This is a genomic window from Rhizobium sp. 01N447_2 (genome assembly GCF_056399245.1).
This window is the reverse complement of record NZ_JBFTQY010000018.1, coordinates 55,791-111,604: the sequence shown is the minus strand read 5'-3', so window position 1 is coordinate 111,604 and position 55,814 is coordinate 55,791. Positions and strand designations below refer to the sequence as shown.

The window sequence follows — 55,814 nt, the reverse complement described above, 5'->3', positions numbered from 1 at the left end:
AGCTATCTCGGCTGGACACTCGACGCTTTCGATTTCTTCATTCTCGTCTTCGTTCTCAAATATATCGCCGAGGAATTCCACACCGACGTTCCCGCCGTCTCGGTGGCGATCTTCCTGACGCTTGCCATGCGGGCGCTCGGCGCGCTGGTCTTCGGGCTGGCGGCCGACCGTTACGGACGGCGCATCACGCTGATGGCCGACGTGCTGCTCTATTCGCTGTTCGAATTCCTGACCGGCTTTTCCACCGGGCTCACCATGTTCCTTGTGCTCAGGGCGCTCTACGGCATCGCCATGGGCGGTGAATGGGGCGTCGGCGCCTCGCTGGTCATGGAGACAGTGCCGGAGGAAAGCCGCGGCATCGTTTCCGGCATCCTGCAGGCCGGGTATCCCTCGGGCTATTTGATCGCCTCGATCGTGTTCTTCCTGCTCTTCCCGGTCATCGGCTGGCGTGGCATGTTTTTTGTCGGCGCGGTGCCGGCGCTGCTGGTGCTCTACATCAGGCGCAATGTCGAGGAGAGCCCGGCCTTCCTGAAGCGGCAGGCCGAGGGGCGCCGGCCTTTCCTGACGGTGCTGCGCGAGAATATTCCGCTGTTCATCTGGGCGGTGCTTTTGATGACGGCGTTCAACTTCTTCAGCCACGGCACGCAGGATATCTACCCGACCTTCCTTGAGACGCAGCGCAACTATTCGAGCTACACGGTCGGCGCCATCGCTATCGTCTACAATATCGGGGCGATCTGCGGCGGGCTGTTCTTCGGGGCGCTGTCGCAGCGGATCGGCCGCAGACGGGCGATCGTCATCGCCGCGCTGATCGCCGTGCCCGTGGCGCCGCTCTGGGCGTATGCGCCCGGGTCGGTGCTGCTCGCCATCGGCGCTTTCCTGATGCAGTTCTTCGTCCAGGGCGCCTGGGGCATCGTGCCGGTGCACCTGAACGAGCTGTCGCCGGATGAGGTGCGCGGCACCTTCCCCGGCTTTGCCTACCAGCTCGGCAACCTGCTGGCGTCAGGCAATGCGACGCTGCAGGCGGGGCTCGCTGCCCGCTGGGACGGAGACTATGCCTATGCGCTCTTGATCGTCGCGGCGGTGGTGGCACTCATCGTCGCGGCCCTTGCCGGCTTCGGCTACGAGAAGAAGGATGTCCGCTTCGGCACGGAGGAGGCCGAGGAACCGCATGGCGCGATGCGAATCTAGCGCTGCCTGCGGTTATGAAGGCCGGCGGCGGTGTCGCCGGCCTTTCAGCTCTTGCGCACTTCGCAACCGCAGATGCGATCGTAAAACGCCGACCGCAACAGGGTGATTATGGAAGGCAAGCCGCTGGGCGAGCTGCCGGTGATCCCCATCGGTCGCGTGAGACGATTGGTCCGAGTCTTGAGGGCTTGCCGTCGAATGGCGGCGTGCTAGGTAAGGCCCGCCGGCACCTTGCCGGATCGATCCTTCTCTCCACCGCGCCGAGTTATCCCATGCCGTTTTCTCCCGCCGCCGTCTGGCCCATCGTCATGCTGTTTGCCTCCAACATCTTCATGACCTTTGCCTGGTACGGGCATCTCAAGCACAAGAGCAGCGCCATCTTCCTCGCCATCATCGTCAGCTGGGGCATCGCCTTCTTCGAATATTGCTTGGCGGTGCCGGCGAACCGCATCGGGTCGGCGGTCTATACGACGGCGCAGCTGAAGACGATGCAGGAGGTGATCACGCTGATCGTCTTTTCCGGCTTCTCGATTTTTTGGCTCGGCGAGAACCTGACCTGGAACCATGCGATCGGCTTCGCCCTGATCGCAATTGGTGCATCTTTCATCTTCCGTGCATAAACTTTAGCCTTTTCAATAGATTACAAATCGTCCATGTCTAGATATCGCCACATTTCCTACAGATTGGCGTCGCAATCGGCTGGCAGCCTGTCACCTCAAGCATTTCCGTTTTTTCCGAGTCACTGAAATGCTCTGACTTTTTGTTTGCGCAATTCCGGACGCAAAACCGCAACGCACTTTTGCTGGAATTGCTTAGCAGTGATCAGGAGGTGATCTGCCATGAGCCTGTCTTTCCCGACGATGGCGGCGATCCGGTTCGGCTATGGCTTCCGGCCGGGCGAGGCGCCGCCGGACAGCAAGGACGAGCTCATCGGCCAGCTGCGCAAGGGGGCGGCGGCGACGCCGGACTTTCCGCTCGGTGGCCCCGACATGCGCCACCAGGCGATTCTCAGCCTGCAGGCGCAGTTGCAGCAGATCCGGCAAGACGCCAAGACGGTGACCGACGATACGACACAGCGCGAGATACGCAAAGGGGTCCAGCGCCAGGCGCAGCAGCAGTTTCAACATGATGCGAACCTGCGGCTGATGCAGGCGGTGCTGTCGCCGTACGGCTTCTACGAGCGGCTGGCGACCTTCTGGACAGACCATTTCTCCACCAGCGCCGACAAGAGCCTGCCGATGCGCCTGATCGTGCCGCTCTACGAGGCGGAGGCGATCCGGCCGTTCATATCAGGCAAGTTCGGGGATCTCTTGCGCAGTGCCACCGCCCATCCGGCCATGCTGATCTATCTCGACCAGGCGGATTCGCTCGGTCCGGATTCGGCCGGCGGCATCAAACGCAACAAGGGGCTGAACGAAAATCTCGGCCGTGAACTGCTGGAATTGCACACGCTCGGCGCCGGCAGCGGCTATACCCAGGCGGATGTGACCGCGGCAGCCATGGTGCTGACAGGCCTCACCATCGACCRCAAGGAGATGGACATCGCTTTCCGACCGAATATTTCGGAGCCCGGCGCGCATGAGGTGCTCGGCGTCAGCTATGGCGGGCGCAGGCGCTCGCGCGACGATTATCTCGACATGCTCGACGATCTCGCGCTCCATCCGAAGACGGCGGCGCACATCAGCCGGAAGCTCGCGGTGCATTTCATCTCCGACCAGCCCGACGAGGGGATGGTGTCCGATATGGCCGAAGCCTGGAAGAAGACGGATGGCGACCTGACCGCCGTCTACACTGCGATGCTCGACCATCCCGCCGCCTGGCGCGACGAGGGCGCCAAGGCGCGCCAGCCTTTCGACTATGTCGTCACCGGCCTGAGGGCATTGAATGCGGGACCGGTCAACGGCGTCGTAGGCAGTTTCCTGGCGGCCAACCAGCAAGGTACGGACGAGGGCGACATGGCGGCGAACACGCCTGGCATGGCAGGATCGCCGGTGCCGACGGATCCCGCCGGCGAGGCGAGGGAGAAACGCCTCAAAGCCTTCCAGACGGCGCGGGCGCTGGGGCAGGGCGCACTCAGGCGCATGGGCCAGCCGATCTGGCTGCCGCCGAGCCCGGCCGGTTACGAGGAAGGCTTCTCCGCCTGGATCACCGGCAGCCAGCTCGCCGAGCGGCTGGCCTGGGCGAGGCGGGCCGCGGCGCAGTTCGGTCGGGACGAAGATCCGCGCGAATTCCTGAAGTCGACGCTTGCTGATGCCGCCCGCGACGAGACGATCCGCGTGGTGTCGCAGGCGCCGAACAAGATCAGCGGGCTGACGCTGGTGTTGGCATCGCCCGAATTCAATCGCCGCTAAGCAGACTTTCGTTGGCAAGCCAACGCTTCGTCTGCTTAGCTTCTTTGTTTTATCGCAGGTTCTGGCCGGAAAACCGTTGGACACTTTTCCGGAACCTGCTTAGGAGGCCCCGCCCATGACGCTGCCCACGAACCGGATTTCGCTGTCCCGCCGCGGCTTTCTGGCCTCTGCCTGCTGTCTTGCCGCCGCCCCCGTCTTCACACCGGTCACTTTCGCGGCAATGCCGGGGGATAACCGCTTCGTCACCATCGTGCTGCGCGGCGCGATGGACGGGCTGGATCTGGTGCAGCCCTATGGCGATGCCGGTTTTGCAGCGCTCAGGCCGACCCTGGCGCTGACGCCCGAGACCGGGCTTCTCGACCTCGATGGGCATTTCGGCCTCAATCCAGCGGCGGCCGAGCTGATGCCGCTCTGGAAGAGCCGGGAGCTCGCCTTCGTGCATGCGGTGTCGACGCCCTACCGCGACCAGCGCAGCCATTTCGACGGGCAGGACATGCTGGAATCCGGCGGCGAGCATGTCGCCGAGGAAAAGACCGGCTGGCTGAACCGGGCGCTCGCCGTGATCCCGCGCTCGGACGCGCGCAAGGCGATCGACATCAACACCTCGACGGAACTGATCCTCTCTGGGCCGAACAATGTCGACGTCTGGGCGTCGGATTCCAATCTGGCGCCGGCGCGCGACGAGATGCAGTTCCTGGCACGGCTCTATGCCGGCGATCCGCCGTTCGCCGAAGCACTTGCCGAGGCGACGCGGGCCGACACCGCCTCGATGATGGTCGAGCCAGAGGGCCAGCACGGCGCAAAGATCGCCGACGTGGCGGCGCTCGCCGGCAACATGCTGAAGGGCGATTATCGCATTGCCAGCTTCTCGATCACCGGCTGGGATACGCATATCGGCCAGGCCGGCCAGTTCAAGCGGCCAGTGCAGGACCTCGCCCAGGCGATCAATACGCTGAAGGCGACACTCGGGCCCGAGATCTGGTCGAAGACCGTGGTGCTTGCCATGACCGAATTCGGCCGCACCGTGCGCCAGAACGGCTCAGCCGGCACCGACCACGGCACCGGCGGCTGCGCGCTGCTTGCCGGCGGCGGCGTCAACGGCGGCCGCATCCTCGGCCGTTGGCCGGGCATCGGCGACAGCCAGTTGCTCGACGACCGCGACCTGATGCCGACCACCGACCTACGCGAACTCGCCGCGGCAATGCTCTACCGGCAGTTCGATGTCAGCGCCGATGATTTGACGGGGAAGATCTTCCCGGGGCTGGGGTTCGACAAGGGGTCGCAGTTTCTGCGTGGGTGAGGCCCGGTCCCGCAAAGCGGGAGCGATCGATGCAGTGAATCGATCGCAGGGCCGAACGCCCTGAGCCCAAGCGAAGGGCCGGGCGGCATCGACGACAGGCCTTAGCGGCCGGTCATCTTGAGCGCTGCCTCGGGTAGCCGTTCGCCTTGGACCTCGATGCCGGAGAGGGCTGCGTCGATTTCGGCGAGGTCGTCGGCGAGCAGGTCGACGTCTACTGCCCCGAGGTTCTCTTCCAGCCGATGTTGCTTCGTCGTTCCCGGGATCGGTACGATCCACGGCTTTTGGGCCAGCAGCCAGGAAAGGGCTATCTGCGCGGGTGTGGCGCCCTTGCGGTCGCCGATCCGCCTGATCAGGTCGACGAGCGAAAAATTGGCCTTGCGCGCCTCAGGTGAAAAACGCGGCACGCTGTTGCGGAAATCGCTTGGATCGAACTTGGTGTTCTCATCGATCTTGCCGGTCAAAAAGCCTGCGCCGAGTGGGCTGAAGGGTACGAAGCCGATGCCGAGTTCCTCAAGGGCGGGCAGCAGTTCCGCCTCGGGGCCGCGCCAGAAGAGCGAATATTCGCTCTGGACGGCTGTCACCTTTTGAACGGCATGAGCGCGGCGGATTGTCTGGACGCCGGCTTCGGACAGGCCGAAATGCTTGACCTTACCGGCTGCGATCAGGTCCTTGACAGCGCCGGCCACGTCTTCGATCGGAACGTCGGGATCGACGCGGTGCTGGTAGAACAGGTCGATGCTGTCCGTCTTCAGGCGGCGCAGGCAAGCATCGGCAACCGCCTTGATATGTTCGGGGCGGCTGTTGGTGCCGGCGCGGCGTTCACCAGTTTGCTGGTCGATATCGAAGCCGAATTTTGTGGCGATGACCACCTGGTCGCGGATCGGTGCGAGCGCCTTGCCAACAAGCTCTTCATTCGCGAATGGGCCATAGGCTTCGGCCGTGTCGAACAAGGTGACGCCCTGCTGATGGGCGGTGCGCATCAATCTGATCATGTCGCCTTCGTCGGCGGGCGGGCCGTAAGCGGCGCTCATGCTCATGCAGCCCAGACCGAGCGCTGAGACTTCGAGATCGCCGATAATGCGTGTTTTCATGGTCGTGTCCGTTCGTGGCTTTGTATGGGCTTAGGGGTGAAGGCGCCGGCTCGGTGTCGCCGCTCTCGCAGTTGAGTTGACGGGAACTTAGTCCTCGTGTCAGCTTTCGATTAGATGCTGTAATGCGCATGGACCTATAAGGCGGACTAATGAATGCCCCAGGACAACAATTTCAACGAACTCGTGGCCTTTCTGACGGTCGCCCGGGAACGGAGTTTTACCAGGGCGGCCGCGAAGCTCGGCGTGTCGCAATCGGCGTTGAGCCAGACGGTGCGCGGTCTCGAAGAAAAGCTCGGGCTTCGTCTTTTGACCCGCACGACCAGAAGCGTGTCGCCGACACAGGCAGGAGAACGCCTGGTGGAACGGGTGGGACCCAGATTTGAAGAGATCCAGTTCGAGATCGCCGCCCTGAGCGAAATGCGCGAGCGACCGGCCGGCACCATTCGCATCACGGCAGGCGAGCACTCCGCGATTTCCATTCTCGCGCCGGCACTGACGCGCTTTCTTCCAGATCATCCCGATATCAACGTCGAGGTGATCGTCGACTATGGCCTGACCGACATCGTCACCGAGCGTTACGACGCCGGCATCCGGCTCGGCGAGCAATTGGCGAAGGACATGATCGCGGTCCGGATCGGTCCGGAGATGTGCATGGCGGTCGTCGGAGCGCCCTCCTACTTCGAGCGCCATCCGCGCCCGGATATCCCGCAGGATCTCACGGCTCACAACTGCATCAACATGCGGCTGCCGACACACGGGACGATTTATCCATGGGAGTTCGAGAAGGACGGCCGCGAACTGCGCGTCCGTGTCGAGGGCCAGATGGTGTTCAACAACATCGCCATGAGGATCGGCGCCGTGCTGGACGGGCTGGGACTGGCCTACATGCCCGAGGATCAGGTTCATTCCTACATCGAAGACGGGCGGCTGATCCGGGTTCTGGAGGACTGGTGCCAGCCCTTTCCAGGATACCATCTCTACTATCCGAACAGGCGGCATGCATCTCCCGCCTTCACCCTGTTCGTCGATGCGCTCCGCTATAGAGGAAAGTAGTTCCGATTTTATTCCATCACGGCTTATCAACAGCTTGTGATTAATTAGTCTTGCTAATAGACCCTAGCTGCCCGAGCCGTCTAATCCTTTCCCTCCCGTGCCGCTAGCTTCTCGCCATCTGAAACGAAGCGAGAAGCCGACATGCGATATGGATTGTCCAACACCCTGGCCGCATTGCTGCTTGCCTCAGCGCAGCTTGCCGCGCCATTGGCGACGGCTGCCGATGCGGTAAAGCCCGAGCCATTGGTCATCCAGGAGCAGGGTAGTTTTGCCGTCGGGGGAATCACTACGGCAGCGCCTGGCACTTTCGATCCGCTGAAGCCTCTCGATCCCGCCGGCCAGACCTATCACGGCGATCATGCCTTTGCCTTCTATCAGGTGCCGGCAAACCCGCGTCAGTACCCGATCGTGATGTGGCACGGTGCCGGACAATTCTCCAAGACCTGGGAGACGACGCCCGACGGCCGCGAAGGCTTCCAGAACATCTTCCTGCGTCGAGGCTTCTCCACCTATCTCGTCGACCAGCCGCGCCGGGGCGGGGCTGGGCGGAGCATGGCCGAGACAACAGTGAAGCCGACGGCAGACGAGCAGCTCTGGTTCAACCAGTTTCGCGTCGGCATCTGGCCGAACTATTTCGACAGCGTGCAATTCTCCCGTGATCCGGAAGCGCTGAACCAGTACTTCCGCGCGATGACGCCGAACACCGGGCCGTTCGACATGGACGTCGTGTCGAACGCGGTGGCAAAGCTGTTCGAGAAAATCGGTCCCGGCATTCTTTTCACTCACTCGCAGGGCGGCGGACCCGGCTGGCTGACGGCCATCAAGAGCGACAAGGTCAAGGCCATCGTCGCCTTCGAACCCGGCAGCAGCTTCGTGTTCCCGGCAGGCGAAGTTCCTGCCGATATGCCGAGCGCCTTCGACACGCTGAAGGGTGTGCCGGTGCCGATGGACGACTTTCTCAAACTGACGAAGATCCCGATCGTCATCTATTACGGCGACAACATCCCCGACCAGCCGACGACGATGCCGGCGCAGGACAGCTGGCGGGTGCGCCTGGCAATGACCCGCCTGTGGCGCGACACCGTGAACAAGCATGGCGGCGATGTCACCGTCGTGCACCTTCCAGAGATCGGCATCCGCGGCAATACACACTTCCCGTTCTCCGACCTGAACAACGTAGAGATCGCCGACCTGGTCTCGACCTTCCTCCGCGAGAAGAAGCTCGACTGATCCGCCTCGGACGCGGTGCGGCGCTGCTCTGGCCCAAAGGCCCGGTCGTGCAGGCAGCGAGCCCGTTTGTATCCTGCTCAGAGCCCATACGATCTGCAGACTAAGGGAAACATATCCATGCGTGATCTCTTCAAACGTGTTCCCATCCTTCTTGCCTTGGCCAGCGCTGTCGTTCTCGTTGGTTGGCAAGTCGACGCGGAGCCGAACCGGACGACGCTGCCCGAATTGGCAGGCCTCGTTCACTATACGACCGTCAGACGGGGGAACGTGACCGAGCACATCATGACGACGAACGAAGCCATGCAGGCCGTGAAGAACGGGCAGCGTGTTCCCGCGGGCACGCACTTCGTGCTGGTCGATTACCGCGACGGGGAAATCTATCGCACCTTCGTCATGGAAAAGGGTTCGGGCTGGGGCGGCGACTATGATGAAGACCGTCGCACCGGCGACTGGCAGTTCCAATGGTTCAAGCCGGACGGCAGCGTCAACATGGCCGAGAACACGGCGCGATGCCAGTCCTGTCATTCGTCCAGGGCCGACGAAGACTTCCTCTACACGCTCGATGCTCTCAAGGAATTTAACGGAGCCGTCATTGACTAGGCCGGATAAAATCCCCGGCGAGGGCGTCGCATCGTGAGTCTCATGATACGCCTCGTGCTCGATTTCACCGCGGCCGGGCTGCTTCTGGCCGCGCTCGCCTACTGGTGGCTCGACAACACCTCGCATGAGCTGATCGGCACCGGCATGTTCATCCTTCTCCTATCGCACAACGTCTTCAACAGGCGGTGGTGGGCGAGGCTTCCGAAGGCGGCGCGCGGTCGGCCAAACCTTCTGACAAACGCGTCGAATATCTCGATCGCCCTGGCGATATCAGCTTTGCTGGTGACCAGCGTGCTGATTTCCCGCTCGGTGTTTGCTTTCCTTCCCTTGAACGGCGGGCCGACGGCGCGCGAAATTCACATCCTTGCGGCCTACTGGGCGTTCGTCCTCGCAGCCGTCCATCTCGGCCTTCACTGGTCGATGATCATGGCCGTCATAGGCGGGCTTTTACGGGTCGGTGCTCCAAACGCGATCAGGACTGCATCCCTTCGCGCTGCCACGGGCGCAATAGCGGCGTGGGGCATCCACAGCCTGTTCGTCATGGGAATCGGAGACCGGCTGATTGCCCGGCCATCGATCGATTTCTGGGACTTCCAGGAGTCCACGATCGGGTTCTTCCTGCATCACATCGCGATCCTGGGGACGTGTGCGTGCGCTGCGCACTATGCGGCCGTTTCGTTGCGTTGGGCGGGTGGGGTAAAGCAGAGGACGGATGCGGGCGTGTGATGTGTGCTACGGCTTTTGGGGTGCAGTCTGTGGTTGCGGCTCTCCCGGCCCTTCGCTTGGGCTCAGGGCGTTCGAAGCTGCAATCGATTCACTGGATCGATTGCTCCCGCTTTGCGGGACCGCTTCTCACCCCAACACATCATAAAGACGGAAGATGAAGCTGATTTGGTAGATCAGGTTGGCGATGACGAAGGTGGCGTGGAAGCGGCGGTTGGGGGTCCAGGCGGCGATGGCGCAGAGGAGGATGTAGACGATGTTGCGAGCTGGGTATTCCCAGCCGAGGGAGAGGATGCGCTCATGGCCCTTGATTGCCGTGTCGAGAATATCGACGGCGTAGGTGAGGCCGAGGATACCGAAGAACCATTTGCGCCGGGAAATGAAATATTCCTCGTAGCCGCCATATTCGTCGAGCGAGGCAGGAAAGAGCAGGGCGCAAAGCAGGAAAAACAGACTGCAGAAGCAGATCAGGAAGAGATAGATGCCGAAGCCGATCGCAGGCACGGCCTGCAGGCGATATTCCCACCACCAGATATGGATGATGAAGAGGAACATCGATAGCGCCCAGCCGAGATGGATGGGATAGACCTTGGCCTTGGCGGGATGCTGGACGATGCCGGCAAGGCCGGTGAGCACTCTCGCGAGCGAAAGGCTGATGACCATGCCCATCACCACCTTGATGTGAAGGAAGACCTCCGGCGAGCTGACCGTTTCCATGCGTTCGATCCTTGGCTTGTCACTCCTCGGGGACTTGCTTCGGTTTGCCCTCTTCGTCGAGCGCCACCATGATGAAGGTGCCGGCGGTGACCTTTTCCTGCTGGTTGTAGCGCGAACGATGCGCCCAGGCTTCGACGATCAGCGTGATCGAGGTGCGGCCGACACGGTCGATATCAGTATAGACGGAAAGCGTGTCGCCGATCTTGACCGGCAGCTCGAAGGCCATCTCTTTGACGGCGGCGGTTACGACGCGGCCCTTGGCGCGCTCGGCCGCACGGATGCCTGAGGCAAGGTCCATCTGCGCCATGACCCAGCCACCGAAGATATCGCCGGCCGGATTGGCGTCGCCCGGCATGGCAAGCGTCCTCAGCGTCAGTTCGCCTCTCGGCTTGGCGGCATCGGTCATCAAGTCTTCTCCATCTGGTGCGGGCCACGGGCCGGCGATTCACTGGGAAGCACCCTAGTGCAAAGGCTGTGGGGTGTAAAAGGCGGCAAGGCCAAGCGCTACGGACGGCCGACGGGAAAAATGTTGCTGCCGTTTCCGATTGAAATTTCATTCGATTTCAAATGGTTGAATTTTGCAGCTTTCACCTGACCTTACGTTATTTAATATTTTTCTAATTAAGCTTTACGCTCCAGTAATTCCGGCAATTCAGAATGCGATCGATCTCAAATACAAGAATCGCCGGGAACCTCATGCGCAACGTCAAGATTTCCACCCGCCTTTACTGCCTCGTCGCATTCGCGCTTGCCGTGCTCGCTGCGACGATGGTCTTCTTTCTGAACTATTCCTATTCTGAGCTGGAAGCGGAGCGGAAGGCGGGGCTGGCGCAAATGGATGCAACGGCGCTCGGCATCTTCGACAAATATTACAAGATGGAACAGGCGGGCACGATGACCCGCGAACAGGCGCAGGCGGCCGCCAAGGACGTGATCGGCGCGATGCGCTACGGCGCCGACGGTTATTTCTGGATCAACGACATGCACCCCACCATGGTGATGCACCCGATCAAGCCGCAGCTGAACGGCACCGATATCTCCCAGATGAAGGATCCGACCGGCAAGTTCCTGTTCGTCGAGTTCGTCAACAAGGTGAAGAAGGACGGCAAGGGCTTCGTCGATTATCTTTGGCCGAAGCCGGGCGCCGACCAGCCAGTGCTGAAATATTCCTATGTCGCCGGTTTCGAGCCCTGGGGCTGGATCGTCGGCACCGGTGTCTATGCGGATGACCTTGCCGCGCTCTATCGCCAGAACGCGATGTGGGCCGCGCTGCTCTGCCTGCTCGGGGCCGCCGCGACGATCGCCATCGCCTATGCCATCGTGCGCAGCGTGACGGCGCCGATCGCTCGGTTGAAGGCGGCGATGAACGCGATTGCGGCCGAAGAGGCATCGGTGGAGATCGCCGGCAGCGACCGTCGCGACGAGATCGGCCAGATGGCCAAGGTGCTGCTGGTGCTGCGCGACTCCGTCGACGAGCGTAGTGCGCTACGCGGGCGGGAGGACGAAAGGCAGCGCCAGATCGAAGAAGAGCGCCGCGGCAACGAGGCAAGCCTGCGTTCGGTGTCCGAGCGGCAAACCCAAGCGATGCAGGCGCTCGGCGTCGGCCTTGAGAAACTCGCGGGCGGCGACCTGACGGTTACGATCGGCGATATCGGCGAGGATTACGCCAAGCTGAGGGGCGATTTCAACGCCGCCGTCGACGCGCTGAACGGCGTGATCCATGCGATCGCCGAATCGAGCCATGTCGTCAACGAAAGTGCTTCCGACATCAGCGAGGCGACCGGCAACCTGTCGAAGCGTACGGAACAGCAGGCTGCCGCACTCGAAGAGACCGCGGCAGCGCTCGACGAGATCACCGCGACCGTCAAGACCGCATCCGAGCGCGCAAACGAGGCCCGCGAGATGGTCACTGAGACCAAGGCGAGCGCCGGAAAATCCGGCGAGATCGTTCGCAATGCGGTCACCGCGATGGGCCGGATCGAAGAATCCTCCAACCGTATCAGCCAGATCATCTCCGTCATCGACGAGATCGCCTTCCAGACCAACCTGCTGGCGCTAAATGCCGGTGTCGAGGCCGCACGTGCCGGTGAGGCGGGCCGCGGCTTTGCCGTCGTCGCCCAGGAGGTGCGCGAACTCGCCCAGCGTTCCGCCAATGCGGCCAAGGAGATCAAGGCGCTGATCAGCCGCTCGGCGGCCGAAGTCGAGGGCGGCGTGGCGCTGGTGCGCTCGACCGGTGACGCGCTGTTGGAGATCGAGGCGCTGGTCAACCGCGTCAACGATCACGTCGTGTCGATCGCCACGGCGGCGCGCGAGCAGTCGACCGGGCTGAACGAGATCAATAGCTCCGTCAACCATATGGACCAGATGACACAGCAGAACGCTGCCATGGTCGAGGAAACGACGGCGGCAAGCCGCACGCTTGCCGACGAAAGCACCCAGCTGAAAACGCTACTCGCGAATTTCCGCCTGCGCGGCGGTGAACCTCAGGCCCAGCGTTACACGCAGCAGATCCTCGGCACAAAGGCCGAGGATGACGGAGGAGGGGAAGGCGGACTTTGTCATCAGTCATAGTCGTTGCAGCTCTCCTCTATACTCGCTCCCGACTATAGACGATCGACCTTGGCCGCATTTCCAAGCTTTTCAGAGGACTATACGTTACGGCAGTTCTTGGTAAAAAGCAGCGGATTCAATCAGTAAGCGAATGTAATTGCAATTATTCTGCTAATATGCTTCATTCAGGTTGTACTTGAGGGACGGGGCATTTCAAAGCTAGCGATAGCTACCGTAACGGAAGCCAACACAATTCTCCAATTTCTCTAAATATCCGAGACCACAGTCCCGGCGGCTTTGGCATGGCCGCCGTCTGTTCCCCTGCATTGGGGATCGATGAAACCGACCTTTTGCCGCCTGCAGTCGTCCGCATCGAATGCCGCTGCCCTCAATCACTCCGCTGGCGGAAACCTCAAGGGGTTTCCGTCACCGCATTCCAGCTTTGCAACCGAGGGAGGCCCGAAATGGCTCAGAGCAAGCATGGTTCGCCTGTGAGAGGTATGGATAACGTCGCGCAATCGAGTGTTCGCGATCAGAGGTTCGGGAGGATGTTCCGCAACCTGCCGTCCGCCGCATTTACCGAAGCGGCGCTCGTCGATCTCGCGAAGACGATGTTCCAGGGGGAGTTCGCGGAGAAGATCAAGGATCACGAGCCCGTCGATGTTGCGCTCAACGAGAGGGAGCCTGAAGACGAAAACCCGGCGATTCCTGCCGGCTTCACCTATTTCGGGCAGTTTCTCGATCATGACATTACCTTCGATCCCGCCTCGTCGCTTGATCGATTCAACGATCCCAATGCCCTGCAGGATTTCCGTACGCCACGTCTGGACCTGGATTCGGTCTATGGCTCAGGCCCGGCCGACCAGCCTTTCCTTTATGACGACGACGAGCTTCACATGCTTCTCGGGACGGACAAGGATTTCGACAAGGCGCGAAACAACCGCCCCGATCTGCCGAGGAACAACGCCTCGATCCGGCGCGCGCTGCTTGGCGATAAGCGCAATGATGAAAACCTGATCGTCTCGCAACTTCACACCACCTTCCTCAGATTTCACAACAGGGTGGTGGATACACTGGGTACCCGCGATTTCGAGCTCTGTCAGCAGACGGTGCGCTGGCACTACCAGTGGATCGTTCTGCATGATTTCCTGCCCAGGATAATCGGTCAGGAGACTTATGAGCGCGTCATCGTCGGACGAGGCGAAAAGCCTGTCATTCGTTTCTACAATCCGCAGGGCCGGTATGCCTTTATCCCGGTCGAATTCTCGGTCGCAGCTTACCGATATGGCCATACGATGGTGAGGCCGAGCTATTCCCTCAACAGGATCGTGACGAAGGCCAGGCCCGACGAGCAGCCATTCAATGGAAAAATGGCAAAGTTCAACCGCATCCCGATATTCTCCTTGACCGACGTGGCGCAGGAGCCGCTGGCGAATTTGAACGGGTTCCGCGAGCTTCCCGACTTCTGGTCGATCGATTGGGCCTTCTTCTTCGACGGGGTCGCTCCGGATGGAGCGCCGCCCCCGGGCGCCATTCTGCCGCAACCCTCCTACAAGCTCGATACGCTGCTGGTCGATCCGTTGACCAGCCTGCCTGATCATCAGAGGGAGCCGATCAAGATCCGCAGGGCGCTCGCCGCCTTGAACCTTTTGCGCGGCTGGCGCCTCGGACTGCCTTCTGGCCAGGCGGTCGCCCGCCACATGGAAATGGAGGCGCTGTCGGACGAGCAGCTGTTCGACAGCGAGGATGCCGACAGGAAGGAGGCGCGTGGCAAATTGCTGATCGATCATCCCGGCATCTTCAACGGCAACGCGCCGCTCTGGTTCTACATCCTGCGTGAGGCGGAGATCGCAGGGAACAGCCAGCATCTCGGACCGGTCGGCGGTACGATCATTGCCGAGGTCATCGCCGGCCTCATCCGCGAGGATCGCCACTCGTTCCTGGCGCAATGGCCGAAGTGGCGGCCGACATTGCCGAGCGCTGTGGCGGGTCATTTCACCATGGCCGATCTGATCAACTTCACGAACGGGTAGCCGATCTCGCGCAGCGCGAAACTGCGCTGGGCCTCGTGACTCAACCTTGAAAAGGCCGCGAGAGCGGCCTTTTTCGCGTTCATCGCCTTCAGATTGCGCGGGTAAGCTTTCGTTCACCGTTTTTTATTAAATTTGGAGTGAGTTTTTTCGGTCACTGCCCAGCCAGCCTGCGGAAGCGATAAGAGTATGGCGTTTGTTTCCTTTCCTCGGCGAACCCTTTTGCCCGTTATCCTCTCGGCGGCGCTGACGACCTGTTCGATCAGCGACGGACTGGTGCCGCCGGCCAATGTCGACAACGGCACCAGGGTCAGCTCGATCTCGCCGTCGCGGGGGGCAGCGCGCATGGCGCCTGCCGTGCGCATGGCGCCGGTGGAGAGCCAGGCCTCCTATCCGGTTTCCAGCGCGCCCGTCGGCAATAGCCAGGGCTCGGTCGATTATCTCGACACGCCAAACCTTGCCGGCACCGGCCATGCCGCCCAAGCCGCGCCACAGGCGCGGCGGGGCAAGCTGCCGATGATCGACAGCGACGAGGCGTTAGCGCAGCAGAACCAGAACTGGGGCGGCACGCAGGCGCTTGCGATCCCGTCCGGCGGCGTCAACATGGATGACGATCTCGGGGCCGAGCCGGTTGTCGGGCTGGCGCAGGAACAACAGCAACAGATCGCCGAGGGCAATGCCACCGAGCCGGTTGTCGACGGCATCGGTACCGACAATCCGACGCAGCTCAACCAGCCCATGCGCCAGCCCCCGCAGCAGCCAATGCCGCAGCCGGCGGCCGAGGCACAGATGAGCCGGGCGCCCGCCTGGAACGACGGCAKCCCTGTGGTGGCGCCGACCCGTGTTCCCGAAGAGGACGAGAGCGAAGAGGTCGCGATGCTGCGGCCGAACAATCCGATGATGAGCGAACCGGCGGCACCCGTCGATCCCAGCGTCATGCCGTCCTCCGAGCTTGCCTGCCGGCGCGAGTTGAAGCGCATGGGCGTCCTCTTTGATGACAAGCCGCCGATTTCGAACGGGCCGGCCTGCCAGGTGCCTTATCCGGTGTCGCTGAAGGGGCTTTCCGGCAATATCGGCGTGCGCCCGGCTGTGACGCTGAACTGCCAGGTGACGCTCGCCTTCGCCAAATGGGTGAAGAACGAACTGGCACCGTCCGCCCGCTATCGCTACTGGAGCGGCATCAAGACGATCCAGCCGCTCGGCGGCTATTCCTGCCGGCGCATGAACAACAGCCGGCAGAAATACAATCCTATGTCGGAACACGCCCGCGGCAACGCCATCGACGTCGGCAAGTTCGTGCTGAAGAACGGCCACGAGATCGACGTGCGCAAGAAGGGCCTGTTCTCGCTCCGCGAGGGGCGGCTGCTGAAGGCGGTGCGCAGCGACAGCTGCCGTTATTTCAACACCGTGCTCGGGCCGGGCAGCAACCCGGAGCACTGGAACCACTTCCACTTCGATCTTCGCTCCCGCAAGAGCGGCAAGGCCTATTGCGACTGATGCATGTCCTCCTAAACCATGCGGCGGATGCTGATGTTGCGGCCGCAATTGGGCCTGGCTGGCAGAAAACGGTTCATCCTCGCCGCAGGGCACGCTATAGATCGGCCAGGCGGATTGCCGTTTCGAGAGTTTGATCCCATGAGCTATGATTTCCATGTCGGCCAGAAGGTCGTCTGCATCAACGATACCTTCAAACATGTCAGCATCGACCAGCTCATCCGTAAAGGCGAGATCTATACGATCCGCTGGGTGGGCGAATATACCCATTATATCGACGGCACGTTCATCGGGGTGAAGCTCGCGGAGATCAACCGCGGCAATGATGACGGGCCGGAAGGTTATGGCGCGGCCGACATGCCCTATCGCGCCACGCGTTTCCGGCCGCTGGTGAAGGATAAGATCTCGTCACTGCGCAAGCTGTTGGCGCCGACGCCTGATGCACCTGTCGAGCCGAAAGAAAAAATCAGGAAGAAAGAAAAGGTCTGAGCGCTGGCGCGCCGTATTCTCCTGGTGATCCGCCATTGCTGACCGATACATCCGAAGCAGCGGCTGCACGGCGGCTTCGGGACCACCTATCTTGACATCCAATAACGAACATGTTCGTTAGAAACATGTTCGTTATTGGGGTTTGGATATATGGCAAGACAATCCAGGAGCCGGCGGGAGCGGCCGAGCAAACCGGCTTTGAGCCGTGAAGGGGTCATCGCGGCGGCGCTCTCACTCTTCCATGAGGAGGGGCTCGCCAAGGTTACCATGCGGCGCGTGGCTGCCGTGCTCGATACCGGACCGGCCTCGCTTTACGTCTATATCAGCGACACCGAGGACCTTCATGCCGAGATCCTCGATGCGTTGCTCGCGGATGTTGCCGAACCGTCTTCGCCGGCGGACTGGCGCGGTCGGCTGAAAGGCACGCTTCGCGGCTRTATCGCGGTGCTTTTCGAGCATCCGGAACTGGCGCGCATGGCGATGTCGACCATGCCGAGCGGGGCGAACTACCTCGCGCTTGTCGAGAAGATCCTGGCGCTGCTGAAAGAGGGTGGGGTACCGGACGGCCAGGCGGCCTGGGCGGTCGATCTGCTTTTGCTTTTTGCGACGGCGCAGGCGGCTGAGAAAGCCGCCTGGAAGGCATCGGCGCGTTCTCCGTCCAACTTTTCCGCGCTGGCGGCGATCATCGAGACTGCTGATGTCGAGACCCTACCGAATATCGTCCGGCACGGTACGGACCTGCTGTCGGGCAGGGGCGACCGGCTGGACTGGGGATTCGATGTCCTGATCAACGGCGTCCTTAAAACGCGGCGCATGGAGACAAAATCATGATCACCATTCTCGGGGCCGGCCTCGGTGGGCTCATTCTCTCGCGCATCCTGCATATTCATGGAGTGGATGTGCGCATCTTCGAAAGCGACACTTCCGCATCGGCGCGGCATCAGGGCGGCATGCTCGACATGCATGTCGAGTCCGGCCAGGCGGCGCTCAGGGCTGCCGGCCTTTACGACGAATTCCGTGTGATCGTGCTTGAGGAGGGGGATGCGTCCCGCGTTCTCGACAAGACGGGCAGGGTGCATTTTTCGGAGGCGGGCAACGGTCTGCGCCCCGAGGTCGATCGCGGCGCATTACGCGCCATGCTTATCGCATCGCTGCCGGAGGGGATCATCCATTGGGGGCATCGCGCCACCGGCGTCAGCGCCAGTGCAGACGGCAGTTACGTCATCGCCTTCGCCAATGATCGCTTGGTCAAGGCGGATGTGCTGATCGGCGCTGACGGCGCATGGTCTAAGGTGAGGCCGCTGCTTGCCGCTGTCGAGCCTGTTTATGCCGGCCTGTCATTTGTGGAAGCCCGCCTGACCGATGCGTCTTTCCGGTTTCCCGCACAGGCGGAAGCTGTCGGGAAGGGGATGATGGCCGCGCTCTCGGATCGCAAGGGCATTCTGGCCCATCGCGAGCCGGGTGACGTGCTCTGCAGCTATGCCGCCTTCGAGGCGCCGATCGAGTGGTCGAATGGCGACTGGTCGAATGGCGGGCGCCTGCGCGAGGACGTGCTGGCGCGTTTCAGTGACTGGCATCCCTCGCTCGTCGACCTCATCGCCAGAAGCGAGGCGCCGTTGATCGCAAGGCCGCTTTATGCCTTGCCAGTCGGCCACCGCTGGGAGCGCCGGCCAGGCCTCACGCTGATCGGCGATGCCGCGCACCTGATGTCGCCCTTTGCCGGCGAAGGAGCCAATCTGGCGATGCTCGACGGCGCGGAACTGGCGCAGGCGATCATCGCTCATGGGGAAGATGTCGAGGCAGCACTGGCCTCCTACGAKGCGGCGATGCTTCCCCGCAGCGAAGATGCAGCCGCACAATCGGCTGCCGGCCTCGACATGTGCTTCAACGACCAGGCGCCGCTGCCGCTCGTTGATTTCTTCCAGAGCATGCGTTCGGGCGTGGAGGCATGAATGGCTGGTGGCGTCTAGGTTGTCTGCCGGCCGACTGGCACGCCGGGCTCGCCGAGATCCCAATAGAGGCCTGCCATCAATGCGAGGCCCTCGCGGGCGATGGAGAGGGGAAGATGCTCGTTCGGCGCATGCTGGGAGCATCCCGGATAAGAATGCGGGACCCAGATCGTCGGCAGGTCCAGGGTCTCGGAGAAGGTGTCGTTCGGCAGCGATGCGCCGAGGTTCGGCAGGATGGCCGGCGTCTTGCCGGTGGTGCGGCTGATCGAGTCGACCGCCCAACCAACCCAGGGATGCTTGGGATCGAGACGCGTCGCGTAGAAAATCTCGTCGCTTGCCTGGGCAATCTGCACCTGCGGAAAACCATGGCTGTCGAAGTGCCGTCGCAGCGCCGGCAGTATATCCTTCACATCGACTCCGACGACGAAGCGTAGCTGGCAACGCGCCCAGGCGCGCGGCGGGATCGCGCCGACGGGTGTCTTGGGGTTGCCGGCTTCGAAAGCCAGGATCGCGAAGGAACTCCATGCAAACAGCTTTTCGGCTGGCGTCAGCCCGGGTTCGCCCCAGTTCGGATCGATTTTCGCATCGCCGTCGCCATCCTCTGGGATGCAGTCGGCAAGCACATGCCGGACATTGTCGGGGATCTCTTTCGGACACCATTCCGGGATGCGAATTTCGCCTGACGGGCCGGTGATGCTGGCAAGCGCATGGGCGAGTTGGATTGCAGGATCGGAGAGTAGGCCGCCCCAGTTCCCGGAGTGGTGCCCGCCCTTGCGCGCGTCGATCAATATATCGAAGCTGACGGCGCCGCGGGAACCCAAGAAGATAGTCGGCCGTTCGGCGGTGAGCCGCGGGCCGTCTGAGGCGATCAGCACGTCGGCGCGGAACAATTCCCTGTGCGTGACGGCGAGTTCACGCAGGCCGGGCGATATCCGCTCCTCACCCATCTCGATCAGATATTTGGCGTTGAACCCGAGCTTACCGCGCGTTTCCAGCACGGCCTGGATGGCGCCGATGTTGACGGTGTGCTGCCCCTTGTTGTCGGCGACGCCGCGCCCGTACCATCTGCCGTCACGTTCGATCATCCGCCAGGGCGACAGGCCGTCGTCCCAGGCATCGTCAAGTCCGCGGATCACGTCGCCATGGCCATAACCAAGCACGGTCGGCAGCTTCGGATCCTGGATACGCTCGGCGAAGAGAAAGGGCCAGCCGCCCTCCGTCAACGTGTGGCAGGTAAAGCCGAGCGCCTCGAAAGTCGGCCTCATCTCGGTCTCGATATAATCGAGCAACACCTGCCGGCGATCTGGGTTCTGGCTTTCCGTCGGCATGGCGACTCGCCGCGCCAGATCCGTCCGGAACGATCCGGAATCGAAATAGGTCTCTGCTCTCGCTATGGCGGCGTCGCGGGTCATGCGGAAACATACCATCAAGCCGGATGCATCGAAACGGCCATCTGACCATCGCCCCGGCGACACTGGCCTCTGCCTGAGTTCATCACCGCGACATCAACACCTCCACGACACAATTGTGCGGCTGGACCGCCTGTGCAACAGTTGGTGCGTGAGTTGCCAAGGAGTGGCTGTGAGACCGATTTCGAAAATCCTGGCGCTCTGCGCCATCGTCATCACCATCATGGCAACAGGCGCGGCAGCGGCCGATCCGCTGGTTTTCAGCTATCACGGATGGCAGGTCGATCTCACCAACGCCAAGGGCGCGGAGCCCGACAACGAGATGGTCGCGGCGGTCAAGCGGCAGCTCGATATCGTCGAGCATGTCGACCTGAAACCCGATGTGCTCACCTTCATGCGGATGATCCCGATCTGGGCCAATCCCGCCGCCGCAAAGGCCGGGCCTGGCCATTACAGCAGCAAGACCGGCATCGACCTGCGCGTGAAGGCCCTCGCGTCTGACAAGCCGATCATCCTGCATGAACTTCTGCATGCCTATCACGACCGAATGCTTCCGGGCGGATTCGGCAATACCGATGTTGCGCAATTCTTCGATATCGGCAAGCGGGTCTGGCCGGGCGATTCCTACATGATGAGCAATGGTCACGAATTCTTCGCGGTCACGGCCAGCGTCTACCTGTTCGGTGACATCGATCGGCCGCCTTATTCGCGCAGCCAGTTGCGGGAGAAGCAGCCACGATACTACCAGTGGCTTGCCACGCTGTTCGACGACGGCCGGCCGCGGTCGTAAGGCCGCAGCCGACACCGCGATACGGATCAGTCCGTCTTCCTGCTCAGAAACAGCGCGGTCTCCCTGCGGACTTCAAGCACGCCGTTGCGTTGGCTGAAGGCATCGGCAACGGCTTGACGGAACTTGGTGAGCTGGAGCTCGCTGGCGCCATCGCCGGGCGGGTAGGAGGTGAGCGCCAGGAATACATCCTCGGGCTCAGTGATCCTCAGGCTTGCCGGATGCTGCGACATGTTCACGTTTCCAAACTGTGACCGCATCAATCGTTCGGCAGCGTCATATCCGAAGGCTTCGGCAGCCGGATCGGATGGGGCATTGCCGAATACGGTCGTCAGCGCGTAGATCTCGCGCATATTGCCGGCGCCGTTGGTTGTGACCGCGAGTAAGCCACCCGGCCTCAGCACTCTTGACATGTCAGCGATGCCCGCGGCCGGGTCGGGCAGGTGATAGAGCATATGCATCGCGACCACGGCATCGAAGGCGCCATCTTCGAAGGGGAGCGCGGCTGCGTCGGCTTGGCAACCCCGGACGGAGCCGAATGGCARGGTGCTGCAACGCGCCACCGCCTCGTCGACCATGCCTTGCGAAAGGTCGGCGAGCGTCAGGTCAAGATTCTCCGGCAGCAGACCTGCCGTTGCTGCCCAGAACCAGGCCGGTCCGCAGCCGACGTCGAGGACACGATCGCCTGGCTTCAGGGACAACTGCGTTGCAACCCATGGAAACCAGGCCGTCTCGGCGATGGTGTATTGGCTATGCAGTCGAGCCCGCGCGGCGAGCTTCCGGCTGTCGCCATACTGTCCCGCATTGTCTGCTGTTATGGAGGACATGGCATCTCTCCGGGCTTTTTCACGGGCGCCACCTCGCGCTTCCCGGCAGAGCCTATAGAGGGCTCTGTTCCCGGGCAAGACGTGACTTTGCGCAGCGGGTCGGCCTGCTCGCACAGCTGCCGTTGAGGATTATCTTGATGTGATGAGTTTGGCCGGAGAAATAAATCGCATCCGATTAAATCGGAATAGTGTTGACATCGGTTATGGTGCGGCGTATTAGAGCGCATCCGATTTAATCGGACGCGTAGCAAATCAAACCGAAAGGATATCACCATGACCGAGAAGCTTCTCTTTACCGGCAAAACCCACATCTCCGGCGGCCGCAACGGCTCCGCACGCAGCAGCGACGGCACGATCGACATCAAACTGCCGCAACCGCATCCGGCTGCCGAAAACCTGTTCGGCATCGCCTGGTCGGCCTGCTATATCGGCGCCATCGAGTTTGCCGCTTCGCAGCGGAAGATCACGCTGCCGGCCCGTCCCGAGGTCGATGCGGAGATCGATCTCAACGTTGATAACGGCTCCTTCTTCCTCAGGGCGCGCCTCAATGTCAGCCTGCCCGGCATCGATCGCGACGTTGCTGAGGAGCTGATCGAGGCAGCCCATGGCATCTGCCCTTATTCCAAGGCGACACACGGCAATATCGACGTCGAGACCACACTTGTCTGAGCAGGGGAAGGGCGGACCTCACCGCCAGAGGATTTGATGCGGAGGGCCTGCCGATCGGCCGGCAGACCCCTTCTTGAGGTAGCAGGCACCGGAACCTTGCCGATCTGGAGAACATGCCATGATCAATAGCCACGCCCAGCCACACCAGGCCTATGACGAGTTTTCGCTCGTGCTCGACCCAGCCGTCTATGAGCCGCTGCCCGAGGATTGGCTGATCGGCATCACCGACGTCGTCAGCTCGACGCTGGCGATCAAGTCGGGACGCTATGAAGATGTCAACTTCGCAGGCGCATCGATCATCGCCGCTCTCGGTAATGCCTGGGGTTCGTTCGATTTCCCCTTCGTGTTTCGTGGAGACGGGGCGGCATTCGCCTTGCCGCCGCACGGCATCATGGCCGCGACCTCGGCGTTGCGGCAGGTCGCGAGCTTTGCAAGAAGCGATCTCGATCTCACCGTTCGTATCGGGCTGCTCACCGTGCGCGAAATCCGCAATAGTGGGCGCGACGTAAGGGTTGCGCGCTATGCGGCTTCGGAAAACGCGACCTATGCGATGTTTGCAGGAGGAGGGCTCAAATGGGCGGAGCAGCAGATCAAGAGCGGCCGGTATCTGGTCAAGCCGGGCCGCTACGCGACGAAGCCGGATCTGACCGGACTGAGCTGCGACTGGACGCCGTTCCCGAGCCAGCGGGGCGAGATCCTGTCGCTGCTGGTCGAGCCGGATGACCATACGAGCCCGGAGGTCTTTGCGGCGCTGGYGAAGCGCGTGCTTGCCGTCTTCGATGCGCCGTCGCACCGGTCTCATCCGGTTCCCGTGGAAATGGCTATCCCCAGGGATATTGCCATGCCCAAAGGCAGCGGGAAGCGTGTCGATGCGAAACGCTGGTCGGAGGTCGCCTCCCATTCGGATTTCCGCAAATTCGATGACGGTTTGCGCCTGACGCTGGACTGCACGCGCGAACAGATTGACAGGGTCGAAACCATGCTTCTTCTGGCAAGGGCGCGCGGTGAGGTGAACTTCGGACTGCACCGCCAATCGCATGCGCTGATGACCTGCCTCGTGCCATCAGGCAGCCCGGATTCGCACCTGCATTTCCTCGACGGAATGGGCGGCGGTTATGCAAGGGCCGCCGAGATGATGGAGGCCGGTGCGCTTGGCGACGTCCAGCATCATGTTCTCTGAGGACCCGTTCAGCTGGCGAGACCGCCTTGACCGCCAAGGGACCTAAGTGGGCGTGCCTGTTTCCCGCATGGCGAGGTTTGCGAGAATTTCAGTGAGCTGAGGCGGCGCCAATTCGGCTTCTTTTTCTATCGCGGTGGCGGTGAACCATCTGAGCTCGGTGTGTTCGTCACCGATCAGTCGCGGACAGCCGTGCCATTTAAGGACGTGATAGACATGGAATGTCGCGGATGCTTCGGGCGGGTCTTCCGAGGTGAACCGTCCTGCAAACTGCCAGAGCTCCGGCGTCACGCCTATTTCTTCGATCAATTCCCGGCACATCGCCGTCTCGGCGTCTTCGCCCTCTTCGATATGGCCGCCCGGGAGGCTCCAGCGATCCGGGTGCACCTTGCGCTCGGAACTGCGCCTGGCCAGGAGAACGGTTCCGTTCTGGCTCAAGACGCCCATCGCGATGTCGGGCATGCATTCTCCTCTGCCTCCTCGATCTCGCGCCGATGCTGCCCGCAGCCACGGCTTTTTGCAATGGCCAGTCGTCCATCGAGACAGTCGAGGCATAGCCTGACCGGGTAGGTTGACCCCCGACGTTGCCCGGGAGCATAGTCCCCGGACAGACGCGAATGACCTGCTGATGCGAACGAGGTCGGTCTGTCGATCTTCGTCCGTTTCCGAACAGATCAAACGGAGAGGAGAGCGTCATGCCACCCACATCCCTATCAACGCCCACGCGGCGCGAGCTGCTTGCCGCCACGGCCGCCGCCGGAGCCATGAGCATGCTTGCCGGGACGCGCAGCGCTGAGGCAAACGGCGACGGGGTGAGCCCCTTCAGCGTCAATTTTCCCGAGGATCAGCTTGACGATCTGCGCCGGCGCGTCGCGGCCACCCGTTGGCCTGACAGGGAGACTGTTGCGGACGATACGCAGGGCGTGCAGCTCGCAACGATCCAGAAACTCGCGAAGCATTGGGCGACGGATTACGACTGGCGCAAGATGGAGGCGCGGCTCAATGCGCTGCCGCAGTTCATCACAGAGATCGACGGGCTGGATATCCACTTCATTCACGTGCGCTCCCAGCATAAAAATGCGCTGCCGTTGATCGTCACACATGGATGGCCTGGTTCGATCATCGAGCAGTTGAAGATCATCGAACCGCTCACCGATCCGACAGCGCATGGCGGGAGCGAAGAGGACGCATTTGACGTGGTGATCCCGTCTTTGCCGGGCTACGGCTTTTCCGGGAAACCGACGGGGTCGGGGAACTGGAACCCGCCGCGTATCGCGCACGCCTGGGTGACGCTGATGCAACGTCTCGGCTACACGAAGTTCGTGGCGCAGGGTGGCGACTGGGGCAACGCGGTGACCGAATTGATGGCGGTGCAGGAGCCGCCGGGATTGCTCGGCATCCATACGAACATGGCGGCCACGGTTCCGGCTGACATCGCCAAGGCTCTTGCCGCCGGCGGCATGCCGCCAGCCGACCTGTCACCGGACGAAAGGCGCGCCTTCGATCAGCTCGACGATTTCTACAAGAATGGGCTGGGCTATGCGATCGAGATGAACAACCGGCCGCAGACGCTCTACGGGATTGTCGACTCGCCGGTCGGGCTTGCGTCGTGGATGCTCGATCACGACATCCGCAGTTACCGGATGATTGCCCGCGTTTTCGACGGAGAGCCCGAGGGGCTGACGAAGGACGATATCCTCGACAACGTCACGCTCTACTGGCTGACGAACACCGCAATCTCCTCGGCACGCCTCTATTGGGACAACGCGCACCATCCGTCGGGCGGGTTCTTCGACCCCAGGGGCATCAAGATCCCAGTGGCGGTCAGTGCTTTTCCCGATGAGATCTACCAGGCGCCGCAGAGCTGGGCGGAGAAGGCCTATCCGAAGCTCATCCACTACAACCGGCTGCCGAAGGGCGGCCACTTCGCCGCCTGGGAACAGCCGATGGCTTTCACTGCCGAGCTCCGGACTGCGTTCCGGCCGCTACGGCAGTAGACCCAGGCGGGATCAGGCGACTGAGGCCGCGATCACGATTTCTCCGGTTCGCCCTGAGTTGACCGCAGCAGGTTGTCGCGCAGCGTCGTCACCGATTTCTGCACGACGGGAAAGTCGTCGCCGAGGCCGATGGCGCCAAGCAGCGCGTTGCCGGGATCGGTTTCAACGAGTTGGCGTCCTGCCGGCGTCAGGCTGACCCGCACCTGCCGTTCGTCGGCAGGATCGCGGTGACGGGTGATAAAACCATTCGACTCCAGCTTCTTGAGGATGGGCGTCAGCGTGTTGGATTCGAGGAACATCTTTTCCCCCAACACCCCGACGGTCTGGTCGTCCTCTTCGGAGAGAGCCACCATGGCGATGTATTGGGTATAGGTCAGGCCAAGCTCGTCCAGGATCGGCTTATAGGCGCGGCCGAAGGCGAGATTTGCCGAATAGACCGCGAAGCACAGGAAATTCGAAAGTTTCCTGCCTTCCTTGCCCGCTGGCGGGGAGGCGGGCGCAGGCATATCCGGCCCCTTAGCTGCTTTAGATGTCGGCATCGGTCCATCCTGTCCAAGCTTTCTGACGATGACATCTATATATATCGCATCCGATTAAATCGCAATAGTGTCGAAGTCGGTTTTCGATCCTGCCGTTTGTGGTGACTAGACAAAGATCAGCGGAAACTCCTGGGAGGCTTCCCATACTTCTTGCGAAAAGCGGTCGCGAAATGGGCGGAGTCGGAGAATCCGATTTCAAAGGCGATCGCCGTCATGGGCAGTGTGCTGTTTTCGACTAGAAACCGGCCATAGCGCAATCTCGTCTCGACGATAAAACGCTTCGGGGTCATGCCGATATTGTCCTGGAACAGACGCTCGAACTGGCGTGGTGACAGGCCGACCAGAGAGGCCACCTGTTCCGGTGAGACATCGCGGCCTTTCCGACTCTCGACGAGAACGACGGCTCGCTGAATACGCGAATCTTCTGCGCGGCGAAATGTTGTGGCGCGGCCGTGATCGAAGGCGCTCATGTGCTTCTGCTCCGAGAGCGAAAGCTGGTGCACGGCCTTGGCCGCCCGATCCGGTCCGCAATGCGTGCGGATGAGCTCCGTCATCAGCGACAGGATCGATACGCCGCCAGGCACGGTAATGCGGCCGTTTTCGATCAGGAAGTCATCGCGCGTGGAGAAGGCAAGACGCGGGAAGGCAATCCGGAAATCCTCCGCGTGAAAGGGATGAACGCACGCCTTGCGCCCCGCGAGCAGTCCCTCCTGCGCCATTACGAAGGCGCCCGTACACACACCAATGACCGGAACACCCGCCGATGCCGCCACCCTGAGATAGTCGCGATGTTTGCTAGGTGCGGCGCGCAGATGTGGCAGGAGGCCACCGATAACCACGACGTAGTCGAAGTCGGTCGGGTTAATGTAGGGCGCATCGGCGTGGACCCGGATGCCGCAGCTGGCGACCGCTGCATGGCCCGGAGCCCCCATGATCGACCAGCGACAATGTAGTGGACGGGAATTGTCGGCAAAGTCCGCCGCATGCCTGAGAGGCTCGACGATACCCGTCAGCGACATCATCGGGAATGTCGGCCAGAGGAGAATGCCGACCGAGAGATCGGCCTTTCGGTCGCGTGCGACCAGAAGCCGCTCGGCCCAAAGATCGTCGAGCCAGCGCACATAGTCCGGCTCGTTGGCAGATATTTCGGAAGGTTCCTCGGATGTGATCATGGCGCATGGCAATGATAGAACAACCATGTCCTTTTTTCAAAGAAAATGTCCGATTTATAAAATTCAGCGGCAGTCTTCAGTGTCAAGTTTCCTCTCGTCGAACGCGACATCCGGGGACAGAAACCACCGGACCGGGGAACCAACAAATCAAGGATCAGAACAATGGCACTTTCTCTTTCGAGAAGGATGGTGACGTGCGCTCTGCTGGCAGGCAGCTTCATGTCCCTTTCATCTATCGCCAATGCTTTCGAACTTGCCGAGCAGGGCAAGCTGACGGTTGCCTTCACCGGCGACATGCCCGGCTCCGGCTGGCAGGACGGGAAGCTGGTAGGCTATGACGGTGAAATCATGCAGCGCATTGCCGACAAGCTCGGCCTCAAGATTCAGCCTGCGCTCATGGAATGGTCGGGTACGATCGCCTCCGTTCAGTCAGGCCGCGTCGACGTCATGCTCGGCACCATGGGCTGGACCGAAAAGCGTACCAAGATCATGACGCTCTCCGAGCCGATCCACTACTTCAAGAACGGCATCATGCAATCGACGAAGACGAACTGGGACAAGCTCTCTGATCTGGAAGGCAAGAAGATCGGCACGATCACCGGCTTTTCGTTCGTCTCGGAATTGAAGAGCATCAAAGATCTCCAACTCTCGCTCTACGACACTTCCGATGCGGCCGTGCGCGATCTTATCGCCGGGCGCATCGACGCTGTCATCGGCGATCCGCCGGTGATCTCCTACGCCATCAAGCAGAACCCCGATTGGAATATGCACTTCCTCGCCTTCACCGATAACAGTCCGGATTTTCCGCTGCTGACCGGTCTCGGCCAGGTCGTCTATGGCCTCAACCAGAAGAACGACGATTTGCGCCAGAAGATGGACGCCATCATCGCCGACATGTGGAAGACTTGCGAGATGAAGGAAATCGGCGCCCGCTACGGATTGTCGTCGGATGTCTGGTTCAAGCCTGTGGGTCAAAACTTCCGCGCCGGCGTCGATCGCCCCGCAGATTACAAGCTGCCGTCCTGCGCAGCTGGCGGCTGAACGAGCGTGCGGACGGAAGCTGCAATCGGCGGCTTTCGTCCACCCTCTTCGCCAAGATATAATCGCATAAGGAAACGGCGATGAATGCGCTTCTGAGCGTTGCGGGCCTGCGCAAGAGCTATGGTCCTATCGAAGTTCTCAAGGGCATCGATTTCGATGTCGCACCAGGTGAGAAGATTGCCCTGATCGGCCCATCCGGGTCTGGGAAATCCACCTGTCTGCGCTGCATGAATTTTCTGGAAAAGCCCAGTGCCGGCGAGATCCGCCTCGACGGCGAGCGGATCGGCGTGCGCAACGGCCAGGTCATGAGCGACCGGCAACTTGCACCGCAGCGCGCCGAGATGGGCATGGTCTTCCAGCTCTTCAATCTCTGGCCGCATCTGTCGGTGACGGAAAACGTGGCGATTGCGGCGCGCAAGGTCCGCGGCCTGGCTGCTGCCGAGGCACGCGAACTGGCTTTGGAGATGCTGGCCAAAGTCCATATGACGCACCGCGCTGAAGCCTCACCACTCGAGCTGTCCGGCGGCCAGCAACAGCGCGTCGCGATTGCGCGGGCGCTTGCCCAGAAGCCAAAGCTCATGCTGTTCGACGAGCCGACATCGGCACTCGATCCCGAACTGGTTCAGGAGGTTCTGAAAGTGATGGAGGAGCTGGCAGACGAAGGACGCACGATGCTGATCGTCACGCACGAGATCGCGTTTGCGCGCGACATTGCCGACCGCGTTCTGTTTCTTGACGGCGGCACCATCGTCGAAGCCGGCCCGGCCCGCCAGGTCATAACCGCTCCCCGCGAGGCGCGCACGCAAGCGTTTCTCAACAAGATTCGGCACTAGGCGCGTCATGATTGGATTTTCCGTATTCTTCTCGGTCGTCCAAGGGCTCGTCGCCGGGCTCGGCGTAACCGTTTTCGTCACGATCGCCTCGCTGGCGCTCGCAGCCACTTTGGGGTTCTTTCTCGCTCTGCTCAGGCAATTTGCAGGGATCAAGTTCATCAATCTCGCGATCGATGCCTGCTGCGAAATCCTCTGCAATGTGCCGGCCTTGACGCATCTCTTTATCCTCTACTTCGGGCTTGCCAGCCTCGGCGTGAAATTGACGTCGATCACGGCGGCCGTCCTGGGCCTCGGGCTCATCGGTGCAGCGATCACCTGCGCAATCTTTCGCGCCGGTTTCGCCGCGCTGCCTGGCGGGCAGGCGGAGGCGGCGCTTGCCGCAGGGCTGACCCCGCTCCAGACGATCTTTGAGATCCTGACGCCACAGGCCATGCGGATAGCGCTTCCGGGGCTCGGGAACTACGCGGTGCAGCTTCTCAAGGATACATCCGTCGTCTCGGCCATTGCGGCGCCGGAAATCATGTTCTTTGCCCGTTCAATGGTGACGTCGTCCTTCCAGACAACAATGATCTACGCGACGGCGGCGGCACTCTATCTGTTGCTGAGCTTGCCATTGATGCAGGCAACGCAGTTCCTCGAAAGACGTTACGGGAGATTGAAAGGATGAGTGCTTTCCTGGCGCCCTATGGCGATTATGGTGCCGAATGGCTGCCTCTGCTGCTGCGGGCGATGATGAATACGGCGCTGCTTTCCGTTTGTGCCTTTGCCCTGGCCTTCGTTTTCGGCCTGCTGCTTTCGCTCTGCCAGAAATCCAGTTTCGCAGCGCTGCGGTATTTTGCGGCTCTTTATGTGACGATCGTGCGGGGCGTGCCGTTATTGGCGGTTCTGTTTCTGCTTTATTTCGGCTTGCCGGGCATCGGGGTCGTCTTCGATGCTTTCGGTGCGGCGATCGCCGGCCTGGCGTTGTGTTTCGCGGCCCAGGTCGCAGAGCTTTTCCGCGCCGGTCTGAAGGCTATACCGGCCGGGCAGAGCGAGGCAGCGCTGGCCGCGGGCTTCACCCCGGCCCAGAGCTTCGTCTGGATCATCCTGCCGCAGGTCGCGCGTGTCATCCTGGCGCCGATGATCATCACCTTCGTCTCGCTGCTCAAGGATTCTTCGCTCGCTTCGCTGATTACCGTCGACGAACTTGTGCTCACGGGGCGGTCAATGGCGACGGAGTATTTCCTTCCCTTGCAAATCTACGTTGCCGTCGGGCTCTGCTATTTCGCGATAGCCTGGCCGTTCTCGGTCCTCTCGCGCCGGCTAGCCCTTCCGGCCGCCCGCTAACTCGTCATCACAAGGCCAAGATCATGACCACTGAAACGACCGTTGCCACGGGCAACGCACGTCGGCATGCAACGCAATCGCATGAACCTCGCTGGCCGGTGATCCTCATGACGCCCGATGTCAGCGAGGCGCCCGATGTTCCGACCGAGACGGAGTATGTGGTGCGCGCCAACTATGCGGATGCCATAGCCGAGGCAGGGGGATTTCCTTTGATCTTGCCTTACAACACCCGGAACCTGGCATCGGCGTTGGCACTCGCCGATGGAATTGTCCTTACCGGTGCGCGGCCAGGGACCGAGGTGACAGGCGCGCGCAGGCAGTTCGAAATTCAGCTGGTCGAGCAGGCCTTGAAAACGGGCAAGCCGCTTCTCGGCATATGCCACGGCATGCAACTGATCGGTGAATGCCTTGGGGGCGAATTTCAAACCGAGCTGCCGGCCGCCGCCGTATCCCACATCCCGCAAGATATCCCCGACGTTTTGGCGCACGAGATCATCGTCGAGCAAGGCAGCGTGCTGACCGATTGGGTAGGGAGGGGGMCGGCGCGCGTCAACAGCCTGCACCGGCATGCTTTGGCCGGCCAAGGACGCTTCCGTGTCGCCGCGCGGGCGCCGGACGGAACCATCGAAGCATTCGAAGGGGACACGGACGGCTTTTGCCTCGGCATCCAGTGGCACCCCGAATACCGGCTGACGGAACTCGACAAGAATATCATGAGGGCCTTCGTCGACCGCAGCGCAGAAGCAGCAGTCCGCAAGGCACGCGATGCTTCATCGGCTGGAAGCAATCGTGTGCGCGAACGGCTGGCACAGCTTGAGCTTGCTCTGCCGGAAGCATCCTTGCCGCCAGGCGCATTTTCCGGGGCTGTGCGGACCGGCAATATCATCACCGTTTCAGGTCAGGTGCCGCTGAAGGATGGTGTGGTGCTGCGGACAGGACATCTCGGAGCATGCGTCTCCATCGAAGAGGGGCGAGAATGCGCCCGCTGGGCGCTTCTCAATGCGCTTGCGCAGCTGGAGGGGGCTGCGGGCGGCTTTGACAACATCCTGGGCTTCGTCCGGCTTGCGGGCTATGTCGCGGCGGATGCCGCTTTCGAGCGCCACGGCGCCGTCATAGATGGCGCTTCGGAACTACTCCGAGAGCTTTTCCCGGATCGATGGGCGCATGCCCGCATCGCGATCGGCGTAACATCTCTGCCGCGCGGGGTTCCCGTTGAGGTCGAGTTGACGGCCGTTGTCGGCGACGAGGCTTGAGATGGCGCGTGTTGCGGTGATCGGCGCCGGCGTCATCGGCGTATCGTCGGCCTATCTTCTGGCCCGGGCGGGGCATGATGTGACACTTATCGATGCGGCAAGCGAGCCGGGCATGGGGGCGAGCGCCGGCAATGCCGCGCAGCTGTCTTGGGCCTACGGTGACGCAATGGCATCACCAGCCCTGCTGAAACATCTGCCAGCCATTGCGATGGGCCGCGATCCAGCCTTCCGGATCCACTGGCAACTCGATCGGGACTTTCTGTGCTGGGGGCTGAAATTCCTTGCCAATACCCCGTTCAGATGTTGGTGGAACAATACAGAGGAGATCCTGCGCCTTGCCGAGCAATCCCGTCACGAGCTCGCGATCCTGCTTAAGGAAACCGATATCGAATTCGACTATCGTGTCGCCGGAAAACTGCACCTCTATGCCGACCGGCAAAGTTTTGCTGCCGCCGATTCCAGTGTCGCGCGCAAGAATGCTCTCGGCTTCGAACAGCGCCTGCTGACGCGGGGGGAGGCGGAAGACGTCGAGCCTGCGCTCGCCGTATATCAGGGAGAGATTGCCGGCGCCGTTTATACACCCAGTGATGCCCTCGGCGATGCGGCCGGATTTTGCCGCCAGCTCACCACCTGGATGATCGAGCGTCGGCAGGTGTCGGTGCTTTTCGGCGGGAGGGTCTCGAGCTTCCTCCAAACGGAAGGCGTGCTGACAGGGCTGAGGTTCGAGGACCGCGACGAGCTTCGCGTCGACGCAGCCATCGTCGCCGCAGGACCGGAGATCCGTTCCCTCATATCCGATTTACCTGAAGTCCGGGACATACGCCCCGTCAGAGGCTACTCGCTCACCGTTCGAAGAACTGGACTTGCACCAAGTATCAGCCTGACAGACGTCAAGCGAAAGCTTGCCTTTGCGGCTATCGGCGACCGTTTTCGTGTCGCCGGACTGGCAGACATCGAGCGTCCCGGGGCCGGTTTTGATGCCAGACGTTTCGACACACTCAAGCTGGCCGCGTCCGCGGTGCTGCCCGACCTTTTCGAGCGATCGGACGAACTGATGAGATGGTCGGGCGAGAGGCCGATGACTCCGACCTCCAAGCCCGTTATCGCCGCCTCCCGACGTATCAAAGGTCTCTACATCAATGCCGGTCACGGCATGCTGGGTTGGACACTCGCATTGGGCTCTGCCCGCTGCGTGGTCGATCTCTTTCAATAAGTCGGTGGCTGGCGCCCGGGCTTACAGTTGCTGATGCTCTTCAATCCGCCGCAGCGTTCCGGCAGAGGCTGCCGGGACTTCGCTCAATTCATACCTCTTCACATCCATCTGATCGTTCCGGATCAAATCCGGAACGAAGTGAGTCAGAACTCATCACCAAATGGAATCCGGAATGCGGGTTGGTCCTAGCCGAATTTCTCGGTCGTATCGGCTTTGCCGAACACCCAGTAGCCGGATGCCTTGATCCAGCCGAGCGGGCAACCTCGTTCCAGCAGGTAGGCGCGGATATCGCGCGTTGCCGAGGCTTCCGCCGCGACCCAGATGAAGGTCTCCGGCTGGATATCGACTGTGCTCAACAGTTTCAGCAGGGCTGCGGCATCGGTTGCCTGCGAAAGAGGCCGGTGCGCCCAGTGGGCGTACAGTTCGGCTGATGTCTCGAAGACTTGCTCTTCCAACGGGCCGGTGACGGCTGCGATTGTGGTGATGACGGTTCCGGCGCCGCTCTCCTCGATCCGGCGGCCGATCGCCGGCAGCGCGGTTTCGTCGCCGATCAGCAGCCACCGTTTGACTGTCGCGGAAACTACGGCGGAGCCCCTTGGTCCGCCGATCTCGAGCCTGTCGCCGGCGCGCGCGTCGATCGCCCATTGGGTCACTGGACCTGCCTCATGCAAGGCGAAGTCGATGGTTAGTTTTCGTTCGGTGTTATCGTAGCGGCGCGGCGTGTAGTCACGGCGTTCTTCGCCGCCATCGGCGGCCGGTACGAAAATCTTGATGTGGTCGTCGGGCGCAAGGCTGATGAAATCGGCAAGATCATCGCCGGTCAACGTGATGCGGCGCATGCCGGGGGTGATGTCGACGACGCTCTCGACCGAGAGGGTGCGCCGTCGCGTGTCGTGGCGGACCCGTTCGATGCCGGGGGCCGATGAAATCTGATCTTTGAGTTGATTGTTGTCCATGTGTCCTCAGGAGCTTTTTTGAGCTCGATCCGCAGGACATAGTCGCGCAGATCGAAGCCGCAGAGCCGTTCGATCATACGCGTTGAGTGACGTTAACGCTTACGTGGCCGGGTGACCCGGCCATTGACGGCATGATGTAGCCGACGACGGCGGCATGTGCAACCGCAAGGGAACCAGCAAGGGCGATGATTGCCAAAGTTTAACTTTCCGGCGCCGTTCCGGTTGGGCAATGATCGGCCGATCAGCGGTTATGGAGAAGACAATGGACAGCAGAATCCAGGACGTGCTCGACATCTATCACGCGATGATCGAGACGGAGCATGACAGCCCGCGCGAACTGCCTCCCGGTGGCCGCGACGGAGGACAGGATCAGCGGCTGCGGGCGGTCGGACCTGCAACCGGACAGTTCATCAATATCCTCGCCAAGAGCCTCAAGAGCCCGACCATTCTCGAACTCGGCACCTCCTTCGGTTATTCCGGGATCTGGCTGGCGGAAGCCGCGCGCGCTTCCGGCGGGCAGCTGATCACCATGGAAATGCACGACTACAAGTCGACCTACGCACGCGACATGGCCGTCAAGGCGGGGCTCGCAGAGCATGTGGAATTCAAGGTTGGGGATGCGGTCCAGATGATCGGCGAACTTTCCCAGGGCATCGACTTCGTGCTGGTGGATCTCTGGAAGGATCTTTACGTTCCATGCCTCGAGGCTTTCTATCCCAAGCTCAATCCGGGCGCGATCATCGTCGCCGACAACATGCTGCGCCCGGGAGGCGACGATCTCAAACGCTATGGTGAGGCTGTCCGTGCCAAGCCCGGGATATCAAGCGTGCTGCTGCCGGTCGGCAGCGGGCTTGAGGTCAGTCGGTTCGATTGAGGCTGAGGTGAGATTAGCGGCCATTTTGTTTTTAGTTGCAGCAAAAAAGAAGACACGTTTTAAGCTAATTTCCGACACGGTCCCGATCAAAGCTCTGCGTTATTGCGAGCTTTGGAGATGTGATGTCGGGCATTCTTATCGCCACCCTTTTGGCAACGGTTTCTGCAAAGATTCCCGCCGGATTTTCCAGCGGTGATCTCCTTCATTCTGACTGCGGCGGCTCACGGCAGTTTGTCGTCGGATATGTCGCGGGTTGGTTGGACAAGTGGAACCGGGACGAGTATCTGGCCCGCCGAATTTTCACCGAAGTCGTTCCTGTGCCGAAAGCAATGGTGAACTCGGCGTATTTTGCTAACTCCGTTGGGGTAAACGTCTGTGTGCCGATTGGAACGACCGCGGAAGCAATCGGCAATACATTGTGTACATTCCTGGAAGAGAATCCCGGCATTCGCGAGGCCACCGGCGACGAACTGATGACGACGTTGATCGCCTATAAATACCGCTGCCCCGTGCCGTAAGAACGTCAAACTCCTCCCGGCTTGTTGGTTTCGATGAAACGGCTGAGCGAGGTGGCGGCGTTCAGCATGTGGGCGCGCATGCGCCGGGATGCCATCTCACCGTCGCCTTCGGCGATCGCCTGCATGATTGCCTCGTGTTCGTCCCGGGATCGGCRCAGCCGTTCGCCCTGGCGCAGCTGCGTGCGCCGAAAGGCGTTCAGGCGGTTGCGCACGGCGATCGCCTGTTCGGCAAGGAAGCCATTGTGGGTAGCGTGATAGATGGCTTCATGGAATTGGCGGTTGAAGCTGTCATAGGCATCGAAGTCCCCGGCTTCGACGATCGGCTGGGAGAGATCGTGCAGTTCGATCAGATGGCTCCGCTCCAGCGGTGTCATGCGGTAGGTGGCGAGCCTGACGCATACCGCCTCGATCTCGGCCACCGTTTCGAACATCTCCATGATGCGCTCCGGCGTCATACGGGCGACGACGCCGCCGCGTCGGGCGCGAAGCTCGACGAGGCCGCCCGCCGCCAGCTGACGCAGCGCTTCGCGAACCGGCGTGCGGGAGGCGCCGAAACGATCGGCAAGCTGCTGTTCGTCTAACGCTGCGCCCGCCGCCATTGTGCCGGTGGCGATCTCGTCCGTCAGGGCGTTGCGAATGCGGTCGGAGAGCAATCCGCGATCATCGCCGTCATCCTCGGTTTCGAAACCACTCGCCATTCCGTTTTCTCCGATCTGTTTCAAACATCGACGGCTCGGTCGATTGTGTATGCAAATGCGATTGGCGTGCCGCTAGGCGCATACACTGATTGCATCACGAAGGTGTTACGTATTCAATAATTGACTTTATATCGGATGGGAATACATAAATTTCCAGCAAGCAGGCTTCTGCATACACGAAGCCGCTTTAAATACCGAATATGACGACCGGAGCTCGCAACGCGACGAAGGCCAGTTCCTCGCGCCGGGCAAAGCGAACCGTTCCGACACGGCATCACAGACCAACCGATACTGACTTGGCTTCGGTTATTCGGTCCCGAGCCGACATGCTTTCGATCCTTCAATTCCTGGACGCACAAGGAACCAGATCATGATGATAAACAGACGGACTTTCTCGGCTGCCCTTGTTGCCGGCGCCGCCGCTTCTCTGCTTGCCACCCGCGGCATGGCTGCGACATCCGCTCCCGTAAAGGCGCGCAACGTCGTGCTGGCGCATGGGCTGTTTGCCGACGGCTCGTGCTGGACCGAGGTCATCGCCCGCCTGCAGGCGGCCGGGCTCAATGCCACGGCGGTGCAGAACCCGCTGACGACGTTGCCGGAGGCCGTCGCTGCCGTGAAGCGGGTGCTCGACCGACAGGACGGCCCAACGGTTCTGGTTGGGCATTCGTTTTCCGGCATGATGGTCACCGAGGCCGGCGTGCACCCGAATGTTTCGGCGCTCGTCTATGTCGCGGCGCGGGCGCCGGATGCGGGTGAGGATTATACCGCCCTCGCCAAGACCTACCCGACGCCGCCGGCTTCTGCCGGCATCGTCTTCGACGGCGACGAGGGACGCCTCAGCGAGGAAGCCTTCCTGCGTGACTTCGCCGGCGACCTGCCGGAGGCGAAGGCGAAAGTTCTTTACGCCGTGCAGCAGCCGTTTCAAAAGGCGCTGTTGACCGGCAAGACCACGCAGGCCGCCTGGCGTTCGAAGCCGAGCTGGTATGCCGTCTCGACCGAGGACCGGACGATCAATCCCGATCTCGAACGCTTCATGGCCAAACGCATGGGAGCAAAGACCATTGAAATCCAGGCCAGCCATCTGTCGTTGATCTCCCACCCGGACGAGATCACAAAGCTGATCCTCACGGCGGCATGGCAGAATACGGACTGATGCCGAGGCCGGGAAGCGGCAGGGCCGTTCGCCGGCTGGTCACCGGCTTACTTTGGTGATGGGCCATGATGCCGCGACGGTCGCGTCAAGTTTGGCCGAGGTTCGGAACAAGAGGCGGCCGAGGGGTGTTAACCGAGCTAAGCCTCCATCGAGGTTGCAGTTCACCTCGTTTGCGAGAGACCGCTATGGCCATCCACTTCAACCATACAATCCTCTTGGCTCGCGACAGCAAGGCCTCGGCAGATTTTCTGGCCGACATGTTGGGGCTGCCGGCGCCGCGGCGCTGGGGGCCGTTCTACATGGTCACGACCGACAACGACGCCAATCTCGACTATATGGATACCGAAGGCGAGATCGTCCGCCAACACTACGCCTTCCTGGTCGGAGACGGTGAATTCGAGGCGATATTCAATCGAATTCGCGAGCGGGACCTGCGCTACTGGGCTGACCCCGGCCAGCGGAAGCCGAGCGAGACCAATGACCACGACAGCGGGCGCGGGGTCTATTTCGAAGATCCGAACGGCCATCTGGTTGAAATCATCACGCGCCCCTATGGCAGCGGCGGCTGGAATCCGTGAGCTTGGCGCCAAGGGAGGCGAGCCCGGTGCCGATTATGGACAACCAGGCGGCAACATCCCTGAGCGGCGAGGGGCCGCCGCTCCTCTCATATCGGTCGGCGCAGCGGCCTGAACGCTGCTCGAAGCTCGGCGGAGAAGAGCTCGGGCTGCTCCCAGGCGGCGAAGTGGCCGCCCTTGTCGACCTTGTGGAAATAGATAAGGTTGCGATAGGCGCGACGGGCCCATGTCTCCGGGGCCTGATAGCTCTCCCCAGGAAAGACGGTGATGGCGACCGGAAGCGCGATCTTGGAGGTCTTCTCGCCGGCCGCAAGGACGGGACTGCGCCCGCCGCCATATTCCCAGTAGATCCGGGCCGAGGAAGCGGCGCTGTTGGTCAACCAGTAAAGCGTGATGTCGTCGAGCACCTCGTCGGGAGACTTTTCGGGATCGCTGCTGTCGTAGGTCCAGTGCGTAAAGCCTGGATGACCGAGCGTCCATGCCGCAAGGCCGGCCGGGGAATCCGATATGGCGTAGCCGATCGTCTGCGGCCTCGTGCCCATCATCGTGGCATAGGACCTGTTCCCCATCTTGGCTGCGGCGCTGAGGGCATCGAACGCCGCGCGTTCCTCGGTGGAGAGTCGCTGCGGCGCCGGCCCGCCCGCGGCGAGCACCGCGGCAACTTCGGGCGGCACGACAGCCGGCAGGTTGATGTGGATGCCGAGCAGACCTTGTGGCGCGAGCCGTGCCATCGCGCCGGAGACCGGCGAGCCCCAGTCGCCGCCCTGGGCGACGTAGCTGCTGTAAGCGAGGCGCTTCATCAGTTCCGCCCAGGCCCGCGCGATGCGGTCCGGCCCCCAGCCGGTGCCGGTCGGCTTGCCGGAGAAGCCGTAGCCCGGCATCGACGGAATGACCACGTCGAACGCATCTTCGGCGCCTCCGCCATGAGCGGTCGGATCGGTGAGCGGGCCGATGATCTTGAGGTTCTCGAATACCGATCCCGGCCAGCCATGGGTGATGATGACGGGCAGGGCATTCGGATGTTTCGAGTGCACGTGAATGAAGTGGATGTCTAGGCCGTCGATCTCGGTGATGAATTGCGGCAGCGCGTTCAGCTTCGCTTCCGCCTTTCGCCAGTCGTAGCCGGTGCCCCAATAATCGACGAGCGGCTTGATCTTTTCGAGCTGTATGCCTTGCGACTGGTCGTCGACCGTCTCGCGTTCGGGCCAGCGTGTTGCCAGCACGCGTCGGCGAAGATCGAGGAGGTCCGCCTCGGGAGTGTCGACGCGAAACGGGCGGATCGCATCTCCCGTGGCAGCCGATGCCAGATAGGATGGAAACAGGCTGGTCGCGCCCGCGGCGGCGATCCCGATCGCCGCGGTGGTCAGGAACCTGCGCCGGTCGCGGTTCGGGGATTCCGGGCCGGCACTTGTGGGCATTTTGAAGAGCATGGTCATGGCATTGTTTCCTTTGAAGCAGACGCCTTGGGCAAGACTTCGATGAGTTCGGCCGTCGTCAGAATAGCATGGGGCCTAGGTCGGGCCGTTCAACTCATTAGGTGCGAGAAGGCGGCCGTCGCGTCGCTCACCAGGGTCGTGAAATAACCGAGTTCCATGGCGAAGCGGGCGGCGGATTCGATACAGGTATTCCCGCCGGATCATCTCGATGCGAGGCTGGCCGTATTGCGCAGGTGATCGGGATGCGTGCCGCCGCCCATACTTCTCGCCACCATCGCGACGATGGTTTCGAAGAGTTCGTTCTTTGCCTCGACGGCGGTGATGTCGCCTGACGCGGCGGCATAGGAGAGGGCTTCGGCGGCGCCGAGCATGGCCCAGAGGCCGGCTCCGGCGATCGTGCCGGCATCGGTAAAGGGCGAAAGCGCGATGCGGCATTTCTCGATGAAGGCCGCTTCGTATTCGCGCTTGATCCTTTCGAGTTCCGGCGAACCGGCAAGTGCTGCGATCACACCGGCGATTTCGCGGCCCTGAAGAAGCACGCAGTCGACATAGGAGGTGGCGATGACTGTGGCCCGGTCGGCGAGCGACGGCTGGCTTGCCGCAAGGGCTGCGTCCATCACAACCGTCTGGCGGGCGTCGAATTCGCGGTAGAGCGCTGCGAGCAGGCCGGGGCGGGTTTCGAAATGATCATAGACTACGGGTTTCGTTACGCCCGCCAGCTCGGAAAGCCGGCCGAGGGTCAGCGCTTCCGTTCCCTCATCACGGGCGATCTGCCAAGCGACGTCGAGCAACTGGCGATGCCGATCCTGCCGCGATAGGCGGCGGCGCGGTTGCGGATCGGTCGGCTGACCTGTTGTTTCGGCGCTTGACATCACTATATACCAAAAGTAACTTACTGAAAGTAGCTTACCAAAGGTATACAGCCCGCGACTTCCGTCCGCAATCATTCAACAGGAGTTTTCTGTATGCACGCGCTCATCGTCGTCGCGCATCCCGATCCCCAATCGCTCACCCACGGCGTCGCCGCCCATCTTGCCGAAGGTGTCACACTTTCCGATGCCGGCCATTCCGTCGAGTTTGCCGATCTCGCGGCCGAGGGCTTCGATCCCCGGTTCACCGCGGCCGATATCGCTGTGCATCTGCGGAAAGGGGTGCTGCCCGCCGACGTTGCCGCCGAGCAGGCAAGGATCGACCGCGCCGATGCGCTGGTGCTCGTCTATCCCGTCTACTGGTGGTCGATGCCGGGGCTTATCAAGGGATGGATCGACCGGGTGTTCAGCAATGGCTGGGCTTACGACGATCGCCCGGATGCCGGGCTGGTGAAGCTGCTTGGCCGCCTGCCGGTGCATCTGGTCGGCCTCGGCGGCGCCGATGCCGGGACCTATATGCGGCACGGCTATTTCGGCGCCATGAAGACGCAGATCGATCACGGGATCTTCGACTATTGCGGCGCCCGCGTCGTGACATCGGAGCTGTTGCTCGAAGCCGGACCGGACCATGCGGCCGCCCATCTGGAGACTGCGCGCGCCGTTGGCCGCAGGCTCTTCGTCACATCCGGGCGATACGAGGCGACTGACGCGGCGTAAAGGTGTCCGAGTGCTGGTAAGGTTTATCGGCTGGTTAAGGCAGAGTCTTGCGCCGCCGGCCTTTTCACGAGACAAGCCTTGGATGAGCATTCCGACGACACATCCCTTCGCCTTCGATCCAACCTACGGCATGAAGCTTGACGAGCTTCTTGCAATCGAACCGCCGGATGAGCCCGACGGTTTCGACGATTTCTGGGAGGCGCGTTATCTCGAGGCGCTGACGGTCGATCCGAAGCCGGTGCTTTCCCACAGTCGGATCACCCATCCCGACTGGCATGTTCTCGACCTCGTCTATCTCTCGACCGGCGAGTTCCGGATCGGCGGCTGGCTGCTCCTGCCGCGGGAAGGGCAGGTGCGGCGCGGCCTCGTCGTCGGACACGGTTACGGCGGGCGGGATCGCCCTGATTTCGATCTGCCGGTCAGGGAAACGGCGCTCATCTTTCCCTGCTGCCGCGGGCTGTCGCTCAGCGCCCATCCGCCGATCTCCGAGAACCCGTCCTGGCACGTGCTGCACGACATCGACAGACCGGAGGCCTATATCATCGGCGGCTGCGTCGAGGATATCTGGCTCGCCGTTTCGACGCTTACGGCACTCTATCCCTGGCTTTCAGGGTATATCGGCTATAGCGGCATCAGCTTTGGCGGCGGTGTCGGAGCGATGGCGATCGCCTACGACGAGCGCATCGATCGCGGCCATCTGGCGCTGCCGAGTTTCGGGCATCAGCCGCTGCGGCTGATGCTGCCGAGCGTCGGCAGTGCGGAATCGGTGCAGGAATATCAGGGGGAACATGGAAACGTGCTGGAAACGCTGCGCTTCTACGATGCGGCGACCGCCGCCAGCCGGATCAAGGTGCCGATGCTGACGGCCGTCGCCCTTTTCGATCCTTCCGTCGCGCCGCCCTGCCAATTCGCCGTCGCAAATGCGATACCAAAATTTAATGAAATCTTCATCCTGGATGCGGGGCATTTCGACTATCCTGGCAGCGCTGAACAAGAGGCGGTTCTCCGCGACAAGATCGGTCAGTTTTTCAGGGTGCCATGAACCGCGAATATCTGCGCTGGTACAGTCAGCGGCTGCATCGAGACATGGAGATGCTGGTGTTCGGCCATGCCGGCGCCAAGGTTCTGGTTTTTCCGACGCGGGAAGGGCGCTTCTTCGAATATGAGCAGCTCGGCCTAGTCGGAAGCCTTGCCGACAAGCTCGAGGCGGGCCACCTCCAGCTCTATTGCATCGAGGGAATGGCGGCCGAGACCTTCTATGCCTTCCACCATCACCCCGCCGAGCGCATCCGCCGGCATGGCGCCTTCGAGGATTATATCCTGCACGAAGTGTTGCCGTTGATGGCGGCGAAGAATTCGCACGACTGCACCATCGTGCACGGCTGCAGCCTCGGGGCCTTCCAGGCGGCGAGCCTGTTCTTTCGTCATCCGCATCTCTTCCGCAAGCTCGTCGCCTTTTCCGGCCGCTACGACCTGACGATGAACGTGGAATCCTTCGCCGACCTGTTCGACGGCTATTACGATGACAGCGTCTATTTCCACACGCCGGCGCATTTTCTTCCAGGGCTCGGCAGCGACTGGCGGCTCGACAGGCTGCGTGAGCGCGACATCGTTCTCACCATTGGCGACGCCGACCCTTTTCTCGACAACAACCGCTATCTCAGCCACCTGCTCGGCGAAAAGAATATCGGCCATCAGCTGCATGTCTGGGATGGACGCGCCCACCGCGCCGGCGCCTGGCGGAAGATGGCAGCGCTTTATATTTGACGGGGCGCCGTTATGGCCAATGCAATGCCGCCGTCGCAACCGGAGCGTCCCAGAGCGCGATCTCCTCGTCGGTCAGCAAGGCAAGGGTGACCGACAGTCCCTGCATGTCGAGCGAGGTGACGTAGGTTCCCACAAGCGAGCGCTCGATCGGGATACCTCTCTCCTCGATAAAGCGGCGGGCGCCGTTATAGGCGAGGTAGAGTTCGGCCGGCGGCGTGCCGCCGAGGCCGTTGACGAAGAGCAGTGCGCGGGTACCCGGCGCCACTGCGATATCGCCGGCGATGGTTTCGCAGAGATGGCCGATGACGGCGTCGGAGGCGGCGAAGGGCTGCCTGGCATGGCCGGGTTCGCCATGGATGCCGACGCCCATTTCCATTTCGTCGGGTCCGAGCGCAAACGTCGTGCGCTCGGTCTGCGGCACCGTCACGCCGTTCAGCGCGACACCCATCGAGCGGATGCGTGTGTTCAATCCCTGGCCAAGCTGCTTCAATTCGGCGAGCGACATGCCGCGTTCGGCCGCAGCACCCAGGAGTTTTTCGACGATCAGCGTTCCGGCAACACCGCGCCGGCCATTGCCTTCGCCGGACATTGATGTCTCGATATCGTCGCTGACGACGACCATGTCGAGGTTGTGGCGGTCGCCGGCCATCTCGATCGCCATTTCGAAATTCATCAGATCGCCGTCATAGTTCTTGACCACGAGCAGGCAGCCGGCGCCGGTATCGGCCTCTTCGATCGCGGCGATGATCTGGCTCGGTGTCGGAGAGGTGAAGATATGGCCGACGCAGGCGGCATCCAGCATGCCGTGGCCGACGAAGCCGATATGCATCGGCTCATGGCCGGCGCCGCCGCCTGATATAAGCGCCACCTTGCCAGCGGTGAGATGGCGGCGGTGGATGCATCTGCGCTCAGGCCCGAACACCACCAAGGCCTCATGGGCGCGCACGAAGCCTTCGACGCTTTCGGCGACCATGGTTTCCGCAGTGTTCATGAACTTCTTCATCAAGCCCCTCCCAAGGCCAAAAGTATTACGTTACGTCAACCAGCGCACGCGTCATTCCGCACCCGATATCGCGACGATCTTCTGCACCAGATCGGAGATCGCCTCTTCCAATAGGCGGTTTTTCCTGTCGTCGCCGAAGTCGGGCACCATCAGCGAAAGGTGCCGCAATTTCTCGGAATGGCCGAGGTCCGGCAGCTTGCCGGGATGGGCGGCCTGATAGGCTTCGAGAAAGCGCTCCTGTTCGGCGGCGTTAAAATGGCAGACGCGGACGATCGTCGCGAGATGGCGCGCCGGCAGCGGCGTTGCATAGGTCGGGCTGGTGATCTGGGTGACGAAGCTGCGATGTTTTCCAAGCGCCGTCGCCAGGCGCTGGCGCGTGCCCGATGGCCTGTTGTCGATGATCTGCGCCAGAATGGACTTGTAGGCGATAATGGCGTCTTCGGTGTCTTCGCGCGCCATTCTACTCTCCGGCTGCCTTTGTGCCATCGGCGTTGAGGCCGATGATCGCCGATCTTATCGCGGGACGCCGGGCCGGCGCCACGGAAAAATGCCGGAGGCCGGCGGCGAGCAGCCCGGGCAGATAGTGCGGATTGCCGGCCATGTCGCCGCAGATGCTGACTGGCTTGCCGGCGGTCAGCTTCACCGCCTGGGCAATCAGCCGGAGCACGGCGGGTGCGGCCTTGCCGGCATCGGCATCGATGTCGTCGCGGGCGCAGGCGGCGAGATATTGCGTGAGATCGTTGGTTCCGAACGAAAAGAATGCTGCTGACCCGAAAGTATCGAGCATCAACGCTGCGGCCGGCACCTCCACCATCATGCCGATCGGCGGCATCCGGTGGAGCAGGGATCGGCGGCCGAGCTTTTCGGCTTCCTCGCGGAACAATTCGCGCATCCTGTCGATCTCGTCGGGAAAGGTCACCATCGGCAGCATCACCGAAAGCCTGCCAAAGACGGCGGCGCGCAGCAGGGCGCGGGCCTGGACGCGGGCGATTTCCGGCCGGGCAAGCAGCAGTCGGATGCCGCGCAGGCCAGAGGCCGAGAGACCCGGCAGGTCTTCGGGGCCGGCAAGCGGCTTGTCGCCCCCGATATCGAGCATGCGGATCGTCACTGGCCTGTCACCCGCCTGCTCCAGCACGCGGCGATAGATCGCCAGCTGCCGTTCCTCATTGGCGGCATCGGCGACCGAGGTGATTGAAAATTCCGAGCGCATCAGGCCGACGCCAGCCGTTGCCGGATCGAGCGCGTCGATCTCGGCGGGGTCGTTGATGTTGATGGAGAGCAGGATCGGCACGCCGTCCGCCGTGCGCAGTTCGCTGCTTTCGTTCTGCGTGTCGGCGGTAGGCGCCTGTGCAGGCGCGAGCGGCGGGATCAGCATGCCGCCTGCCTTGAGTACGACCGCACCGGCGTCGCCATCCACGCCGACAGGATCTCCGTCTGCGGCCGAAAAGCGACCGGTGCCGATCACCATCGGTACCGATTTGGCCCGGGCGAGCAGGGCGACATGGCCGGCGGTGCTGCCGGCGAACAGCGCGATGCCGCCGCCTTTCGACCAGTCATGGGCGAGAAAGCGGCTCGGCTCCATATCCTTGCCGACGAAGATCGAACCGGGCGGAAAATCGGCGATCGGGGTGCCGGCGAGCGCCCCAAGCACACGGTTCTTGATGTCGAGAATATCGACGGCGCGTGCCCGCATCTGCTCCTCGTCGGCCGCTTCGAGTTCGCCGATATAGGCGTCGAGGGTGGCGACCCAGGCAAAGACGACGTTCTCGTCGGCTTCCATGCGCGCGCCGGTCGCTTCCGCGATGGTCGGATCGCGCAGCACCTCGATCTGGAAATCGATGATATCCCGGCTTTCGGCATCGGCTCCATCGGCAAGGCGCTCCAGCTCGCCGATCGAGATGTCGATCGCCTTCTCGAGCGCGCCGTATCCGCCGGCCGTGCTGGGCGCGGGAGCGTCCGGCCGCTCGGCCAGAAATGCCGGGCCGGATGCGATGCCCGGGGATGCGCTCTTTGCTGTCAGCCTAAGCGGTGCGGCMATGTTTCTTTTCCTCATCGAAGTTGCGCTCGATGAGTTCCTTCAGGGCGCGGATCGCCTCCTCGGCGAGAATGCCGTCGGCGCGAATCCTGAGGATCGATCCTTTTCGGATTTTCGCACCCATGATCTTGATGATGCTCTTGCCGTTCAGCCAGACGTCGCTGCCGTTGACGGCGATCTCGATCGAACAGGGGAAGGACTTGGCAAGCCGCGTGAAGGTAACGGAGGGGCGGGCATGCAGCCCGACGCCGTGCTTGACTTCTACCTCCGTCTGGCAATTCACGTGCAATGGATGGGGCTCCTGTTTTTCACTACGCAATTCTGTTGTCATCAGGGGGACAGTTCCTCGGCTGTGGCGACGACCTTGGCCAGCGACGCGCCCCCCGACGCCTCGGCGGCGGCGATGACGGCGCCTTCGACCAGCGGCGCGTTGCAGATGGAGACGAGGGCCGAGCGGGGAAGCCCCAGCATTTCGATCGCCATTTCGCTGTTGGTTTCGGCGCCGCCGAGATCGACGAAGACGGCGACGCCGGCATCGGACCAAGCGGCCTCGATTGCCCTCAGGATGCCGCCGGCGTCGGTGCCGAGTTCACCATGGACATTGCCGCCCGACCAGGCGAGCGGTACGCTGTCGCCCACCATTTGCCGCACCATATCGGCGATCCCCCGTGCCACCAGCGGTGAATGGGAGACGATCACGATACCCACATTTGCGGTCTTTCCATTCATTGCGGACGATGCCCCCCGAGATAGCGACAGATCGCCGTGGTCAGCAGCGCACAGCTCGACGCGCCGGGATCGACATGACCGATCGAGCGGTCGCCGAGATAGGCGGCGCGCCCGCGCATCGCCTTCATGTCAGCGGTGCGGTTGGCGGAACGCTCGGCCCTGCGGGCGATTGCGCCGAGCGGCGAGCGGCTGGCGAGTGCCGCATGCACGGGATAGAGCACGTCGAGCAGGGTTTTGTCGCCGGCATGCGCTCGACCGCGCCTTGCGACGGCATCGATCGCCTGTTTCAGCACCTGCGAAAAATCGGCCTTCTCGTCGTTTTTGCGAAGCTCGCGGCCGATCTCCATCAGCAGCGTGCCGTAGAGCGGCCCGGCCGCACCGCCGACATTCATCACCAGGGTCAGGCCGATCTTTTCGATGGCGTCGGGGAAGGGCAGGCTGGACAGGCTTTCGCCTTCGGCGCTCACCGCCTCGCAGCCGCGCCGCATGTTGGTTCCGTGATCGCCATCGCCGATGGCGCGATCGAGCGCACAGAGGTGATCGCTGTTTTCCGCGATCGTCGCGCGGCACACCTCGATCAATCCTGCCACAAGCACCGGTTCCGCCTGCACTGCCATCCCTCCCTGTCGCCGCGCCTCCCGCGGGCTTTTGAATTTCACGCCGGTCAGGCGAGGCTTGCCGCCACGCCAAACGCGCCGGCAACCGCCACGGCGCCGGGATCGGCAACGCCCGCCAGATCCCTTTCACCGACATAGGAGGCGCGTCCGGCGCGCGCCTTCATCATCGTCTTCGTCGACTCGGCACCGGCTGCCGCTGCCTTTGCCGCTGCGACGACATCGCCGGATGCAAGCGCCTGCAGGGCAGGCGACAGTGCATCGACCATAGTCCGGTCGCCGACTGCGGCTCCGCCATAGAACGTCATCCTGTCGAGCCCGGCAAGAAGGGCGGCTGATATATCGGCCTTGTCAGTCATCGCCTTTGCTGCGGCGGTGAAGAAGATCGACAGCAGCACGCCGCTCGATCCGCCCATGCTGGTGCCGAGGATATCGCCGAGCGAGGCAAGCGTTGCGGCCGGCCGGTCGAGTGGCAGCGTGTCGAGGCGGGCCAGCACGCTGCGGGCGCCCGTCGCCACCGTCGAGCCGGTATCGCCATCGCCGACGCGGCCGTCCAGCCGGTTGAGTTCGCTTTCCTGCGAGATCAGATGCTCGCAGAGCGCCGTGATCAGACGCCGGTTGCGGAGATTATCCCCGGCCATTGGCGCGCCGTTCAGTCCGGCTGATGTTCTCGGTGCGGCGATGACCTCGATCTCGTGGCGTTCGACGGCCGGCATCCAGGCATGCGGCTCGACCGCTGCCGTTAGCGCGGCTTCACGCACGGCGTCCAGCCGGATCAGCGACAGCGAGAAGCCGTTCATGTTGAGTGCGGTCATCATCGGCGCCGGGCCGATAATCAGCCGGACGCGGCGGCCAAGCGGCGAGGACAGCACGGCATTGGCGATGACGGTCATTTCGAGCGGCGGCACGGCGCCGAGATTGTTGATGAGGAGGCAGTGGTTTCCCCCTTCGCGCAGCGCAGGCGACAGGCGCGCCACCATGGTGGCGACGATATCGGTGACCGGCTGCAGCGTGATGCGCTCGACGCCGGGCTCGCCATGGATGCCGAGGCCGAGTTCGCCTTCGTTCTCGCCGAGACGGTCCTCATGCGCCTGGCCGGGCACGCTGCAGGTGGAAAGCGACATGCCGAGCGAGACGATGTCGCCGGCAGTTGCGGCGGCATGGGCCGCGACCGTCTTCAGGTCCTCGCCCCTTTCGGCGTGATAGCCCGATATCTTGTGAACGAACAGCGTGCCGGCGACGCCGCGCGGCTGGTTGATGCCGGGGATGGCGATATCGTCGGCGACGATGACCATCTCGACGTCGAAGCCCTCGGCGCGCGCCTTTTCGGCGGCGAGGCCGAAATTCAGCCGGTCGCCGGTGTAGTTCTTGACGATCAGCAGGGCGCCCTTTTCGCCGGTCACGGCGCGGATCGCCGTCAGCACGGCATCGACGCTCGGCGAGGCGAAAATCTCGCCGGATACGGCAGCCGTCAGCATGCCCTTACCGACGAAGCCGGCATGGGAGGGCTCATGGCCGGCGCCGCCGCCTGAGATGATCGCCACCTTCGACTTGTCCCAGTCCGCGCGCAGGATCACCTTGACGTCGGGAAAGCTGTCGAGGCGGGCAAGACGACCCTTGCTGCTCGTCAGAAGTAGACCGTCCAAGGCTTCGGTGACGATGTTTTCCCTGCGGTTGAAGAAGTGTTTCATCGATTGAGACCCGTCTGTTTGTTTTTCATGCCATCATCAAGTCTGTTTGCCGGTCAGGACAGGCGCTGTCCAGCCGCATCGAAATACAGCGGATCACGTAGCGTCAGGCTGATCCGGTCGCCCGGCGCAATCGCCAGATATGGATCCGCAAGTGTGACGAGCTTGTGTTCCCGTGCGGCCTGCCTGGGATCGCGAACCCTGATGTGCAGATGGTTCTGGTCGCCGAGATGTTCGATCCAGTCGATCTCGGCGTTGGCATCTTTGCCGACGACGATATCAAGATGTTCGGTGCGGGCGCCGACGGTCTTCGTGCCGGCCGGCGGCTGGCCGCCCGGGAGCAGGTCCGCCGGCAGAAGGTTGATATGCGGCTGGCCGAGTCGGGCGGCGACATGCAGGTTGGCGGGATTGCCGTAGATTTCGCGCGGTGTTCCCACTTGCATCAGCCGTCCCTCGGCGACGATGCCGATGCGGTCGGCCATGGTCATGGCTTCCACCTGATCGTGAGTGACATAGAGCAGCGTCGAGCCGAGTTCCTTCTGGATACGCTTCAGTTCCAGGCGCAGTTCGGCCCGCAGCTTGGCGTCGAGCGAGGACAGCGGTTCGTCCATCAGATAGATCGCCGGCCGGCGCACCAGCGCCCGGCCGATCGCGACACGCTGCATCTCGCCGCCGGAAAGCCTGGTCGAGCGGTTCTCCAGCTTGTGGTCGATCCTGACCATGCGCGCGACCTCGCGGACGCGACGGTCGATCTCTTCGGTGCTCAGTTTGCGGACCGGCGCCTTCAGCGGGAAGGCGAGGTTCTCGTAGACCGTCATATGCGGATAGAGCGAATATTGCTGGAAGACGAAGGCGACGTCGCGTTCGGCCGGAGCTTCGGCGGCGACATTGCGGCCGCCGATTTCGATGCGGCCGCTATCGGGCTTTTCGAGGCCGGCGATCAGCCGCAGCGTCGTCGTCTTGCCGGCGCCTGTGGGACCGAGCAGCACGACGAACTCTCCGTCGCGGATCGAGAGATCGAGATCGACTAAGGCCTGGGTGTCGCCGAAGCGTTTGGCGAGGTTCCTGAGAACGACATCAGCCATGCCGGGTCTCCTGATAGAGCGAGGACGGTACGGCACGGCCCGACGTGCAGTCGAAGAGCGCGACTTTCGCCGGATTGAATTCCAGGCCGACCCTCTCGCCGATCTGGAAGCTGCGATGGGCGGGAACGCGGGCCTTGATCAGGCCGCCCGGGGTTTCCACAGCCACGACCTGGTTGGTGCCGAGATATTCGCTGCCATAGACGGCGCCACGCAGCGCCGAGGCGTCGTTGAAGCGGATATGCTCCGGCCGCACGCCGAGCGCCAGTTCGCTTTCGGCCATGTCCTGGTGGATCTCGGGAACAGCGACATCGACGCCGTCGAGCAGGATGGAGCGATCGCCGCTTTTCAGGCCGGAGGTGAAGCGCATGAAGTTCATCGGCGGCGAGCCGATGAAATCGGCGACATACATGGTCGCGGGCTTGGCATAAATCTCCTGCGGCGTGCCGAACTGCTCGATGACGCCATGGTTCATGACGGCGATCTTGTCGGCCATCGCCATCGCCTCGTGCTGGTCATGGGTGACGTAGACGGTGGTGGCGTGGATGCGGTTGTGCAACTCGCGCAATTCGTGAACCATGATCTCGCGGAACTCGGCGTCGAGCGTGCCGAGCGGCTCGTCCATCAGGAAGCACTTCGGGCGCCGGACGATGGCGCGACCGAGCGCCACGCGCTGCCGGTCGCCGCCGGCAAGGCCGGAGACCGAGCGGTTGAGAATATGGTCGATCTGCAGCAGGCGCGCGGTCTCTTCGACGCGCTGACGGATTTCGGCCTTGGGCATGYCCTGCGACAGCAGCGGGAAGCCGATGTTCTTGCGCACGTTCATATGCGGGTAGAGCGCGAAGAGTTGGAAGACGAAGGCGATATCGCGGGCGCTGGCGCGGTTGAAGGTGACGTCCTCGCCGTCGAGATAGATCTTGCCGCTGCTCGGCAGCTCGAGGCCGGCGATCATGCGAAGCGTCGTCGTCTTGCCGCAGCCGGAAGGCCCGAGAAGCGCCAGGAACTCGCCATCATGGACGGTGAAGCTCGAATCCTCGACGGCGACGAAGCTGCCGAATTCCTTGCGGAGATTTTCGATCCGGATATCCGCCATGGTTTACTCCGGGAATTTCGAGACGATGATGAACATGACGGTGCCTGCAAGCAGGGTCACCAGCGAATAGGTGTAGAGCACCAGCAGGAAGGGCTGGAACAGCATCAGGAAGCCGAGGCCGATCAGCACGGTGGCGATGGTCTCCATCGGGCCGCGGCGCAGGAAGAACGGCCGCTTCGGACGGGCAGGGGTGGGTGTTTCGATCAGATGGGTCATTTGCGGACGGCTCMGAAGGTGATGCCGCGCAGCAGCTGCTTGCGCAGGAGAATGGTGAAGACGAGGATCGGGATCAGGAAGATCGTCGTGCCGGCGGCAACCGCCGGCCAGTCCTGCCCGCCTTCGCCGATGATCGTCGGGATGAAGGGCGGCGCGGTCTGGGCCTCGCCCGACGTCAGAAGCGCGGCGAAGGCATATTCGTTCCAGGCGAAGATCAGGCAGAAGATCGCGGTGGCGGCAATGCCGGTCGTTGCCTGCGGCAGCACGACCTTGCGGAAGGCCTGCAGCCTCGTATAGCCGTCGATCATTGCCGCTTCCTCGTATTCGCGCGGGATCTCGTCGATGAAGCCCTTGAGCAGCCAGACGGCGAGCGAGACGTTGACGGCGGTGTAGAGCAGGATCATGCCGAGCGCCGTGTCGGACAGGCCGAGCTCGCGGTACATCAGATAGATGGGGATGGCGACGGCAATCGGCGGCATCATGCGCGTCGACAGAATGAAGAACAGCAGGTCGTCGGCGAGCGGCACCTTGAAGCGCGAGAAGCCGTAGGCGGCGAGCGTGCCAAGAAAGACCGCAAGGAAGGTGGAGCCGAAGGCGATCACCAGTGAATTGACGAAGCGCGGCAGGAAGTTCGATGGGCCGGCGATCACCATGTTGCGCTTGCGCGTCACCTCATCGCAGGTGCCGACCGGTGCCGGCAGCGAGGCGATATAATCAGGTGTCTGGCGCGTGCGCGTCGTGAACAGGTTGCAATAGCCTTCGAGCGACGGCGAAAAGACGATCTTCGGGGGGTAGCTGATCGAATCCGGCGGCGACTTGATGCTGGTCAGGAAGATCCAGACGAGCGGGATGAGGGTAATCAGCGCATAGAGGACGACGATGGTGCCGGCGATGCGCTTGCTGGACAGGCTCGGTTCGACGACCGAATGGGCTGAGTTGGCGGCGCTCATCGTTGCTTCACCTTGTTCAATGCCTTGACGTAGATGTTGGCGAGGCCGAACACCGCGACGAAGAGGATGATGGCGAAGGCCGAGGCCCGGCCGGTCGCCCAGCTTTCGAAGGCGGCGCGCTTCAGGGTGATCGAGGCGACCTCGGTGACCGAGCCCGGTCCGCCGCCGGTGAGCAGCGTCACCATGTCGAACATCTTGAAATTCTCGATGCCGCGGAAAAGCACGGCGAGCATGATGAAGGGCAGGGCCATCGGCACGGTGATCGACCAGAACTGCCGCCAGGGCGAGGCACGGTCGACCTCGGCCGCCTCATAAATATAGTCGGGAATCGAGCGCAGGCCGGCGAGGCAGATCAGCATCACATAGGGCGTCCACATCCAGGTATCGACGATGATGATCGCCCAGGGCGCCAGCGTAACGTTGCCGAGCATCTGGATATCCGATGTCGGAATGCCCGATACCAGCGACACGGCATAGGCGAAGAGGCCGATCTGCGGCTCGTAGAGGAAGCGCCAGAAATTGCCGACGACGGCAGGCGACAGCATCATCGGGATCAGGATGATCGTCGTCCAGAAGGCATGGCCGCGAAACTTACGGTCGATCAGATAGGCGAGCGTGAAGCCGATCAGCGTCTGCAGCACGATCGTCCAGAAGACGAAATGCGCGGTGGTCTGCATCGCCTGCCAGATATCGGGATCGTTGAGAACGCGCTGATAATTTCCGAAGCCGACGCCCAGGACCGGCGCATTCGGCCGGTTGGCGCGGTAATTGGTGAAGGAGAGATAGACCGCCCAAAGCAGCGGGAAGATGTTGATCGCCAAAAGCAGGGTGATGGCCGGTGCAATGAACAGCCAGGCGATCGCCCTATCGGAGAGGCCGCGGACGCGCCGGGCGACCGAGGAGGGCGTTGCCCTTGCAGTCGCATCGGCTGCCTTCTCGACGATGGAGGAATGGGAAATGGTCAAGTCTTCACCTGGTATTTTTGGGGTACGGGGTCTTTTGGGGTATGAGAGATCTGGCGGCCCGGCTCGTCTGCCGATCCGGGCCGCCATCCTGTCGAGGATGGCGCGCATCAGGGATGCCACGCGTCAGATCTTGCCGTCGTCCTTGAAGACGTCGCTCCAGTCTTTCACCAGACCGTCGAGCGCTTCCTTGGCGGTGCCATTGCCGGCGACCACGTAGTTATGGACGCGCTTCTGCATGGCCTGCAGCAGCGAGGCGTAGCTCGGCTCGGCCCAGAAATCCTTGACGATCGCCATCGAGTCCAGGAAGGCCTGGGCATAGGGCTGGCTCTTGGCGAAGCCCGGCGCATTGACGACGGAGTTCAGGCAGGAGAAGCCGCCGAGTTCCCACCATTTGGCCTGCACATCGGGCTGTGCGAACCACTTGATGTATTGCAGGGCGGCGTCGCGCTTGTCGGAATAGGAAACCACCGAGATGCCCTGGCCGCCGAGTTGGGCGAAATGCGCCTTTTCAGCTGGATTGGGGAAGAAGCCGATCCTGTCGCCGCCGACCTTCTCGTCCTTGTAAAGGCCGGGCCAGGTGAAGGCGAAGTTCATCTGCATGGCGACCTGGCCGGATTTGAAGGCGTCGGCGGATTCGACCATGTAGACGTTGGAGCTGCCGGGCGGGGTGCAGCAATCATAGAGCGACTTGTAGAATTCGAGGCCCTTGACCGCGTCGTCCGAGTTGACGAAGCCTTCCATGTCATAGGGCTTCTTCGGGTTCTCGTACTGGAAGCCCCAGTCGTAGAGGACGTTGGTCACGCCCATGGTGATGCCTTCGGAGCCGCGCTCGGTATAGATCGAGGCGCCGTAGACGGTCTTGCCGTCGATCTGACGCTTCTGGAAGAACTCGGCGATCTGCTTCAGTTCGTCGTAGGTCTTCGGCGCTGCGAGATCGTGGCCGTATTTCTCCTTGAATTCCTTCTGCAGTTCCGGCTTTTCGAACCAGTCCTTGCGGTAGGTCCAGCCGACGACGTCGCCCATGGCGGGCAGCGCCCAGTAGTTCGGGGTGTTCTTCGGCCATTCCGAGTAGCCGACGACCGTCGCCGGCACGAAGTCATCCATCTTGATGCCTTCCTTGTCGAAGAAGTCGTTGAGCTTGACGTAGTGGCCATTCTCGGCCGAGCCGCCGATCCACTGGCTGTCGCCGATGATGAGATCGCAGAGCTTGCCGTGGGAATTCAGCTCGTTGAGGAAGCGATCGGCATAACTCGTCCAGGGAACGAATTCGAACTTCATCTGCGTGCCGGTCTTGGCGGTGAAATCCTTCGACAGCTCGACGAGCGCATTGGCGGGGTCCCATGCGGCCCAGCACAGCGTCAGTTCATCGGCTTTGGCGAGATTGGGCAATGCCGACGACATGACGAATGCCGTGGCCAGCCCGAAAAGGGCTTTCGATGTTTTCTGCATAAGTTCCTCCCAGAACCAAGGGCCGGCTCCCCGCCGGCGTCGCATGTTCACCCACTTCAGAGAATGCTCACATGAACTCCTCAATCATCATGTTTAGCAATATGTTTAGTGATATCTATTTTTATAAACATTGCAAGCGCCAATCGTTGCTGCAATGCGACAGGTGTCGCACCACATCGGCGGATAGTTTTGGGGCCGATCTTTTCGGCAGATCTCGAAAAATTCTTTGGCGAGCGTACCGATGCAGCGACATCTGGCCTCGCTGCGACATCGATCGCACGGTATGGACTGCGCGCCGCTCCTGTTTTTCCCCGGAGCGGATCAAGCTTGGCCTCGCTTCGGCGGGGCCTTTTTCTTGAATCCTTTCTTGGGATCGATAGTGGCCAGCTATCCGGCTGCATCGGGAATATTCCTGCGTAGTGCGAGATTTAGCCTTTCCGGCCGGATGCAACGGGCGTATTCAGCCAGTGCGCGGCTTTCCATGTCCGCGCTCCTCCGCGCGGCAGATCTTCGATCGGCTTCCTTCCCGTTTCCCTGCCGCGTCATCCGGAATTTTCATTGGCAGATCGATGACCACGGCAGAGACGAGCGAGAATGGGCAAGAGGCGGCGAGCGGCCGCCAGGCAAAGATCGTGGCGCTGGTCGTTGCCGTTTCCTTCTTCATGCAGATCCTCGACGGCACGATCGTCACCACCTCGCTGCCGCAGATGGCGGCGAGCTTTAACGTGCAGCCGGTGTCGATGAGCATCGGCATCACCGTCTACATGCTGACGATGGCCGCCTTCATTCCGCTGTCCGGCTGGCTCGGCGATCGGTTCGGCGCGCGCCGCATCTTCCTGATGTCGATCGCCGTCTTCACCGGCGCCTCGCTGTTCTGCGGGCTGTCCGGCAGTCTTGCGGAATTCGTGCTGTGGCGCGCCGTCCAGGGCGCAGGCAGCGCGCTGATGACGCCGGTCGGGCGCATCATCGTGCTGAAGAACGCCCGCAAGTCGGAACTCGTCCAGGCGATCGCGCTGATTACCTGGCCGGCGCTGACGGCGCCGGTGCTCGGCCCGGTGCTCGGTGGCTTTATCACCACCTATGCCAGCTGGCACTGGAACTTCCTGATCAACATCCCGATCGGCATTCTCGGCATGGCGCTGGTGCTGCGCTTCGTGCCGGAGCAGCGCGAGACCAATCCCGGTCGTCTGGATTTCCTGGGCTTCATCCTGAGTGCCGCCGGGCTGACCTTCCTGCTCGCCGCGCTGGAACTCTCGGTCAAATGGGACGGCGGGCTTTTGCCCATCATATCAATGCTGGCGGCGGGCATCGTGCTGTCGGTCATGGCGACGCGGCATTTCCTCGCCGTCGACAATCCGCTGCTCGATCTTTCGGCTTTCCGCATCCAGACCTTCTCGATGTCGACACTGTCGGCGGGCA

General features: G+C 62.1%; 59 protein-coding genes (2 of these 59 cut by a window edge). 32 read left to right on the top strand and 27 right to left on the bottom strand.

From position 1 onward, the window contains the following. The 4 genes from AC1ECN_RS15310 to AC1ECN_RS15295 all read left to right on the top strand — a co-directional run. Positions 1-1,191 carry the 3' portion of an MFS transporter gene (locus AC1ECN_RS15310; RefSeq protein WP_024322172.1) on the top strand. Its footprint begins 60 nt before the window's first position, so the window shows 1,191 of its 1,251 coding nt (coding positions 61-1,251); the start codon falls outside the window, past its left edge; the stop codon is at positions 1,189-1,191. A 269-nt stretch (positions 1,192-1,460) separates the two neighbouring features. Continuing rightward, positions 1,461-1,808 carry a DMT family protein gene (locus AC1ECN_RS15305; protein WP_018074486.1) on the top strand — a complete coding sequence of 116 codons (348 nt, stop codon included), beginning with the start codon at positions 1,461-1,463 and terminating at the stop codon, positions 1,806-1,808. Positions 1,809-2,027: 219 nt separating this feature from the next. Continuing rightward, positions 2,028-3,539 (top strand): DUF1800 domain-containing protein, encoded by a 1,512-nt coding sequence (locus AC1ECN_RS15300; protein WP_477953451.1) that lies wholly within the window; start codon positions 2,028-2,030, stop codon positions 3,537-3,539. Between the two features lie 115 nt (positions 3,540-3,654). Continuing rightward, on the top strand, positions 3,655-4,839 hold the full coding sequence (locus tag AC1ECN_RS15295) for a DUF1501 domain-containing protein (RefSeq protein WP_130672741.1): 1,185 nt from the start codon (positions 3,655-3,657) through the stop codon (positions 4,837-4,839). Between the two features lie 101 nt (positions 4,840-4,940). Here the strand turns inward: AC1ECN_RS15295 and AC1ECN_RS15290 are convergent, their stop codons facing one another. Further along, a complete protein-coding gene (locus tag AC1ECN_RS15290; RefSeq protein WP_130672740.1) occupies positions 4,941-5,930 on the bottom strand; it encodes an aldo/keto reductase in 990 nt (329 codons plus the stop codon). Between the two features lie 153 nt (positions 5,931-6,083). Between AC1ECN_RS15290 and AC1ECN_RS15285 the strand changes: the two genes are divergently transcribed. From AC1ECN_RS15285 to AC1ECN_RS15270, 4 genes are all read left to right on the top strand, one after another. Further along, positions 6,084-6,983 carry a LysR family transcriptional regulator gene (locus AC1ECN_RS15285; protein ID WP_130672739.1) on the top strand — a complete coding sequence of 300 codons (900 nt, stop codon included), beginning with the start codon at positions 6,084-6,086 and terminating at the stop codon, positions 6,981-6,983. A 141-nt stretch (positions 6,984-7,124) separates the two neighbouring features. After that, the gene (locus AC1ECN_RS15280; protein WP_130672738.1) at positions 7,125-8,213 is read left to right on the top strand and encodes an alpha/beta hydrolase; all 1,089 of its coding nucleotides are present in this window, start codon (positions 7,125-7,127) and stop codon (positions 8,211-8,213) included. A gap of 117 nt (positions 8,214-8,330) precedes the next feature. Next, positions 8,331-8,813 carry a cytochrome P460 family protein gene (locus AC1ECN_RS15275; RefSeq protein WP_130672737.1) on the top strand — a complete coding sequence of 161 codons (483 nt, stop codon included), beginning with the start codon at positions 8,331-8,333 and terminating at the stop codon, positions 8,811-8,813. Between the two features lie 42 nt (positions 8,814-8,855). Next, positions 8,856-9,539 (top strand): DUF4405 domain-containing protein, encoded by a 684-nt coding sequence (locus AC1ECN_RS15270; RefSeq protein WP_130673535.1) that lies wholly within the window; start codon positions 8,856-8,858, stop codon positions 9,537-9,539. Between the two features lie 126 nt (positions 9,540-9,665). On the opposite strand, the gene AC1ECN_RS15265 is transcribed toward AC1ECN_RS15270, so the two are convergent. Next, positions 9,666-10,253 (bottom strand): hypothetical protein, encoded by a 588-nt coding sequence (locus AC1ECN_RS15265; RefSeq protein WP_018074495.1) that lies wholly within the window; start codon positions 10,251-10,253, stop codon positions 9,666-9,668. 19 nt (positions 10,254-10,272) lie between these two features. Continuing rightward, entirely contained in the window at positions 10,273-10,659 is a 387-nt protein-coding gene (locus AC1ECN_RS15260) for an acyl-CoA thioesterase (protein WP_012757923.1), read from the bottom strand. 290 nt (positions 10,660-10,949) lie between these two features. On the opposite strand from AC1ECN_RS15260, the gene AC1ECN_RS15255 reads away from it, so the two are divergent. The 6 genes from AC1ECN_RS15255 (at position 10,950) to AC1ECN_RS15230 (ending at position 18,768) form a co-directional block, all read left to right on the top strand. Continuing rightward, complete coding sequence (locus tag AC1ECN_RS15255; protein ID WP_477953448.1) at positions 10,950-12,824, top strand: methyl-accepting chemotaxis protein; 1,875 nt, start codon at positions 10,950-10,952, stop codon at positions 12,822-12,824. Positions 12,825-13,267: 443 nt separating this feature from the next. After that, positions 13,268-14,836: a peroxidase family protein gene (locus AC1ECN_RS15250; RefSeq protein ID WP_245484722.1), complete on the top strand. Its 1,569-nt coding sequence runs from the start codon at positions 13,268-13,270 to the stop codon at positions 14,834-14,836. A gap of 186 nt (positions 14,837-15,022) precedes the next feature. Then, on the top strand, positions 15,023-16,330 hold the full coding sequence (locus AC1ECN_RS15245; RefSeq protein WP_477953446.1) for an extensin-like domain-containing protein: 1,308 nt from the start codon (positions 15,023-15,025) through the stop codon (positions 16,328-16,330). Positions 16,331-16,468: 138 nt separating this feature from the next. Beyond that, a complete protein-coding gene (locus AC1ECN_RS15240) occupies positions 16,469-16,816 on the top strand; it encodes a CAP-Gly domain-containing protein (RefSeq protein WP_012757920.1) in 348 nt (115 codons plus the stop codon). A gap of 150 nt (positions 16,817-16,966) precedes the next feature. After that, positions 16,967-17,647 (top strand): TetR/AcrR family transcriptional regulator, encoded by a 681-nt coding sequence (locus tag AC1ECN_RS15235; RefSeq protein WP_477953444.1) that lies wholly within the window; start codon positions 16,967-16,969, stop codon positions 17,645-17,647. Next, positions 17,644-18,768: an FAD-dependent oxidoreductase gene (locus AC1ECN_RS15230; RefSeq protein ID WP_477953442.1), complete on the top strand. Its 1,125-nt coding sequence runs from the start codon at positions 17,644-17,646 to the stop codon at positions 18,766-18,768. The genes AC1ECN_RS15235 and AC1ECN_RS15230 overlap by 4 nt, the downstream gene beginning before the upstream one ends. A gap of 14 nt (positions 18,769-18,782) precedes the next feature. Here the strand turns inward: AC1ECN_RS15230 and AC1ECN_RS15225 are convergent, their stop codons facing one another. After that, positions 18,783-20,177, bottom strand: a complete 1,395-nt coding sequence (locus AC1ECN_RS15225; protein ID WP_245484721.1) for a M20 family metallopeptidase — start codon at positions 20,175-20,177, stop codon at positions 18,783-18,785. 169 nt (positions 20,178-20,346) lie between these two features. Between AC1ECN_RS15225 and AC1ECN_RS15220 the strand changes: the two genes are divergently transcribed. Next, the gene (locus AC1ECN_RS15220) at positions 20,347-20,964 is read left to right on the top strand and encodes a hypothetical protein (protein WP_018493086.1); all 618 of its coding nucleotides are present in this window, start codon (positions 20,347-20,349) and stop codon (positions 20,962-20,964) included. A 26-nt stretch (positions 20,965-20,990) separates the two neighbouring features. On the opposite strand, the gene AC1ECN_RS15215 is transcribed toward AC1ECN_RS15220, so the two are convergent. Beyond that, complete coding sequence (locus AC1ECN_RS15215; protein ID WP_130672733.1) at positions 20,991-21,788, bottom strand: class I SAM-dependent methyltransferase; 798 nt, start codon at positions 21,786-21,788, stop codon at positions 20,991-20,993. 273 nt (positions 21,789-22,061) lie between these two features. On the opposite strand from AC1ECN_RS15215, the gene AC1ECN_RS15210 reads away from it, so the two are divergent. Together AC1ECN_RS15210 and AC1ECN_RS15205 are read left to right on the top strand one after the other, a co-directional pair. Then, positions 22,062-22,457, top strand: a complete 396-nt coding sequence (locus AC1ECN_RS15210; RefSeq protein WP_130672732.1) for an Ohr family peroxiredoxin — start codon at positions 22,062-22,064, stop codon at positions 22,455-22,457. A 118-nt stretch (positions 22,458-22,575) separates the two neighbouring features. Further along, positions 22,576-23,637 carry a DUF3095 family protein gene (locus AC1ECN_RS15205; RefSeq protein ID WP_477953440.1) on the top strand — a complete coding sequence of 354 codons (1,062 nt, stop codon included), beginning with the start codon at positions 22,576-22,578 and terminating at the stop codon, positions 23,635-23,637. Between the two features lie 42 nt (positions 23,638-23,679). On the opposite strand, the gene AC1ECN_RS15200 is transcribed toward AC1ECN_RS15205, so the two are convergent. Next, a complete protein-coding gene (locus AC1ECN_RS15200; protein WP_018074508.1) occupies positions 23,680-24,096 on the bottom strand; it encodes an NUDIX hydrolase in 417 nt (138 codons plus the stop codon). Positions 24,097-24,329: 233 nt separating this feature from the next. Here AC1ECN_RS15200 and AC1ECN_RS15195 point away from each other — a divergent pair, with 233 nt between their 5' ends. Continuing rightward, positions 24,330-25,631 (top strand): epoxide hydrolase family protein, encoded by a 1,302-nt coding sequence (locus AC1ECN_RS15195; RefSeq protein WP_018074509.1) that lies wholly within the window; start codon positions 24,330-24,332, stop codon positions 25,629-25,631. A gap of 32 nt (positions 25,632-25,663) precedes the next feature. Here AC1ECN_RS15195 and AC1ECN_RS15190 read toward each other — a convergent pair whose 3' ends face one another. Further along, on the bottom strand, positions 25,664-26,137 hold the full coding sequence (locus tag AC1ECN_RS15190) for a MarR family winged helix-turn-helix transcriptional regulator (RefSeq protein ID WP_018074510.1): 474 nt from the start codon (positions 26,135-26,137) through the stop codon (positions 25,664-25,666). A 149-nt stretch (positions 26,138-26,286) separates the two neighbouring features. After that, positions 26,287-27,342, bottom strand: coding sequence for a GlxA family transcriptional regulator (locus tag AC1ECN_RS15185; protein WP_130672730.1), 1,056 nt, complete (start codon positions 27,340-27,342; stop codon positions 26,287-26,289). Positions 27,343-27,504: 162 nt separating this feature from the next. Between AC1ECN_RS15185 and AC1ECN_RS15180 the strand changes: the two genes are divergently transcribed. From AC1ECN_RS15180 to AC1ECN_RS15155, 6 genes are all read left to right on the top strand, one after another. Beyond that, entirely contained in the window at positions 27,505-28,383 is an 879-nt protein-coding gene (locus AC1ECN_RS15180) for an ABC transporter substrate-binding protein (protein ID WP_018074512.1), read from the top strand. A gap of 80 nt (positions 28,384-28,463) precedes the next feature. Further along, a complete protein-coding gene (locus tag AC1ECN_RS15175; RefSeq protein ID WP_018074513.1) occupies positions 28,464-29,216 on the top strand; it encodes an amino acid ABC transporter ATP-binding protein in 753 nt (250 codons plus the stop codon). A gap of 7 nt (positions 29,217-29,223) precedes the next feature. Beyond that, the gene (locus tag AC1ECN_RS15170; protein WP_018074514.1) at positions 29,224-29,883 is read left to right on the top strand and encodes an amino acid ABC transporter permease; all 660 of its coding nucleotides are present in this window, start codon (positions 29,224-29,226) and stop codon (positions 29,881-29,883) included. Further along, a complete protein-coding gene (locus tag AC1ECN_RS15165) occupies positions 29,880-30,542 on the top strand; it encodes an amino acid ABC transporter permease (protein ID WP_018074515.1) in 663 nt (220 codons plus the stop codon). Before AC1ECN_RS15170 ends, AC1ECN_RS15165 begins: the two co-directional genes overlap by 4 nt. 23 nt (positions 30,543-30,565) lie before the next feature. After that, positions 30,566-31,795, top strand: a complete 1,230-nt coding sequence (locus AC1ECN_RS15160) for an Atu1372/SO_1960 family protein (protein ID WP_477953437.1) — start codon at positions 30,566-30,568, stop codon at positions 31,793-31,795. A 1-nt stretch (position 31,796) separates the two neighbouring features. Next, positions 31,797-33,008, top strand: coding sequence for an FAD-dependent oxidoreductase (locus AC1ECN_RS15155; RefSeq protein ID WP_130655760.1), 1,212 nt, complete (start codon positions 31,797-31,799; stop codon positions 33,006-33,008). Positions 33,009-33,193: 185 nt separating this feature from the next. Here the strand turns inward: AC1ECN_RS15155 and AC1ECN_RS15150 are convergent, their stop codons facing one another. Then, entirely contained in the window at positions 33,194-33,964 is a 771-nt protein-coding gene (locus tag AC1ECN_RS15150) for a siderophore-interacting protein (RefSeq protein WP_075224884.1), read from the bottom strand. Positions 33,965-34,226: 262 nt separating this feature from the next. Here AC1ECN_RS15150 and AC1ECN_RS15145 point away from each other — a divergent pair, with 262 nt between their 5' ends. Both AC1ECN_RS15145 and AC1ECN_RS15140 read left to right on the top strand, forming a co-directional pair. After that, positions 34,227-34,838 carry an O-methyltransferase gene (locus AC1ECN_RS15145; RefSeq protein ID WP_075224885.1) on the top strand — a complete coding sequence of 204 codons (612 nt, stop codon included), beginning with the start codon at positions 34,227-34,229 and terminating at the stop codon, positions 34,836-34,838. A 122-nt stretch (positions 34,839-34,960) separates the two neighbouring features. Beyond that, complete coding sequence (locus AC1ECN_RS15140; protein ID WP_130655758.1) at positions 34,961-35,356, top strand: hypothetical protein; 396 nt, start codon at positions 34,961-34,963, stop codon at positions 35,354-35,356. A gap of 5 nt (positions 35,357-35,361) precedes the next feature. Here AC1ECN_RS15140 and AC1ECN_RS15135 read toward each other — a convergent pair whose 3' ends face one another. Continuing rightward, positions 35,362-36,054 (bottom strand): GntR family transcriptional regulator, encoded by a 693-nt coding sequence (locus tag AC1ECN_RS15135; protein WP_477953434.1) that lies wholly within the window; start codon positions 36,052-36,054, stop codon positions 35,362-35,364. Positions 36,055-36,424: 370 nt separating this feature from the next. Here AC1ECN_RS15135 and AC1ECN_RS15130 point away from each other — a divergent pair, with 370 nt between their 5' ends. Continuing rightward, complete coding sequence (locus AC1ECN_RS15130; protein ID WP_024322150.1) at positions 36,425-37,207, top strand: alpha/beta fold hydrolase; 783 nt, start codon at positions 36,425-36,427, stop codon at positions 37,205-37,207. 185 nt (positions 37,208-37,392) lie between these two features. Continuing rightward, positions 37,393-37,785 (top strand): VOC family protein, encoded by a 393-nt coding sequence (locus tag AC1ECN_RS15125; protein ID WP_024322149.1) that lies wholly within the window; start codon positions 37,393-37,395, stop codon positions 37,783-37,785. 86 nt (positions 37,786-37,871) lie between these two features. Here AC1ECN_RS15125 and AC1ECN_RS15120 read toward each other — a convergent pair whose 3' ends face one another. The 3 genes from AC1ECN_RS15120 to AC1ECN_RS15110 form a co-directional block, all read right to left on the bottom strand. Continuing rightward, positions 37,872-39,218 (bottom strand): epoxide hydrolase family protein, encoded by a 1,347-nt coding sequence (locus AC1ECN_RS15120; RefSeq protein ID WP_024322148.1) that lies wholly within the window; start codon positions 39,216-39,218, stop codon positions 37,872-37,874. Between the two features lie 89 nt (positions 39,219-39,307). Beyond that, positions 39,308-39,376, bottom strand: a complete 69-nt coding sequence (locus AC1ECN_RS15115; protein WP_075224926.1) for a hypothetical protein — start codon at positions 39,374-39,376, stop codon at positions 39,308-39,310. 42 nt (positions 39,377-39,418) lie between these two features. Further along, entirely contained in the window at positions 39,419-40,090 is a 672-nt protein-coding gene (locus AC1ECN_RS15110; RefSeq protein WP_024322147.1) for a TetR/AcrR family transcriptional regulator, read from the bottom strand. A 93-nt stretch (positions 40,091-40,183) separates the two neighbouring features. Between AC1ECN_RS15110 and AC1ECN_RS15105 the strand changes: the two genes are divergently transcribed. From AC1ECN_RS15105 to AC1ECN_RS15095, 3 genes are all read left to right on the top strand, one after another. Next, entirely contained in the window at positions 40,184-40,804 is a 621-nt protein-coding gene (locus AC1ECN_RS15105) for an NAD(P)H-dependent oxidoreductase (RefSeq protein WP_130672728.1), read from the top strand. A gap of 82 nt (positions 40,805-40,886) precedes the next feature. Beyond that, a complete protein-coding gene (locus AC1ECN_RS15100; protein ID WP_018074525.1) occupies positions 40,887-41,846 on the top strand; it encodes an acetylxylan esterase in 960 nt (319 codons plus the stop codon). After that, a complete protein-coding gene (locus AC1ECN_RS15095) occupies positions 41,843-42,571 on the top strand; it encodes an esterase family protein (protein WP_130672727.1) in 729 nt (242 codons plus the stop codon). The genes AC1ECN_RS15100 and AC1ECN_RS15095 overlap by 4 nt, the downstream gene beginning before the upstream one ends. Positions 42,572-42,581: 10 nt before the next feature. Here AC1ECN_RS15095 and AC1ECN_RS15090 read toward each other — a convergent pair whose 3' ends face one another. From AC1ECN_RS15090 to AC1ECN_RS15025, 14 genes are all read right to left on the bottom strand, one after another. Then, positions 42,582-43,574 (bottom strand): dihydroxyacetone kinase subunit DhaK, encoded by a 993-nt coding sequence (locus AC1ECN_RS15090; protein ID WP_130672726.1) that lies wholly within the window; start codon positions 43,572-43,574, stop codon positions 42,582-42,584. Positions 43,575-43,625: 51 nt separating this feature from the next. Beyond that, entirely contained in the window at positions 43,626-44,033 is a 408-nt protein-coding gene (locus tag AC1ECN_RS15085) for a hypothetical protein (protein WP_018074528.1), read from the bottom strand. Position 44,034: 1 nt separating this feature from the next. Next, positions 44,035-45,612, bottom strand: coding sequence for a putative PEP-binding protein (locus AC1ECN_RS15080; RefSeq protein ID WP_018074529.1), 1,578 nt, complete (start codon positions 45,610-45,612; stop codon positions 44,035-44,037). After that, complete coding sequence (locus tag AC1ECN_RS15075; protein WP_477953429.1) at positions 45,596-45,940, bottom strand: HPr family phosphocarrier protein; 345 nt, start codon at positions 45,938-45,940, stop codon at positions 45,596-45,598. Before AC1ECN_RS15075 ends, AC1ECN_RS15080 begins: the two co-directional genes overlap by 17 nt. After that, positions 45,940-46,338, bottom strand: coding sequence for a dihydroxyacetone kinase phosphoryl donor subunit DhaM (gene dhaM, locus AC1ECN_RS15070; protein ID WP_018480881.1), 399 nt, complete (start codon positions 46,336-46,338; stop codon positions 45,940-45,942). The genes AC1ECN_RS15075 and dhaM overlap by 1 nt, the downstream gene beginning before the upstream one ends. Then, entirely contained in the window at positions 46,335-46,955 is a 621-nt protein-coding gene (gene dhaL, locus AC1ECN_RS15065; protein ID WP_130661771.1) for a dihydroxyacetone kinase subunit DhaL, read from the bottom strand. The genes dhaM and dhaL overlap by 4 nt, the downstream gene beginning before the upstream one ends. Before the next feature lie 47 nt (positions 46,956-47,002). After that, the gene (locus AC1ECN_RS15060) at positions 47,003-48,643 is read right to left on the bottom strand and encodes a dihydroxyacetone kinase subunit DhaK (RefSeq protein WP_130672724.1); all 1,641 of its coding nucleotides are present in this window, start codon (positions 48,641-48,643) and stop codon (positions 47,003-47,005) included. A 53-nt stretch (positions 48,644-48,696) separates the two neighbouring features. After that, positions 48,697-49,725, bottom strand: a complete 1,029-nt coding sequence (locus tag AC1ECN_RS15055; protein ID WP_130672723.1) for an ABC transporter ATP-binding protein — start codon at positions 49,723-49,725, stop codon at positions 48,697-48,699. Continuing rightward, on the bottom strand, positions 49,718-50,815 hold the full coding sequence (locus AC1ECN_RS15050; RefSeq protein WP_477953426.1) for an ABC transporter ATP-binding protein: 1,098 nt from the start codon (positions 50,813-50,815) through the stop codon (positions 49,718-49,720). The genes AC1ECN_RS15055 and AC1ECN_RS15050 overlap by 8 nt, the downstream gene beginning before the upstream one ends. 3 nt (positions 50,816-50,818) lie before the next feature. Further along, entirely contained in the window at positions 50,819-51,031 is a 213-nt protein-coding gene (locus AC1ECN_RS15045) for a hypothetical protein (protein WP_130672721.1), read from the bottom strand. Beyond that, positions 51,028-51,981, bottom strand: coding sequence for a carbohydrate ABC transporter permease (locus AC1ECN_RS15040; protein ID WP_477953424.1), 954 nt, complete (start codon positions 51,979-51,981; stop codon positions 51,028-51,030). The genes AC1ECN_RS15045 and AC1ECN_RS15040 overlap by 4 nt, the downstream gene beginning before the upstream one ends. Next, positions 51,978-52,946, bottom strand: coding sequence for a carbohydrate ABC transporter permease (locus AC1ECN_RS15035; protein WP_130655742.1), 969 nt, complete (start codon positions 52,944-52,946; stop codon positions 51,978-51,980). Before AC1ECN_RS15035 ends, AC1ECN_RS15040 begins: the two co-directional genes overlap by 4 nt. A 123-nt stretch (positions 52,947-53,069) precedes the next feature. Then, positions 53,070-54,395: an ABC transporter substrate-binding protein gene (locus tag AC1ECN_RS15030; protein ID WP_018074537.1), complete on the bottom strand. Its 1,326-nt coding sequence runs from the start codon at positions 54,393-54,395 to the stop codon at positions 53,070-53,072. Between the two features lie 80 nt (positions 54,396-54,475). Further along, on the bottom strand, positions 54,476-54,796 hold the full coding sequence (locus AC1ECN_RS15025) for a hypothetical protein (protein WP_163861180.1): 321 nt from the start codon (positions 54,794-54,796) through the stop codon (positions 54,476-54,478). Positions 54,797-54,964: 168 nt separating this feature from the next. Between AC1ECN_RS15025 and AC1ECN_RS15020 the strand changes: the two genes are divergently transcribed. Beyond that, positions 54,965-55,814: the 5' portion of an MFS transporter gene (locus AC1ECN_RS15020; RefSeq protein WP_130661767.1), read on the top strand. Its footprint extends 596 nt past the window's final position; only the first 850 of its 1,446 coding nucleotides appear in the window; it begins with the start codon at positions 54,965-54,967; its stop codon lies off the right edge, out of view.

Excerpts from the sequence above, each read along its gene's own strand:
- AC1ECN_RS15110 (WP_024322147.1), bottom strand. The coding sequence starts at position 40,090 with ATGTCAAGCGCCGAAACAACAGGTCAGCCGACCGATCCGCAACCGCGC.
- AC1ECN_RS15270 (WP_130673535.1), top strand. The coding sequence starts at position 8,856 with ATGATACGCCTCGTGCTCGATTTCACCGCGGCCGGGCTGCTTCTGGCC.
- AC1ECN_RS15275 (WP_130672737.1), top strand. The coding sequence starts at position 8,331 with ATGCGTGATCTCTTCAAACGTGTTCCCATCCTTCTTGCCTTGGCCAGC.
- AC1ECN_RS15195 (WP_018074509.1), top strand. The coding sequence starts at position 24,330 with ATGCCACCCACATCCCTATCAACGCCCACGCGGCGCGAGCTGCTTGCC.
- AC1ECN_RS15170 (WP_018074514.1), top strand. The coding sequence starts at position 29,224 with ATGATTGGATTTTCCGTATTCTTCTCGGTCGTCCAAGGGCTCGTCGCC.
- AC1ECN_RS15125 (WP_024322149.1), top strand. The coding sequence starts at position 37,393 with ATGGCCATCCACTTCAACCATACAATCCTCTTGGCTCGCGACAGCAAG.
- AC1ECN_RS15175 (WP_018074513.1), top strand. The coding sequence starts at position 28,464 with ATGAATGCGCTTCTGAGCGTTGCGGGCCTGCGCAAGAGCTATGGTCCT.
- AC1ECN_RS15025 (WP_163861180.1), bottom strand. The coding sequence starts at position 54,796 with ATGCAGCCGGATAGCTGGCCACTATCGATCCCAAGAAAGGATTCAAGA.
- AC1ECN_RS15265 (WP_018074495.1), bottom strand. The coding sequence starts at position 10,253 with ATGGAAACGGTCAGCTCGCCGGAGGTCTTCCTTCACATCAAGGTGGTG.
- AC1ECN_RS15280 (WP_130672738.1), top strand. The coding sequence starts at position 7,125 with ATGCGATATGGATTGTCCAACACCCTGGCCGCATTGCTGCTTGCCTCA.
- AC1ECN_RS15255 (WP_477953448.1), top strand. The coding sequence starts at position 10,950 with ATGCGCAACGTCAAGATTTCCACCCGCCTTTACTGCCTCGTCGCATTC.
- AC1ECN_RS15260 (WP_012757923.1), bottom strand. The coding sequence starts at position 10,659 with ATGACCGATGCCGCCAAGCCGAGAGGCGAACTGACGCTGAGGACGCTT.
- AC1ECN_RS15030 (WP_018074537.1), bottom strand. The coding sequence starts at position 54,395 with ATGCAGAAAACATCGAAAGCCCTTTTCGGGCTGGCCACGGCATTCGTC.
- AC1ECN_RS15305 (WP_018074486.1), top strand. The coding sequence starts at position 1,461 with ATGCCGTTTTCTCCCGCCGCCGTCTGGCCCATCGTCATGCTGTTTGCC.
- AC1ECN_RS15130 (WP_024322150.1), top strand. The coding sequence starts at position 36,425 with ATGATGATAAACAGACGGACTTTCTCGGCTGCCCTTGTTGCCGGCGCC.
- AC1ECN_RS15085 (WP_018074528.1), bottom strand. The coding sequence starts at position 44,033 with ATGGCGCGCGAAGACACCGAAGACGCCATTATCGCCTACAAGTCCATT.
- AC1ECN_RS15145 (WP_075224885.1), top strand. The coding sequence starts at position 34,227 with ATGGACAGCAGAATCCAGGACGTGCTCGACATCTATCACGCGATGATC.
- AC1ECN_RS15250 (WP_245484722.1), top strand. The coding sequence starts at position 13,268 with ATGGCTCAGAGCAAGCATGGTTCGCCTGTGAGAGGTATGGATAACGTC.
- AC1ECN_RS15295 (WP_130672741.1), top strand. The coding sequence starts at position 3,655 with ATGACGCTGCCCACGAACCGGATTTCGCTGTCCCGCCGCGGCTTTCTG.
- AC1ECN_RS15165 (WP_018074515.1), top strand. The coding sequence starts at position 29,880 with ATGAGTGCTTTCCTGGCGCCCTATGGCGATTATGGTGCCGAATGGCTG.
- AC1ECN_RS15100 (WP_018074525.1), top strand. The coding sequence starts at position 40,887 with ATGAGCATTCCGACGACACATCCCTTCGCCTTCGATCCAACCTACGGC.
- dhaM (WP_018480881.1), bottom strand. The coding sequence starts at position 46,338 with ATGAATGGAAAGACCGCAAATGTGGGTATCGTGATCGTCTCCCATTCA.
- AC1ECN_RS15045 (WP_130672721.1), bottom strand. The coding sequence starts at position 51,031 with ATGACCCATCTGATCGAAACACCCACCCCTGCCCGTCCGAAGCGGCCG.
- AC1ECN_RS15090 (WP_130672726.1), bottom strand. The coding sequence starts at position 43,574 with ATGAAGAAGTTCATGAACACTGCGGAAACCATGGTCGCCGAAAGCGTC.
- AC1ECN_RS15190 (WP_018074510.1), bottom strand. The coding sequence starts at position 26,137 with ATGCCTGCGCCCGCCTCCCCGCCAGCGGGCAAGGAAGGCAGGAAACTT.
- AC1ECN_RS15225 (WP_245484721.1), bottom strand. The coding sequence starts at position 20,177 with ATGACCCGCGACGCCGCCATAGCGAGAGCAGAGACCTATTTCGATTCC.
- AC1ECN_RS15240 (WP_012757920.1), top strand. The coding sequence starts at position 16,469 with ATGAGCTATGATTTCCATGTCGGCCAGAAGGTCGTCTGCATCAACGAT.
- AC1ECN_RS15105 (WP_130672728.1), top strand. The coding sequence starts at position 40,184 with ATGCACGCGCTCATCGTCGTCGCGCATCCCGATCCCCAATCGCTCACC.
- AC1ECN_RS15060 (WP_130672724.1), bottom strand. The coding sequence starts at position 48,643 with ATGAAACACTTCTTCAACCGCAGGGAAAACATCGTCACCGAAGCCTTG.
- AC1ECN_RS15290 (WP_130672740.1), bottom strand. The coding sequence starts at position 5,930 with ATGAAAACACGCATTATCGGCGATCTCGAAGTCTCAGCGCTCGGTCTG.
- AC1ECN_RS15180 (WP_018074512.1), top strand. The coding sequence starts at position 27,505 with ATGGCACTTTCTCTTTCGAGAAGGATGGTGACGTGCGCTCTGCTGGCA.
- AC1ECN_RS15095 (WP_130672727.1), top strand. The coding sequence starts at position 41,843 with ATGAACCGCGAATATCTGCGCTGGTACAGTCAGCGGCTGCATCGAGAC.
- AC1ECN_RS15200 (WP_018074508.1), bottom strand. The coding sequence starts at position 24,096 with ATGCCCGACATCGCGATGGGCGTCTTGAGCCAGAACGGAACCGTTCTC.
- AC1ECN_RS15185 (WP_130672730.1), bottom strand. The coding sequence starts at position 27,342 with ATGATCACATCCGAGGAACCTTCCGAAATATCTGCCAACGAGCCGGAC.
- AC1ECN_RS15140 (WP_130655758.1), top strand. The coding sequence starts at position 34,961 with ATGTCGGGCATTCTTATCGCCACCCTTTTGGCAACGGTTTCTGCAAAG.
- AC1ECN_RS15285 (WP_130672739.1), top strand. The coding sequence starts at position 6,084 with ATGCCCCAGGACAACAATTTCAACGAACTCGTGGCCTTTCTGACGGTC.
- AC1ECN_RS15150 (WP_075224884.1), bottom strand. The coding sequence starts at position 33,964 with ATGGACAACAATCAACTCAAAGATCAGATTTCATCGGCCCCCGGCATC.
- dhaL (WP_130661771.1), bottom strand. The coding sequence starts at position 46,955 with ATGGCAGTGCAGGCGGAACCGGTGCTTGTGGCAGGATTGATCGAGGTG.
- AC1ECN_RS15210 (WP_130672732.1), top strand. The coding sequence starts at position 22,062 with ATGACCGAGAAGCTTCTCTTTACCGGCAAAACCCACATCTCCGGCGGC.
- AC1ECN_RS15155 (WP_130655760.1), top strand. The coding sequence starts at position 31,797 with ATGGCGCGTGTTGCGGTGATCGGCGCCGGCGTCATCGGCGTATCGTCG.
- AC1ECN_RS15120 (WP_024322148.1), bottom strand. The coding sequence starts at position 39,218 with ATGACCATGCTCTTCAAAATGCCCACAAGTGCCGGCCCGGAATCCCCG.
- AC1ECN_RS15055 (WP_130672723.1), bottom strand. The coding sequence starts at position 49,725 with ATGGCTGATGTCGTTCTCAGGAACCTCGCCAAACGCTTCGGCGACACC.